This window comes from Nitrospiraceae bacterium, from assembly GCA_019637075.1.
GTDB lineage: Bacteria > Nitrospirota > Nitrospiria > Nitrospirales > Nitrospiraceae > JAHBWI01.
Genome location: JAHBWI010000010.1, coordinates 1 through 57671 on the forward strand (window position 1 = coordinate 1; position 57671 = coordinate 57671).

46 protein-coding genes (1 of these 46 running past the window's edge) are annotated in these 57671 nt (G+C 57.6%); 44 read left to right on the plus strand and 2 right to left on the minus strand.

Features of this window, described 5'->3' with window-relative positions; translation table 11 throughout:
- The first annotated feature begins 315 nt into the window (after window positions 1-315).
- The 28 genes from KF814_18165 (at window position 316) to KF814_18300 (ending at window position 38363) form a co-directional block, all read left to right on the plus strand.
- Window positions 316-996 carry an MCP four helix bundle domain-containing protein gene (locus KF814_18165; GenBank protein MBX3238076.1) on the plus strand — a complete coding sequence of 227 codons (681 nt, stop codon included), beginning with the start codon at window positions 316-318 and terminating at the stop codon, window positions 994-996.
- Window positions 997-1478: 482 nt separating this feature from the next.
- A complete protein-coding gene (locus KF814_18170; GenBank protein ID MBX3238077.1) occupies window positions 1479-6347 on the plus strand; it encodes a multicopper oxidase domain-containing protein in 4869 nt (1622 codons plus the stop codon).
- A gap of 211 nt (window positions 6348-6558) precedes the next feature.
- Window positions 6559-7455, plus strand: a complete 897-nt coding sequence (locus KF814_18175; GenBank protein ID MBX3238078.1) for a carboxypeptidase regulatory-like domain-containing protein — start codon at window positions 6559-6561, stop codon at window positions 7453-7455.
- Between the two features lie 61 nt (window positions 7456-7516).
- Window positions 7517-8101, plus strand: coding sequence for a hypothetical protein (locus KF814_18180; protein ID MBX3238079.1), 585 nt, complete (start codon window positions 7517-7519; stop codon window positions 8099-8101).
- 71 nt (window positions 8102-8172) lie between these two features.
- Window positions 8173-9519: a HEAT repeat domain-containing protein gene (locus tag KF814_18185; protein MBX3238080.1), complete on the plus strand. Its 1347-nt coding sequence runs from the start codon at window positions 8173-8175 to the stop codon at window positions 9517-9519.
- A 225-nt stretch (window positions 9520-9744) separates the two neighbouring features.
- Window positions 9745-10527, plus strand: coding sequence for a hypothetical protein (locus KF814_18190; GenBank protein MBX3238081.1), 783 nt, complete (start codon window positions 9745-9747; stop codon window positions 10525-10527).
- A gap of 288 nt (window positions 10528-10815) precedes the next feature.
- Window positions 10816-11808 carry a methyltransferase domain-containing protein gene (locus KF814_18195; GenBank protein MBX3238082.1) on the plus strand — a complete coding sequence of 331 codons (993 nt, stop codon included), beginning with the start codon at window positions 10816-10818 and terminating at the stop codon, window positions 11806-11808.
- Between the two features lie 3 nt (window positions 11809-11811).
- Window positions 11812-12528: a DUF420 domain-containing protein gene (locus tag KF814_18200; protein ID MBX3238083.1), complete on the plus strand. Its 717-nt coding sequence runs from the start codon at window positions 11812-11814 to the stop codon at window positions 12526-12528.
- Window positions 12529-12614: 86 nt separating this feature from the next.
- Window positions 12615-13115 carry a PCP reductase family protein gene (locus KF814_18205; GenBank protein ID MBX3238084.1) on the plus strand — a complete coding sequence of 167 codons (501 nt, stop codon included), beginning with the start codon at window positions 12615-12617 and terminating at the stop codon, window positions 13113-13115.
- 75 nt (window positions 13116-13190) lie between these two features.
- A complete protein-coding gene (locus tag KF814_18210) occupies window positions 13191-14258 on the plus strand; it encodes a hypothetical protein (GenBank protein MBX3238085.1) in 1068 nt (355 codons plus the stop codon).
- Window positions 14259-14338: 80 nt separating this feature from the next.
- Window positions 14339-16156, plus strand: coding sequence for a cytochrome ubiquinol oxidase subunit I (locus tag KF814_18215; protein ID MBX3238086.1), 1818 nt, complete (start codon window positions 14339-14341; stop codon window positions 16154-16156).
- A gap of 30 nt (window positions 16157-16186) precedes the next feature.
- Entirely contained in the window at window positions 16187-16837 is a 651-nt protein-coding gene (locus KF814_18220) for a DUF3047 domain-containing protein (protein MBX3238087.1), read from the plus strand.
- Between the two features lie 37 nt (window positions 16838-16874).
- Complete coding sequence (locus KF814_18225) at window positions 16875-17267, plus strand: hypothetical protein (GenBank protein ID MBX3238088.1); 393 nt, start codon at window positions 16875-16877, stop codon at window positions 17265-17267.
- A 15-nt stretch (window positions 17268-17282) separates the two neighbouring features.
- On the plus strand, window positions 17283-18197 hold the full coding sequence (locus tag KF814_18230) for a formylglycine-generating enzyme family protein (protein MBX3238089.1): 915 nt from the start codon (window positions 17283-17285) through the stop codon (window positions 18195-18197).
- An 11-nt stretch (window positions 18198-18208) separates the two neighbouring features.
- Window positions 18209-19162, plus strand: a complete 954-nt coding sequence (locus tag KF814_18235; GenBank protein MBX3238090.1) for an SUMF1/EgtB/PvdO family nonheme iron enzyme — start codon at window positions 18209-18211, stop codon at window positions 19160-19162.
- 530 nt (window positions 19163-19692) lie between these two features.
- On the plus strand, window positions 19693-21627 hold the full coding sequence (locus KF814_18240) for a cytochrome ubiquinol oxidase subunit I (protein MBX3238091.1): 1935 nt from the start codon (window positions 19693-19695) through the stop codon (window positions 21625-21627).
- A gap of 85 nt (window positions 21628-21712) precedes the next feature.
- The gene (locus KF814_18245) at window positions 21713-23029 is read left to right on the plus strand and encodes a c-type cytochrome (protein ID MBX3238092.1); all 1317 of its coding nucleotides are present in this window, start codon (window positions 21713-21715) and stop codon (window positions 23027-23029) included.
- 57 nt (window positions 23030-23086) lie between these two features.
- On the plus strand, window positions 23087-24124 hold the full coding sequence (locus KF814_18250; GenBank protein MBX3238093.1) for a cytochrome c: 1038 nt from the start codon (window positions 23087-23089) through the stop codon (window positions 24122-24124).
- Between the two features lie 47 nt (window positions 24125-24171).
- Window positions 24172-25956, plus strand: a complete 1785-nt coding sequence (locus KF814_18255) for a c-type cytochrome (protein ID MBX3238094.1) — start codon at window positions 24172-24174, stop codon at window positions 25954-25956.
- 154 nt (window positions 25957-26110) lie between these two features.
- A complete protein-coding gene (locus KF814_18260) occupies window positions 26111-26668 on the plus strand; it encodes a molybdenum cofactor guanylyltransferase (GenBank protein MBX3238095.1) in 558 nt (185 codons plus the stop codon).
- Window positions 26668-27681, plus strand: a complete 1014-nt coding sequence (locus tag KF814_18265; protein MBX3238096.1) for a glycosyltransferase family 9 protein — start codon at window positions 26668-26670, stop codon at window positions 27679-27681. The genes KF814_18260 and KF814_18265 overlap by 1 nt, the downstream gene beginning before the upstream one ends.
- Window positions 27682-27780: 99 nt before the next feature.
- Window positions 27781-29526 (plus strand): arginine--tRNA ligase, encoded by a 1746-nt coding sequence (locus KF814_18270; GenBank protein MBX3238097.1) that lies wholly within the window; start codon window positions 27781-27783, stop codon window positions 29524-29526.
- An 18-nt stretch (window positions 29527-29544) separates the two neighbouring features.
- Window positions 29545-30684: a tRNA guanosine(34) transglycosylase Tgt gene (gene tgt / locus KF814_18275; GenBank protein MBX3238098.1), complete on the plus strand. Its 1140-nt coding sequence runs from the start codon at window positions 29545-29547 to the stop codon at window positions 30682-30684.
- Between the two features lie 33 nt (window positions 30685-30717).
- Window positions 30718-31038: a preprotein translocase subunit YajC gene (gene yajC, locus KF814_18280; GenBank protein ID MBX3238099.1), complete on the plus strand. Its 321-nt coding sequence runs from the start codon at window positions 30718-30720 to the stop codon at window positions 31036-31038.
- 36 nt (window positions 31039-31074) lie between these two features.
- A complete protein-coding gene (secD, locus tag KF814_18285) occupies window positions 31075-32724 on the plus strand; it encodes a protein translocase subunit SecD (GenBank protein MBX3238100.1) in 1650 nt (549 codons plus the stop codon).
- Window positions 32725-32736: 12 nt separating this feature from the next.
- Window positions 32737-33654, plus strand: a complete 918-nt coding sequence (gene secF / locus KF814_18290) for a protein translocase subunit SecF (GenBank protein MBX3238101.1) — start codon at window positions 32737-32739, stop codon at window positions 33652-33654.
- Between the two features lie 81 nt (window positions 33655-33735).
- Window positions 33736-36912, plus strand: a complete 3177-nt coding sequence (locus KF814_18295) for a PAS domain S-box protein (GenBank protein ID MBX3238102.1) — start codon at window positions 33736-33738, stop codon at window positions 36910-36912.
- Window positions 36909-38363: a sigma-54-dependent Fis family transcriptional regulator gene (locus KF814_18300; GenBank protein MBX3238103.1), complete on the plus strand. Its 1455-nt coding sequence runs from the start codon at window positions 36909-36911 to the stop codon at window positions 38361-38363. Before KF814_18295 ends, KF814_18300 begins: the two co-directional genes overlap by 4 nt.
- 62 nt (window positions 38364-38425) lie before the next feature.
- On the opposite strand, the gene KF814_18305 is transcribed toward KF814_18300, so the two are convergent.
- Window positions 38426-39517: a WD40 repeat domain-containing protein gene (locus tag KF814_18305; GenBank protein ID MBX3238104.1), complete on the minus strand. Its 1092-nt coding sequence runs from the start codon at window positions 39515-39517 to the stop codon at window positions 38426-38428.
- Between the two features lie 195 nt (window positions 39518-39712).
- On the opposite strand from KF814_18305, the gene KF814_18310 reads away from it, so the two are divergent.
- The 13 genes from KF814_18310 to KF814_18370 all read left to right on the plus strand — a co-directional run bounded on the left by KF814_18310 (window position 39713) and on the right by KF814_18370 (window position 53350).
- Window positions 39713-40744: a hypothetical protein gene (locus KF814_18310; GenBank protein ID MBX3238105.1), complete on the plus strand. Its 1032-nt coding sequence runs from the start codon at window positions 39713-39715 to the stop codon at window positions 40742-40744.
- Window positions 40745-40757: 13 nt separating this feature from the next.
- Window positions 40758-41363 carry a 4Fe-4S dicluster domain-containing protein gene (locus KF814_18315; GenBank protein ID MBX3238106.1) on the plus strand — a complete coding sequence of 202 codons (606 nt, stop codon included), beginning with the start codon at window positions 40758-40760 and terminating at the stop codon, window positions 41361-41363.
- 221 nt (window positions 41364-41584) lie between these two features.
- Window positions 41585-42562 carry a molecular chaperone TorD family protein gene (locus KF814_18320; protein MBX3238107.1) on the plus strand — a complete coding sequence of 326 codons (978 nt, stop codon included), beginning with the start codon at window positions 41585-41587 and terminating at the stop codon, window positions 42560-42562.
- A gap of 100 nt (window positions 42563-42662) precedes the next feature.
- A complete protein-coding gene (locus KF814_18325) occupies window positions 42663-43616 on the plus strand; it encodes a hypothetical protein (GenBank protein MBX3238108.1) in 954 nt (317 codons plus the stop codon).
- Window positions 43617-43891: 275 nt separating this feature from the next.
- Window positions 43892-45673, plus strand: coding sequence for a radical SAM protein (locus KF814_18330; protein ID MBX3238109.1), 1782 nt, complete (start codon window positions 43892-43894; stop codon window positions 45671-45673).
- A 68-nt stretch (window positions 45674-45741) separates the two neighbouring features.
- Window positions 45742-46863: a hypothetical protein gene (locus tag KF814_18335; protein ID MBX3238110.1), complete on the plus strand. Its 1122-nt coding sequence runs from the start codon at window positions 45742-45744 to the stop codon at window positions 46861-46863.
- Window positions 46864-46892: 29 nt separating this feature from the next.
- Window positions 46893-47705, plus strand: a complete 813-nt coding sequence (locus KF814_18340) for a tetratricopeptide repeat protein (GenBank protein MBX3238111.1) — start codon at window positions 46893-46895, stop codon at window positions 47703-47705.
- Window positions 47706-47729: 24 nt separating this feature from the next.
- Window positions 47730-48008 (plus strand): twin-arginine translocase TatA/TatE family subunit, encoded by a 279-nt coding sequence (gene tatA / locus KF814_18345; protein MBX3238112.1) that lies wholly within the window; start codon window positions 47730-47732, stop codon window positions 48006-48008.
- 47 nt (window positions 48009-48055) lie between these two features.
- Window positions 48056-49306: a hypothetical protein gene (locus KF814_18350; GenBank protein ID MBX3238113.1), complete on the plus strand. Its 1251-nt coding sequence runs from the start codon at window positions 48056-48058 to the stop codon at window positions 49304-49306.
- 90 nt (window positions 49307-49396) lie between these two features.
- The gene (locus tag KF814_18355) at window positions 49397-50230 is read left to right on the plus strand and encodes a hypothetical protein (GenBank protein ID MBX3238114.1); all 834 of its coding nucleotides are present in this window, start codon (window positions 49397-49399) and stop codon (window positions 50228-50230) included.
- Between the two features lie 88 nt (window positions 50231-50318).
- A complete protein-coding gene (locus KF814_18360) occupies window positions 50319-50729 on the plus strand; it encodes a PDZ domain-containing protein (GenBank protein MBX3238115.1) in 411 nt (136 codons plus the stop codon).
- Between the two features lie 17 nt (window positions 50730-50746).
- Window positions 50747-52054, plus strand: coding sequence for a hypothetical protein (locus KF814_18365; GenBank protein MBX3238116.1), 1308 nt, complete (start codon window positions 50747-50749; stop codon window positions 52052-52054).
- A gap of 57 nt (window positions 52055-52111) precedes the next feature.
- On the plus strand, window positions 52112-53350 hold the full coding sequence (locus KF814_18370; protein MBX3238117.1) for a hypothetical protein: 1239 nt from the start codon (window positions 52112-52114) through the stop codon (window positions 53348-53350).
- A gap of 82 nt (window positions 53351-53432) precedes the next feature.
- On the opposite strand, the gene KF814_18375 is transcribed toward KF814_18370, so the two are convergent.
- Window positions 53433-53687: a hypothetical protein gene (locus KF814_18375; protein MBX3238118.1), complete on the minus strand. Its 255-nt coding sequence runs from the start codon at window positions 53685-53687 to the stop codon at window positions 53433-53435.
- A gap of 365 nt (window positions 53688-54052) precedes the next feature.
- Between KF814_18375 and KF814_18380 the strand changes: the two genes are divergently transcribed.
- The 3 genes from KF814_18380 to recJ form a co-directional block, all read left to right on the plus strand.
- Window positions 54053-56110 (plus strand): sodium-translocating pyrophosphatase, encoded by a 2058-nt coding sequence (locus KF814_18380; protein ID MBX3238119.1) that lies wholly within the window; start codon window positions 54053-54055, stop codon window positions 56108-56110.
- 186 nt (window positions 56111-56296) lie between these two features.
- Window positions 56297-56494: a ubiquitin-like protein Pup gene (locus KF814_18385; GenBank protein MBX3238120.1), complete on the plus strand. Its 198-nt coding sequence runs from the start codon at window positions 56297-56299 to the stop codon at window positions 56492-56494.
- 221 nt (window positions 56495-56715) lie between these two features.
- Window positions 56716-57671, plus strand: partial view of a single-stranded-DNA-specific exonuclease RecJ gene (gene recJ, locus KF814_18390; GenBank protein MBX3238121.1) — the 5' portion only. 754 nt of this gene lie beyond the right edge of the window; the window shows 956 of its 1710 coding nt (coding positions 1-956); its start codon is at window positions 56716-56718; its stop codon lies off the right edge, out of view.

A 57671-nucleotide genomic window follows, 5' to 3' on the forward strand; every position in this document is an offset into this window, starting at 1 on the left:
TGACGTCATTCCGGGCCCGAAAGTGTTCGAAACCCAGATCCACGGGAAGCGGTTCGAGATGTATAACGATACCGTCCTGGGCTTCAACAAGTCGGGCAAGGAAGTGGCGCGGATTCAGGTCGAAGAGCCGATCTACATTCGGCCGGCCGAACGCGTGACCTGGCTGTAAGTTCATTCACGGAAAGGTGGGAGGGCCTCCGGCTCTCCCACCGTCTATGGATGAGGGCAGCGAGGCGAATGCTTCACAGGGGCAGGGTTCCGTAAGGGGCCCTGCCCTTTGTGCAAGGAGCAGCCGTTCTCTCAGCAAGGTTAAGTATGCGGCGGGTGCCGTGGCGTGAACTCGTCATCAGTCTCGTTGTCGTCCTGGGCGGAGCGGCGCAGGCGCAGGTCTTGTCCCGGGTTGACCAGGACCTGCGCGTGATCTATACCGAGTACACGCTTGCGGTGGTCGATCTCGGTCACGTCAACACGGAGCTCAGCCGGTACCGCACGACGATTCTCCGGGCGATGGAAGCGACCACCAAGCCGGAATTTATGCGGATTGCGGAGTCCCTGCCATTTCAGCGTGGTCGCATCGAATCAACCATCGAACGATTTTCTCAGATCGTAAAGAGCGCGGCGATCGACAAGTTCCACCGCACCGAAGAACTGGCTGAGTTGGATGAGGTGCAGGATAACTTGGCTGCCTACCTGACTGCGTCGGAATACACGATCGGTTTGCTGCGCCAACTGTGGGCAACTCCTGCGGGTGGCTCCGCGGGGCAGATTCGAGAGCGGGCCGAGGACAATGCCGCAAAGGATGCAGGCGGTAAATTTATCGCCGTCACGTTGGCATTGGATCGGTTGATCGAGACTGTCTCCGCCATTGCCGCGCAGATCCGCACGGATGCCGACAAGCGGCTGCGCATGCTGACGGCTGCAACCATGGGCTTCACAGTATTGGTCGTCCTAGTCGTCATCTCGCCCATCGGACGCAGTCGAACGGCTCATCCCTAGCCCCGGAATCGTTCTGGTATGCGGGGAAAACCTTGTGATGGCGTTTCCCGGGGGTTGACAGAGAGATTCAGGTTCAGTAATGTGCCGCACGATTATTCTTAGGATTCTGTGTGTCCTGAGGTGTACTATTTCAATCTGATTCCACTGTTCCTCATATCCATCAAATTCAAGGAGGCCGGTCCATGAATTTCTTCGTTCTACTTCTCCGCGACACATAGTGTGTTCGGCGTGATTGTTTCGAGGTGTGTCTTCGCCTCTGACAATTACGACGGAAGCTTCCATGAACGCGGGTTGGTGCGGCCGGCTCCTTAGGGGCCCGGCCGCCGATGCCTGCGCTCGAGGGGCGAGGTGCATCCCATGGATCTGCGTGGATGCGGCGCGTCGCCGCTTGTCCGCCTGCTCCAAGGCTGAAGCACTTCTATTGGGCCCTGTGGGCCCTGGGTTCATTTCGTTCGAGTCAATCATCGCAAGGAGGCCGGTCCATGCATCACTATTTCTCTACCCGTATGGGGTCACGCGCGCTTCGCGTGATCACCGGGGGAGCCATCCTCTGGCTCCCCATGGCTGCAGCAGCAGGTGAAAGCCTGCCGCATGCCGACCACGCCACCGCGCAGCAAGCCGCGATGGCGCATCAGCTGCCTGCCTGGGCTGAACAGCTCAAGGGGCAAACGATTATCGAGGACTCGATCGCCGGAAGACCGGAACGTTCGTCGATGGTCGAACAGCAGCACCAGCGCATCATGGAGCATTTAAACCATGATCCTCAGGTGCAGCACGTCAACACCGGTATGTTCAATACCCAGACCATGATGCACCAGTACGGTGCCGGCGGGCAGGACCTGCTGTTGATGTCTGATCCCCGCGTCGAACCGGTTGCGATGACCAACGGCGGCAAGTGCCCTGCGACGGCGCCGGTCAAGCAGTACAATGTGTCGGCGATCAACGTCGAGATCACCCTCAATCAGTGGCTCGACTTCTATCCCGGCTACATGTACGTCCTGGACGAGAATCTCGATAAGGTCCGGGCTGAAGAAGCCAAGAACAAGGAGTCCCGCGAGAAAGAAGGGTTCGATCCGGGCGCGGTGATCCCCGGCGTGCAGGCCCAGTGGATTCAGCCGTTGACCATCCGCGGCAACCAGGGCGATTGCGTCAAGATCAAGCTGGCTAACAAGCTCGAGGGCGGTGAGGACGTCAGCCTGCACATCCACGGCTCCTCTATGGTCGTCAGCGCCACGGGTGCAGCGGCGACCACGACGAACTCCGACTCGATCGTTCCCAAGGACAAGGTCGGCGAGTTCGAGTGGTACATCCACCCGAGCACGCAGGAAGGCGTCCGTCAATTCCACACCTTCAGCAACGATCGTGAACTGACGGTGATGGGGCTGTTTGGCTCGTTTGTCGTCGAACCCCACGGTTCAGAATATCTCGAGGCCCTGGGTACCGGCGAGGCCACGCCAGCCAACAGCGGATGGCAGGTCATGATCCGGAACGGCAGCGGCCCGGACTTCCGTGAATTCGTCCTCTACTATCATGAGGTCGGTGACGAAGCATTTCGTCCGCTGAACAAGAAGGGTGACTTCCTTCCGCAGCGCGACCCGTTGACCGACGCGTATCGCCCGGGCGGTCGCGCGATCAACTATCGCAGCGAGCCGTTCGGCATCAATAACATGCACGTGCAGCACGAGTACTTTGGGTTTGAGGACGAGTCGATGGGGTATAGCTCCTACACCTTCGGCGATCCGTCGCCGACGATCCCCCGCTCTTACCTCGGTGACCCGGCGAAGTTTCGCCTTGTGCACGGCGGCTCGGAGGTGTTCCACAGCCATCATCCGCACGGCGGCACGATTCGCTGGCCGCGCAGCCCGCGCGCCATCGATGACATGAACCTCTGGGCGACGGCGACCAACGGTCCGGTGAAGTATCCGGTGATCCGGCACAAGACCGACCGCGTGGACGTTGAGGTCATCGGTCCGTCGGAAGCGCTCGATCTGGAGACCGAATGCGGTTCCGGTCTGTGCCAGCAGTTGGCCGGAGACTTCCTGTTCCACTGCCACGTGGCGCACCACTATGTGGCCGGAATGTGGGGCTATTGGCGCGTTTACAACACGATTCAGCAAGGGGAATTGCGCAACGACACCATGCCGGATCTGCGCGAATTGCCGGACCGCAAGGGCCGCATTCGGGCGCCGGTGTCATCCGACAAGCTAATCGGGACGACAGTCGATTGGTTCGGTAAGCAGTTCCAGATCATCGAGAAGGGCAAGAGCAACTGGAAGGGCAACCCCGCCACGATTACCATCAAGGATTGGGTGGCGATGCAGTTGCCTCCTCCGGGCAAGCCCGGTCATAAGGACGATGAAAAGGGCCAGACGATTTCCTACGACGCCACCGTGTACGACTGGACGTGGGAAGGCGCTCGGGCGATGAGCGAGAAGGAAAGCACGATCGACAACCCGAAGTACAAGTCGACACACCCGGGCAAGCGGCATCCGATCATGTTTGAAACGACCACCGGCAAGGTGGCCTGGCCGTATCTGACGCCGCACTTCGGCCGTCGGGTGATGTTCTCGCCGAATCACGTCGGCGCGCCGTGGTTGGAAATGATCCGCCGGGACGCGAACGGAGAGGAAAGTGAGGATCAAGCACTGCCGGGTGAGAACGGCGTGTGGAGCCTGTGTCCGGAGAATGCCGGCCGTAAGCACTACAACGTGCACTTCATCAAGCTGCCGATCACGATCGCCAAGAAGACGGGCAAGGAGCCTGCGGTCGTGGACCCGAACGGTTTGATCTACGTGCTGCATGAGGAAGAGGCGGAAGTCCGCAAGAACGACGACCTGAAGTATCCGTTGGTCGTTCGCGGCAACATCTATGACTGCGTCGATTGGACGTTGACCAGCGAGTGGGACGACGATGACTATACGAATTTCCAGGCATCGAAGATCAACACGCACTGGCACTTCCTGCAGTTCGATAATCAGGCGTCTGACGGCGTGATCACCGGCTTCTCGTATGAGCAGTCGGTTCGTCCGTTCACGATGCTCGAAAAGAAGAATCAGAAGGGCCTTCCGGCCCCGATGAACACGACCTTGACGGCGGCGACCAAGAAGGGCGCCACGTCCATCACCGTGAAGAATGCCAAGCAGTACCATGTCGGCACCCTGATCTTGGTCGGTGCCGATAACGTCAAGGGCAACGAGGTCTCGCGGATCAAGGCGATCAACGGCAACACGATCACCTTGGCCAGGGGCTTGAAGCACGATCACCCGGCTAACGACATCGTGACGGTGGAATTCGTGCGGCAACGGTTCTGGGTCGATGCCGACGTGGGAACGGTGTTCTGGCACGACCACGCGTTCGGCGCGACGACCTGGCCGCACGGCGGATTTGGGACGTTCATCGCGGAGCCGGTCGGCTCCACCTACCACGACCCGAAGACCGGCAAGCCGATCCGTAGCGGACCGGTGGCCGACATCCGTACGGTGGAGCCGGTCGGTCATGGCGTCAACGGCAGCTTCCGCGAGCTGATGGTGCAGGTGCACGATACGGTGCCCCACACGGTCAACATCGTGACCGCGGGCAATCCGCCGGGGCAGCCGATCGAAGTGGCGCTTGAGGCGGGGAAAACCGTATCGTTCATGATGCCCGAGAAGATCTATATGACGCCGATGCCGTTCCTGAACGGCGGGACGCATACCACGGGCAGCGGGCTGAATTTCCGGGCCGGACCCATCGCGCAGCGGTTGGCCACGAATCCGGATGCCTCGCAAATCTTCAACAGCCAGATTCACGGCGATCCCTATACGCCGATCCTTCGCGCGTACACGGGTGACACCATGGTATTCCGGCTGTTGCACACGCTGATGAACGAGTCGATGGTCTGGACGATCTCCGGCCATTCGTTCCTCAGCGAGCGGTATGCCGGCGATGCGAACCGGAAGAATTCGATCCACATCGGTATTGCCGAGCGCTACGATCTCGTGGTGCCGCAGGCCGGTGGACCGCGGTTGCAGGCCGGCGACTACATCCATTTCAACGGACGGTCGTCCAAGTTCTCCGAGGGAGGCTGGGGCATCATCCGTGTGTTGGATAAGGAAGTCAGTGATCTGAAGAAGCTTCCCGCCGGGTTCTCGCATCGCAACGAGATTCCGGAAGCACGACCGGTATGCCCGGCTGATGCGCCGGTGAAGCAGTTCAACGTCGTGGCCCTGGACTATCCGGGCATGAAGTTCAACCCGAAGGCTCCCGAGAGCATCGAGGTGGACTTTGAACGGAAGATCCTGTTGACCAATCCTGAGGCGAAGATCTATGCCCTCGAGGAGGACGTGGCGAAGGTGGCCGGCGGCGCACAGCCGATGCCGCTGACGCTCCGTATCAACAGCGGGGACTGCGTGAAAGTGCATCTGAAGAACAAAATGAAGGACGGCAAGGCGTCCTTCTCCGCGATCGGCCTGGCCTTCGATCCGAAGGATTCCATGGGCGCGAACGTGGGGAACAACCCCGGTGATCAGACCGTGGCTCCGGGCGCCGAGCGTGTCTATACCTACTACGCCGATCCGTTCCTCGGTGAGACCACCTCATTGGTCTGGGACTGGGGCAATGTGATGCTGAATCCGCGTAACGGCTTGTTCGGTGCCGTGGTGGTCGGTCCGAAGGGCGCGAAGTATCGCGACCCGAAGACCGGCGCCGACCTGTCGAACAAGAATGCGTGGGCGGCCGATGTCATCATCGATCGGACGGTGCCGGGATACGAGCATCGCCAGAATTACCGCGATGTGGCGTTGTTCTTCCAGGACGAAGACAACATCATCGGCACGAGCTTCATGCCCTATGTGCAGAACGTGGCGGGATTGACCGGCGTCAACTACCGGTCCGAACCGTACAAGTTCCGCGAGGAACAGGGCTGCTCGCTGGGTAAGGTGTTCCAGCCTTGCAAGGCGGATAAGCCCGAAGATCCCGCAACCCCGTTGATCGAGGCGCATGCGGGTGATCCCGTGCGCATCCATATTCTCGGGGTGAGCAATGAGCAAAACGGCATGTTCAGCGTCGAGAAGCATGAATGGCCGATCGAGCCTTTCATGCGCGGCGCAGACTTGATCAGCGTCGTCGAGTACTCCGGTTCTGAAGTGCTCGATGCGATGATTCCGTCTGCCGGTGGCATGTACCGCTTGCCGGGCGATTATGTGTACAGCAATCAACGGTTGCCGTACTCGCAGTCCGGACAGTGGGGCTACCTGCGGGTGCTGCCGACAGGCGACACACGACTGTTGCCTCTGGCGGGTGCCGGCGCCGGTGCGAAAAATGCCGGGGTGGAACAGCCTGCTCCTCAGGCGATTCCAGTCTCCAGCAAGTAGGTAGAAGCCGCTCCTGTTTTGCGCAGGAAGCAGCTGGGGGGAGCCTATGGAGGCTCCCCCCTTTTGTTATGGCGCAGTGGTTGTGTAAGATGAGCCGGTTATGAGTGGGCCGACCGTCAGAAAAGGCGGGGATCGTGAAAGTTCAGCAGTGATGGAGGAGCGCGCGATGAGTACACCAGGGCTCTTGCGGATGCTGGCCGGTGGATTAGGCATGATGGCGGTGGGCCTGATGGGTGTCTGGTCAGCCTCTCCAGCCAGGGCCTATGAGGCGATCGAGGTTCAGCATGGCGGCACATTAGAAGGAACCATTTCACTGGACGGGCCGATTCCCGAGGCCAAGGGCTTCAATCTGATCACGTTTCCCGATCCTGTCTATTGCGGCAGAATTTCCAATGGAAAAGGCTGGCGGTTACTGAAAGATTTCCAGGTGGGTCAGAACGGCGGGTTGAGAAATGCCGTCGTATTGTTGGAAGGGGTCGAGACAGGTAAGCCTTTCGATATGTCCGTACCGCTGATTGAAGCCCGTGACTGCCTGTTTCAGCCGTGGGTCACGATCGTTCGTAACGGACATGCGGTTGAGGTCGTGAATATGGACCCCGTCATGCACGACATCCAAGGGTACGAAACGTCCGTCGAGGCGGGAAACCGCGTGCTCTTCAACACCCCCCTGATCTTGAACCACCAACATCAGCGCGGCAACATGCATGCCATGCACAACCATGCTCCGGGCAAGTCGCTGGTGGGGCCGATCTATCTGAATAAAGGGCGGCGCACGTTTTACATGCAGTGCGGATTCCATGCGTATATGGAAAGCTGGGCCATGGCCGTCAACAATCCTTACTATGCCGTGACGGATGAACAGGGGAAGTATCGGTTGGACAATATTCCGTCTGGTACCTACCAGCTGGTGGTGTGGCATCCACAGTCCGGCCCCGGCGTTACCCGCATGGTCACTATCCAGCCGGATGGGACGACGACCGAGCATGTGGCGTTGCCGGCACCCAAGGGGTCCCGCACCGCCTATAAGGTGATGGATAACCCGCGGTTTGGCCTTGAAGCTCTGGGGCATCCCGTTGATATTCAGCCGCTGGTCGAGCAACAGCAATAGTGTCCACGGGAGGGAGGCTGCTGGCTGCTCTTGGGCTGGGCTGTGGGCTATTGGATTTTTCATGGGGCTAACCCTGCCGGCGTTCGGGCAGCCTGGGCCAGCTTCTCCGCCAATCCCACAACAGGCGGAATTCTCGGCTACATTGGTGAAGCAGGTGGAGGGCCGTAAGTCGGAGGCGCAAGTCTTCGCTAAAGGGGATCGCCTGCGGCTGGAGTACAAATACGCGCTCAAGACGGAACTAGGACTTTCGAGTATCGAAATTATCCGTCTCGATAAGCGCGAGTCGTGGTTCCTGCTGGCGCAGAGACGACAGATCTTGTCGGTCCCTATCAAGCCCGAGGAGATTCTTCCCATCCAAGCGCCCCTGCCCGGTGAAAAGACGCGAACCTTGTTGGGCGATGCGACGACGGTGGGGCGCTCAGCTAATCTGTATGAAGTGCGCACCGACTACAACGGCCGCAATGAGCGGTATTATGAATGGGTGGATGTCGAGACTGGAGTGGTGCTGAAGTTGGTGAGCCAGGACCGCGATTGGTCGATCGAATATTCACGCATCAGGTTTTCGTCCCAGCCGGACTACTATTTTGATGAGCCATCGGGCTATAAGCGGTGGGTCCCCGAATCAACCATGAAAGAGCGTGGATAGAGAAGGAGCCGACTGTGTCAATGGGGCTAACGATGGATTCGGGCGGTGGCACCACGGGATCATCACAACCCGTGTGCGTGATAACTGCGGCATTCTGGTTGCTGTTGTGTTTGGTCTCGGTAGCGGGGGCGGCCGCGCCGCATGAGGCCCAGACGGCCTTTGATAAGAAGCAGTACCAAGAGGCGGTGGACTTGGCGGACCGCCTCTTGAAGGATGGAAAAGCTGATCTCGATGTCCGACGACTGAAGATCCGCGCTCTATTGCGTTTGGGGAAACCGAAAGAGGCGCTGACGGAATATGATGTGCTTACTCAGGCTCTCAAGCAGGATGACCAGGCACTGCTGCGGGAGGTTTCGCTCGGGTTCATCATGGTACTAGTCAAGGATATGCGGGAGCAAATGCGGGGCGCTGCCTACACCGCGTTGAAAGATTTCGATTCGCCGGACACCATTTCGCTGTTGGAGGACGGGCTTAGTGACGGATCCGGCTTGGTCCGAGCCTTGGCCGCCGAGGCCCTCGGTAAACTCGATGCCGGTCGTCGCTCGCCGAGATTGCGAAAGGCGCTCGAGGACCAGGCGAGCATCGTCAAGACGCTCATTATCAAGGTGTTGGGAAAGAGCGGGGACAAATCCGCCATCCCACTTCTGGAAGAATCCTACAAGGACGAGCAGGCGTCGGTGCGTCTGGCTGCCGCAGGAGCCTTGTATCGGTCGGGGCGCGCAGAGATGTGGGACGTCATCCAGAAGGCCGCGTCTGCGCAAAACCCTGAGGAGAGGGCGACGGCCTTGCGGATGATCGGAGAGTTGCAAGACCCTCGGGGTCTTTCCATCCTCACCGAGGCGTTGATCAATACACAGCCATCTGTCCGCGGCGCGGCTGCCTCGGGGTTGGGGGATCTTGGCAAAGTGGAGGCCATCCCGGCGTTACAAGGGGTCCTGGATGACAAGATTCCGGCTGTGAGAACCTCGGCCACCATCAGTTTGGGAGAATTAGGGGCCAGGGAGGCCATCCCATCGTTGCGCAAATCGTTATCAGATGGCAATGCCGTCGTTAAAGCGGCGGCCGTATCGGCCCTCTTGCGTCTTGGGGAACCCATCGAGACCATGATGCCGCAAATCTATGAGCTGGCGCAGGAGAAGGACCCAGGCACGAGGTCGGCGGCGGCCAAGGCGGTCGGCCGGGCCCAGGGCGCGAGCGTGCAGCCGGCAGTGGAGTTCTTGGCTGATGTGTTGAAGGATCCTATCCCGAGGCCCCGGATCGCTGCCGCGCGTTCTTTGGGCCAAATAGGAGGGATCAATCTCATCCCCTTGCTCAAAACCGCCTTGCACGATGAGGATGACGCGGTGCGCGCCACTGCCGGTGGGGCAATCGGTCGGGTACTGTCACACAAGCTACAATCGTCTAATCACTCGAAATAATGAGCGAATTGAACACTTGATTTGAAGTTGACACTCTGAATAAGATTCCTGTATACACTCTCGATCCGAGGCCGGACGTGGGTCGTAGCGCTAGCCACGCCATGTGATAAGAGAATTGTCTGAGGGGGTAATAGTCACCGACCCCCTCCTACATCGGGTTGGTGACTTATTGGTTCGGTAGGTTAATGTTCATCACAAGGAGGCAGTGACATGAAGAAGGGTGCCATGACAGCATTGTTTGGGATGGCGGCCGCAGCCGTGTTGGCTGCGCCCCTCGCGTCGTTCGCGGGTGGGACGATCGCCGGCAAAGTCACCTACGCCGGGAAGGCGGAGCAGAAAGAATTCTCCTTCGCAAAGTTCCCCAACCCGAAGTTCTGCCCGAAGAATCCCAACAAGAGCTTGGCAGATGGTGACAAGCGCTTCCTGAAGACCATCGAAGTCGGCAAGGATGGCGGTCTGAAGAACGCCGTGGTAGCCGTGGTCGACATTGATGACAAGGCATTCCAGGATAGCTACAAGGGCACGGATGTCGTGGCCGAATTCTGCGAATTCCTTCCGTTTGCCGGTGTGGTCGTCAACAACAAGAATTTCCGCGCTGAGAACCGGGATGCGGATCCGGACGATCCTAAGTCCAAGGAAGGCGTGCTCCACAACCCGCACAGTTTCACCGTGAAGGGCTCCACCTCCGCCACCGGTTTCAACATCGGTCTGGCGAAGAAGGGTGATAAGCTCGAGAAGCCGGTGACGTTCCGTGGCGGCGCTGAGAAGGAAGGGTATTATCGGTTGCAGTGCGACCAGCATGAGTTCATGCAGTCCTTCTTCTTGCCGGTCACCAATGCCAACTACGCGGTGGTGAAGGATGACGGTTCGTTCGAAATCAAGGACGTGCCGGCTGGCAAGCACAAGGTTGTCGTCTGGCATCCGTTTGTCCAGAAGGGCAAGCGGTTTGAGTTCGATGTGGACGTGACCGAAGGTGGCTCGGCGGCCTTGAAGGCTGAATTGAAGTAAGCGGTTTACGGTTGCGGGGACTGTTCCCTGCGGCTCAAGGGGGCAGTGGTCTTTGAGGCCACTGCCCTTTTTGTTTTCTCCAAGCCAGTGGCCTGCGCCTCAACCTGCTGGTTTAGGCCTTTGGTTCACCTCTCGTATCGGTCGACTTCCCACTCCGGTTCCCAGCCACGCAGGGGCGAAAAGCATTGCATTTTTAGGTGGTTCTACCTGTTCCCACTTACCTTGCGTTTCTCTTTCTGAACTGGGTAAGATGCCAAAATTTCCACTTCTGGATCACTGAAAAGGTGCGTGGTGTCTCGAGACCTATCTCTGGCTGAAATCTTCCAGCTTGGTTATTACTGGGAGACGAAGATTCTCTTAACCGCCGTGAAGTTAGACGTTTTTTCTGCTCTGGATGGGCGTGGAAAAACCGTCGGGGAGCTTGCGGCGAAGATTGAGGCGAATACCCGTACGCTTGAGTTGCTGTTGAATGCGCTCGTGGCGATGCGTCTTCTTAATAAAGAAGGCGGTCTTTATACCAATACCCCTGCCGCCAGTACTCATTTGGTCAAGCAAGCTCCGCAGTATGTCGGGCATCTACTCATTCTCCACGATGCAGAATGGCAAAATTGGGGCCATCTTGAGGAAGCGATTCGCAGCGGACGTTCTCCGGTCACCCAGCACGTGTTTGAAACGGATCCCCAGCTAGGGGCCAATGTGCTGTCCGTGCTGCATCGGATCGGACAACAGAGCGGTCCAGATCTCGCCAAACGGCTCGCTTTGGGTTCGGCCAAGTCCATGCTCGATCTCGGAGGCGGGGCCGGGACGAATGCGATCGCATTTTGCCGGGTGTATCCGCAACTCTCGGCCACGGTATTTGATTTGCCCACAACGTTGCCGGTCACGGAACATACCGTCAAAGAGGCCGGGCTCGAAGGGCGGATCAGCCTCATGGCCGGTGATTTCAATCGCGATGGATTGGGCGGTCCTTACGACGTCGCACTGATGTCCGACATCCTGCACTATCAGGATTTCGATACGAACGCGGCCATCGTAACGAAGATCTTTCGGCACCTCAATCCGGGGGGGCGACTGATCATCAAGGATCGTTTCCTGGACCCAACCGGTACGAGCCCTGCGTGGACCACGGCGTTTGCCGTGCACATTCTTGTGAACACCGAACAGGGCGCTTGCTACCGTACCTCAGACGCCATGCAGTGGATGCGGGATGGGGGGTATGGCTCGATCGAGGAACTTGAGCGGACGGCAGTGGTACAAGGCTGGCGACCGTCTGAAGGGTGATACATGTTCGAATTGATGCGACAACCCGGCTTCTTTGGCACCCATGCGACGCTAGGCGCCGACTTGAGCCAATTGATGGCCACGCTCTTCACGGGCCTGTTCATTGTCGGATGGATCCAGGCCAAACAGAAGCGTGGACACGCTCACCATTGGCTGATGCTGGGTGGCATGATCGCGATGGTCGGGTTCTTTACGACCTACTATCTGTTCCGCCAACTGGGCGTCCTGGCGGTGGAGGGAAAAGAAGGATTCGGCGGGTCCCAGTCCTTGTATGACTATGTCTTCATCCCAGTGCTGACATTGCACATCATTCTGGTCATCATCGGACTGGTCATGGCGGTCTATATGATCGTCCTGGGATTTCGATCGCAAGCTTTTTCCGGTGGAGTGCGGCTGCTGAGCGAGCAGGTGCTGCAGACATCCTGGAAAAAGGTCGGCGGGATCTTCGCCGCCTTGACCGCTGTTGTGCTGTTGCTGTTCGGTACACGTGTCATGTCTGCCGGCTTTTCGATGCGGAAACTCGAGGTATATCTGGGATTCTTGATCTTGGTGGCAATCGTCCTGGCAGTGGAAATGTCCATCCAGCGTATTTGGCCGAACGGCGCCAAGCGCCATCGCGCACTCGGTCGGTTCACGATGATCATTTATTGCATTCTGTTTGCGACGGGAACCTTTACCTATGCCATGCTCTACATCCTGTACCCCGGAAAGATTGGTTAGCGACGGTTCGGACAGTCAGGCAACGACGCGCAGCACGGAAGCCAGGGCGTTGCACAAATAGGGCACCAGTTTCTAGGTTAAATGACGTGATGTTGACTTGTGGTTGCGGCAATTGGATGCACACTGAGGGGGTTGAAGAACGCGTCACCGGTGATGCGTTCACTTGGTTCGTCCGATCCGAGTGTCGCCCCTGTGGCTGGGTCGTCGGGATCGATGTTCCGGCCGGGCAAGCCGCTCCTTGGGTGGATCGGCTCCTGTGGAGCGACGAGGCAAGGCACCGGCTCGACCGGTTGCCGCCCTACGTCGCGCCCTTGATGCGGGAAATGGTGGAACAGTATGCCCGGCAGCATCAGCATCGCGTCGTGACCTATGAGTTGATCGAGCAAGCGAAGACCGGAGACGTGGTGGTATGGGATCCCGAAGCCGAACAGCGGCTTGCGAATGTCCCGGCTCCGGTGCGGGCAATGGCCCGAATTGAATTGGAGCGGACTGCGGTCGATCGAGGTTCGAGTCGAGTGACCGTGGCCATGATGGAAGAAGTGAAGGCTCGTTATTTCGGAATGGCCGCGCGAAAAAACGATGGCTGAAGACGGGGCTGGGACGGCTGACACCTTTGAACGCTGTAACCAGATCACCTCGCATCACGTATCACTGGATTTCCCATGCTGCATCGACTAGCCCTTCGAGTCTTGCCAAGCCTTTCCCTGGCTGTGACCGAGGACGCCATTCGCAAGAAGAAGCGGATCGTTATGTTCGTGCCAGGGTTAGTGGCTTTCGGGATCTATCGAGGCGCTAAGCATGGTTTTGATCTGGCCGACCCGCTGACGCTGCTCATTTTAAGTGGCTTGGTTTCCCTGCTCACGGCTGGCGGTTCCTACCTAATCGGTCGACGACTCCCGTTCACACGAGTGTTGACGGAGGATGGGGGGATGCGGGTGACCTGGCTGCTTGGCTGGATCGGGTTCGTATATGGAGTGCAGTTGTCGCTGTTGGTGCTCGCCTTGTTGTGGCTGGTCGGATACGACTATGGCAAACATCCTGATGGTCCGGCGATGATGGCCATCATTATCTCATGCACCGCCGTTGCGCGAGATGCCTTTGAGATCGGGCACGTGCGTTGGGTGGAGGCGGCGGGGCGGCCGTTTGTGACCTTTCCCGATGGCAGAGCGTTACGGGGGATGCTGCAGTCGGCGCCGCCTGTGCTTTGGGCTTGGGTCGGGGGGGGGGCCATCGCGGCGCTGGCGTCGTCGACGCTGGTTCCATCCTTGGCCAATGCGCAAGTGTCGGTTCTCGTTCAGGCTGCGGTCGTCACTCTGGTTGCAGGGAGCGTCTCGCTGTTGGCGTTTTTTGCCGGGCAGGGGGACGGCAGTGGGTGGAAGGCTAAGGTGCTGGCGACATCCTGGATGGAGTTGTCGAAGTTTCTGTGGTGGCCGGGGCTCGCGTTTGCCTCGACGTACTATCTCGTGCTGGTCGGTCTGTTGCTCTATGTTGCGAAGCAGGCTTGGCCGTCCTCTGGCATGCTAGCAGCCGTCGCCGCCGGGGTCGGTGGTGTGATGGCTCTATATGCATACTATTTGGGGCACCGCCGGGATGTCGAAAATCGTGAGCAGGGAGTGCTGCCCAGTTCGCTCCTCCGATGCCCCTTTGTGATGGGTATCCTGGGCCAGTCGCGGACCAATGTGACCGGCGAAGCAGTCGGACAGGTCTCCGTCTTAGGAAAGAGCAGCTAAAGGATTCAACTATGCATGAATCTCAAGGAAGCAGTCAGTGGTGTCGAGCGTCATGGAAGTTGTCCGCTCTCTGTGCGGGTATGCTTGCGATGCTTTGGTTCATGATGGCAGCTCCTCAGTCGGGGCTTGCCGGGGAGTCGCCTACTGATGTGTTCTTCCACACCCCCGGAGTTCCAAGCGGGCCGGCGGCGCCGACCGCGAATGAGATTCACTATCCTCAATACGGGTCGATGGATAGCCGCCTGTTGGTGTGGTTTGTCACGCAGCAGCATACGTATTTCGGGGGCTTCGTCTTGGCCTTGCCGATTTTTTCCGTGTTGCTTGAATTTTTGGGGTTGATGGCCAGGAATCCTGCCCTGTCGCTGCGCTACGACGGGTTGGCTCGGGACTTACTCAAGGTCGCGCTGCTTTCTCTCTCGGTGACCGCGGTGGTCGGCAGTCTGATGCTTGGGATGTTCATCACGCTCTATCCCAGTTTCATGCAGTACATGGGCTCGACTTTCAAAGTGATGATGCCGCTCTATGCCCTCGTGTTCGTGGGCACGACGCTACTGACGATTGTCTACTACTACACGTGGAATCGGCTGTCGGCTCCCGGCTTGAAGTATGGCCATGCCACGATCGGATTGCTGTCGGTGGTGTTTGGAACCTCGCTGCTGCTGCTGGCCAACGCCTGGGCTGCCTTTATGATGTCTCCTGCCGGTGTCGACGCGGAGGGCCGATATCTGGGAAATCCTTGGCACTTACTGCATTCGGCCTTGTGGAATCCGCTCAATGTTCATCGTTTCCTGGCTGATATCATGTCGGGCGGTGCGGTGGTCCTGGCCTATGCCTGTTACCGGTTTTTCACCGGAAAGAATCAGGAAGAGCGGGCCTATTACGATTGGGTCGGCTACATTTTCTTGTTTGTCACTGTCTGCGCATTGCTCCCCATGCCCTTTGCCGGCTACTGGCTCATGCGGTCGGTCTATGCTTTCCGCCAGAGCATGGGAGTCACGATGATGGGGGGGCTTTTGACCTGGCTGTTCGTGGTCCAGGCGTTGTTGATCGGGGCGTTGTTCTTGGGGGTGAACTACTATCTTTGGCAAAGCACGGGGCGCATCCGTGGTGGCGAACGCTACCAGTCCTATTACCAGTACCTGTTATTGGCCCTGCTTGGGTGCCTGTTCATTTGGCTGACGCCCCATACGTTGTTGATGAGCGACAGCGAAGTAAAGGCCATGGGCGGTGCGCAGCATCCAGTCATCGGCAATTATGGCGTCATGTCATCGAAGAACGGCGCAGTCAACGTCATGATCTGTATCACGACGTTGAGTTATATCCTGTACCGTCGCGCCAATCGAACCATGACTATTTCCTGGGTCAAGCGGGGCAATGTGGTGCTCGGTGTCCTCTTCGGCCTTGGCATCGTGCATATTGTGTGGTTGTCGATCTACGGTTTTTACTTGCCGGCTAGCATCAGGGTCGCTTTGTCTGGCCCGCAAGCGTTGACGACGCTAACGGTAGTGGTCTTGGGTCTGGTGCTGAACCGACAAATGCTGCGGGGAGCCACGATTCACGGTCCCGTCCAATGGGGCAACATTTCAGTACGGGGCATGGTGGGGCTGTTTGGTCTCGCGGCGGCATTTTCTTGGGTGATGGGCTTGATGGGTTATATCCGTTCGTCCGGAAGACTGGCATGGCATGTCAGCGAGTTGATGCCCGATACGTCCCCTTGGGCCTTTACGCCGACCATCGGCTTTGCGGCCAAGATGGTGACGATCAATATGGTGGTCTTTTGGGGTGTGGTGTTTTTCTTGTTTTGGGTCTGTCAGCGTGGCCAGCGACCGGTCATGCACGAAGCAGTCGATGCTGAGAAGGAGCCGGTGTTTCTGCCGACTCCTTCGCATGAGAGCTAGGATCAACGTCAAACGAGTGTGGTGTAGAGGATGAAGTCGTTGTTAAAAACATGGGCCCTTGCGAGCGTGTTGGTAATCGCATTCGGTGGGGTGACATCGGCGTTGGCCGGTGACAATGGCGTGATTGTGCTCGAGGATTTTCAGCACAAAGACCAGGATGGGTTTCCTGTCGACTGGCAGCATGAGAATCAACGAAGCCAGGCCAAGGGACGCGATGCATACAAGATTCAAGTGGAGGGTGGCCAGGGATTCCTAGCCGCTCGTGATGCCGGGCAGCGGGTCAAGAAGCGAAAAATCGATTGGGATCCCAAGGCCTATCCAGTTCTGACCTGGCGGTGGCGGTTGCATAAGGCTCCCGGCGGGTCTGAGCCGGTCGCAGCGCTGTATGCGTCGCTCGACACCGATTTGATGTTCATTCCCGTGTTTACCAAGTACATCTGGAGTGGTACCAAGCCGGAAGGGACTATTGTGGAAGGCGGGATGTTCAGCGGATCGGAAATCGTGGTGCAGAGTGGGACGGCCGCTCTCAACGAATGGGTCGAGGAGCGGATCAATGTCTATGAAGATTTCAAGCGGCTACATCAGCATGAGCCGGCTGAGAAGGCCTGGGGTATTTCCATCTATGCCGGTCCAGGAGTCGAAATCGATTTTGGGACGATAACTGTCAGCAGAGGGAAGTGATCGGCACGATGTTCGAGCCGAGGTAGGTGTCCAGCCCATGCCCCGAGTACCATCGAAAACCTTTATTGATATCCTTTTGGGCGTAGTCGTCATGGGGACGGTGGGGGCGCTCATCGGGACGATCATGGGTGGAGTTTCCATGCCGCTGGCGACTGGGATTGGACTAGCCATGGGCGCAGTCGTCGGTTTTCTCGGTGGTCGGCGATTCTTGATCAGCATCCTGGTGGGTTCCCTTCTGGGCGGGGCTCTGGCCTGGATGATTGCAGGGTGGGAAAAGGTTTCGTTCGGAGCAGGCGCGGGGGCGGCGATGGGCGGGTTCCTGGGTGTGCAAATCTCGATGCTCTTGGACATGCGGGCGGCCCGAAAGGCGGCTACGCTTCAACCGCCGGTGGATAATTCCACGGAGACTCCAGCCGGCATCAATTCGTGAAGGGCGTGTAGCGAAATGGAAAACAGAGCTGTGTTGATCGGGTCCATCATTTTCGTGTTCGGATCCTTTATCGCGACGATTGTCGGGCTTGTGTACGAGTCCTATAAGGCCAAGCAGATGCGAGAATTGGCCATGTCGATTAAGACGGAAACAAAGGCGACCGTGGTGGCTGAGAAGCAGGACTTTTCCATGTACAAAACCCTCATCGGTGATGACGGTCGGGAGATGGTGCAGATTGCTGAGGGTCCGTTCGTGATGGGGAGCCGCGACAATGACAGCGATCCGGACGAGAAGCCTGAGCACCAGGTCTACCTCAAGGCATATTTCATCGATAAGAAGGAGGTTTCTCAGGACGAATTTGATCGTTTCGCCAAGATGACGAAGCGGGCCAAACGAAAGATCGAAGTATTTGAGGACGACCCGGCCAAGCTCCTCAAGCCGGAGAACCCGGCGATCGCCGTGACGTGGGACGACGCCGAAGCGTACTGCCGGTGGGCAGGAAAGCGGTTGCCGACGGAGGCAGAGTGGGAAAAGGCCGCTCGGGGCGAAAGCAAGCGGCGATATCCATGGGGGGATGAGTTTGTTGTCGGCTATGCGAACATCGATGGAACCGAGGATGGGTTTCAGTATCTGGCGCCCCCAGGAACGTTTGAGCCAGGCCGAAGTCCATTTGGAGTTTATGACATGACCGGGAACGTGGCTGAGTGGGTTGCCGATTTCTACGAAGAGAATTACTACCAAAAAGCGACTTATAGGGATCCGAAGGGGCCCGATCAAGGTGAGCAACGCGTTATTCGCGGTGGCTCATGGCGTGAAACCAAGCGTAATGCAAGGCCTTCAAAGCGATTTCAGGCGAAGCCCTGGCGGCACGACATTACGATTGGATTTCGATGTGCAAAGGATGTCGAACTGGAGTCGCTGGCCAAGTAATTGGTCGTGTCATGCTGGAAAGTAAGTTCAAGATCGCGCTCCTCCTTGTTGTGCTGGCGGCTGCCAGCCTTCCTGTCATGGGCATTATCAGGGGCACTATTCTTCCCCCATTCGAGCAAGATACCGCTCATCAAGGCGCTGGTTCTGCGGAGCAGTCTTCCCAGTTCGCCTCGGATGAGGCTCCGGTCGGGGAAGAAATGGTGTTGGTTCCGGCCGGCACGTTCATAAGGGGAACGGATCAGGGCGGTTTCGATGAGCAGCCTAAGCGGGAGATTTTCCTCGATTCGTTCATGATTGATCGGAACGAGGTGACCAACGCGCAGTATGCCGCTTTTGTGGCTGCCACTGGCCATCGTAAGTCAGGCCCCCCGTCACGCTATGCGAAAAATATGGGCAAAATGCGAGGGGTGAATCAGCCGGTGGTATATGTCTCCTGGGAAGACGCCGAGGCCTATTGTCAATGGGCTGGGCGCCGATTGCCTACTGAAGCAGAGTGGGAAAAGGCCATGCGAGGAACGGATGGGCGGCTCTGGCCTTGGGGCAACGTGGAGCTTCCAGGTGGAGCGAATTGGGCGCGAATCGATGATGGTTTTGAGGCTTCGGCACCTGTCGGACAGTTTAAGAGCGATGCGAGTCCCTACGGAGTGATGGACGGGGCGGGAAATGTGCTTGAGTGGGTGGAGGATTGGTATCAGGAGAGCGCCTATGCGGAGGCTGAACCTAGAAACCCCCATAGCCCTGAACATGGGACATTTCGGGTGTTGAGGGGAGCTGGTTATACCAGCGCGGGGTCCGACCTCCGTATTACCAGCCGGAGCAAAATGATGGCCGATTTCCGGGATGAAACAATCGGCTTCCGCTGCGCACGATCAGTGGATCAAAATGAGGATTCCGGTGGGTCGGTGCGGCCTGGGAAAATCACAGGAAATCAAAGTAGTAGAGGATTAGGAACACGGCCAAAATGATATTGACAACCATTCCAGCCAAAACTATAATGTCGAACACTTTTGAGTTTTTTGCCATAAAAATTCCTATTTTTGCGCGCTCGCGTGAGAAATTTTGTCTAACACAGAGCAGAGAGTGTGTCAATTAGATTTACGTAACTAAACCGTTAGGAGAGTCACGATGGGAACGGAAGCTGCTCAGGCTCAGGACGACGTCAAGCTTAAGATCGGCAAGATGATTTTCTATCTCACCTGCGCGATCAGTCTTTGGTTTTTCTACTGGTTCGGTGGGATTCAGTGCCCGTGCTGAGTCCTCACCCTTCTTTTCACGCTCAGTTGATTAAGTTGAGGGGGGTTTGAGATGGGCCAAACAATTGTGTATGTGCTGGTGTCCGTCGCGATCTGCGTCGCCTACTTCACCGCTGTCGATCACTTCCTGATGGACGCGCAGGGGTTGGACTTCTGGTATCTCTTCCGGAAGTAGTTTTCCGGGAGGCGGAGAGATTTTGAGGATTGTTTTTCATATTCGTGATGTATCAAGGAGGTAACCCATGGGTCCGGTAACCCGCAAGAAGTTGATGTCGATTATGGCGCTCAGCGCGATGATCGGCCTCCTCCTTCTGCCTGTCCTGGTTTCGATACCTGCGCTCGCCAGTGGTGGCGGAGGAGCTGCCCCAGCCGCTCCCGCTGATTCCGCCAAGAAGGACGGTGGTGAGGCGAAGGTTGAGAAGGGTAAGGATGTGTACTACAAGACGGAGGGTATTGTCTCAGGCCCTCCGGCCCCAAAGACGACCGACGGGGAGAAGGACTATCCTCGGTACAATTTTGAGAGCCGCGTCCTCCTCTGGTTTGCTAACCAGCAGCACCTCTATTATGGAAGCTTTGTGCTCGCGGTTCCGATCTTTTGCATGATCATTGAGTTCATGGGGGTGGTAACTAAGGATAAAGCCCTCGCCAAGCGATATGATCAATTGGCTTATGACTTTATCAAGATCAGTCTGACGGCCTACTCTCTGACGGCAATCTTGGGTGGTATTCTGATCTTCACCTTCCTGACTCTCTATCCCGCATTCTTCCAGTACCTCTCGAACATTTTCCGGCCGGTCATGCATATTTATGCGCTGACCTTCGTCGCAGAGAGCGGTACCCTCTACATTTATTATTACGGATGGGACAAGATGAAGGAGGGATTCCTTAAGTGGATCCACCTCAGCATGTCTGTCATCCTGAACGTCATCGGCACCCTCCTGATGTTCCTGGCGAACTCGTGGATCGGCTTCATGATGTCGCCGGCCGGTGTTGATGAGCAGGGCCGATTCCTGGGGAATATCTGGCACGTCATCCACACCGCCTTGTGGAACCCGTTGAACCTGCACCGTATTCTTGGCAACATGGCCTTCGGCGGCGGCGTCGTGGCGGCCTACGCCGCCTATCGGTTCTTGTCTGCGAAGACCGACGAAGAGCGGGCGCACTATGACTGGATGGGCTACATCGCGATGGCCCTCGGTGTGTCGTTCTTAATTCCTCTTCCTTTTGCCGGGTACTGGTTGATGCGTGAAGTCTATGCCTATCGTCAGCAGATGGGCATCACGCTGATGGGCGGTCTGCTTGCGTGGTTGTTCATCATTCAGGCAACCATGATCGGCATTCTCTTCCTCAGCACCAATTATTACCTGTGGCAAGCGTTGGGTCGGATGCGCGGCGCTGAAAAATATCAGCGCTATATCAAGTATCTGGTGTTTCTGCTGTGCTGTGGGTACTTGGTGTTTATCACCCCGCACACGATGGTCATGACCCCGGCCGAACTGAAGGCAATGGGTGGTCAGCAGCATCCTGTGTTGGGTAACTACGGTGTCATGTCGGCCAAAAACGGTGGCATTAACGTCATCATCACCACAACGGTGTTGAGCTTCGTCTGGTACATGCGAGGCAACAAAGTCTCGACTGTGTCGTGGGCGAAATTCGGTAACATCTTCATGGGCTGTTTCTTCTTCTTTGCATATATCAATATTATCTGGCTGGCGATTTACGGATACTACATTCCTGCAAACGTACGTGTAGGGTTATCCGTGCCCCAGGTGGCTACGACGCTCTCGTGTCTCTTCTTCATGTTCGCCTTGAACAGCGTCATGATGAAGGGCGCCAAGCAGACGGGCGCAATCGAGTGGGGTAAAATCTCTGCGCGATCACAATATGCGCTGATTATGCTTGCGACGGCGTTTACCTGGATGATGGGCTTGATGGGCTACATCCGCTCTTCGGTCCGGTTGTTCTGGCACGTGAACGAAATCATGCGTGACAATTCTCCGTGGGCCTATACGCACACGGTCGGATTCGCTGCGAACATGATTTCCGCCAACGTGTTGTTCTTCTGGATCAGTATCATGTTCGTATTCTGGCTTGGTACGCTAGGAGCGAAAAAAGCCCCCGTTGAGGCCAAAGCTGGAGCCCCTGGGAGAGCCCCAGAACCGGCTGTCGGTCACTAACCCAGAGAAACGCAAACAAATCGTGTGGGAAGGCCATTAAGGTATGTGCTCGAGATGGCCTTCCCCTCCGCAGGAGGTTTGAGCTGTGATTGAATTGATTAAAGAGGCCCTATCAATGGGGTGGCCTGCATTAGGGGTTCTTATCGCCCTAATGTTCTATTTCAAGGCTTCCATCCAGGATCCCGCCGCCAGCAAGCGGGCGGTTTTCAAGACCTTCATCGGCATTCTCGGGGCGTTTCTCTTGTTCATGGCCATCGCCAACTACAAGATGAACTTCTTCGGTGAGTCCCGGCTCTTGCCGGTCTCTCTGGTCTTGATCACTTCCATGACTTTTATGATGGCGGTGTATTTCACCAACATCAGTGCGCTGCTCCGTATCGGTGGATTCATGTTCTTTATCGCCGCTGCTCTGTCCGGGTATGGAAACTGGCTTCCGCAGGTGGAGGGTGGTTTTCCACCGAAGGAAGAGAAAAAAGATTTCAGCAACATGCCGCAGTCTGAATTGGCCGACGAAGGTGAGAAAATTATTTTCGGCGGTGTTGGGCAAAACAAGGTTCAGGGTGCAATCGGTAAGGGCCAGTGCCCACTTTGCCATGCATTCCATAAGGGTATGTTGGGCGAGCGTGCTCCAAATCTCGACGGGATTCCTGAGCGTGCAGATAAGGAAAGACTTGAAGATCCCCGCTATCACCGGGGCAAACCGGCGGATCGTGACTCTTCAATGAAAGAGGCATTCGCTGGCTCTGGTACTGCTGAGAACGGAATTGAGTATATTGCTGAATCCCATGCCTGCCCCAGCTGCTTCGTCGTGGCGGGGTATGGCGTGAAGGGTACGAATGACAAAGAGAGCCCGATGCCGGCTATTCACAAGCCGCCAATTTCTCTTTCCCTCCCGGAGCTTGCCGCTGTCGATACGTGGCTGTACGTCCGTGAAGGTAAGGAAGCGCCGGGCTTTGACGAAATCATCAAGGCCTATGAAAAATTCGTTCCGGAATCAGATCGGCCGAAGCCGGCTGATGCGGGAGCTGCACCTGCAGGGGCAACCGCGTTAATGGCCGACGGAACCGAGCCGGTGGATCAGATTTTCGCCAAGGCTCAGTGCGTGGCCTGCCACACGATCCCTGGCATTGCTGGAGCCACTGGAACCATCGGTCCGAAACTGGTCGAGGGAACGACTGCTCCTCAGCGGATCAAGGACAAGGATTATAAAGGCAAGGCTAAGAGTGGACCTGAATACATCATGGAGTCGATCGTGGAACCTAGCGCGTTCGTCGTGAAGGGTTTCCCGGACAACACTATGCCGAAGGTGTTCGGTCAGAAGCTCAGCGCCGGTGCCTTGAAGAAGATTGTCGAGTACCTGTCTCAGGTACAGGAGGGGAAAGAGCCACCCAAGGCTTCGTAGTCTAAGACGTAAACCCTGGGAGCTGGTTTCCACTTCGGATTAAAGGGAGATGATGAAATGAAAGCATTAATGTCAGTCGGCGCCCTGATCGGTGTCGTCGGACTGCTCATGTTGATCGGCATGATCTTCGGAGTGGTCCCATCGAACACGGTCAGGTTGGTTGAGGGCTACATGCCCATGCAGATGTTGAGCGAGCTGGCGATTTTCGTCGCCGGTTTCACTGGTATCAGCTATCTGCTCAACTCGATGGGGATGCCCCTTCCTCGATTTTGGCAAGGCATCCTCTTTTGGGTTTTTGTACAGATGTATTTGAAGTTTCGGGTGTATCCCCCTATCCCATTCAGCGTGCGAGCGATGTATGGGACTGTGATCATGGTGGCCGTATTCATGTGGGTGTCGGCAAACGAAGAAGATTGGAAGAAGTTCAAGCAGCCAATCTATAACGTTCTGGATGCCAATACCGGCTTCCACAAGGCATTGCGCACCATGTACCTCGTTCTCTTGCCGATTTTGATCGGCGGCTTCTCTTTTCTTTCCATGAAGCCGAGCATCGATGAGCCGATCGAATTGCGTACGGTGCACCCGGCCCCTCCGGCGAGCACCAAGGTGCACGGGAAGACCTACACCCTGCAGACTTCGCAGAACCCCTATCGTGTCAACCCAGAGGGGAAGTACGATCAGGAATACAGCAACAAGATGATCGTCGAGCAGTCAATGGGACGCCTGATGGCCCCGAATGCCAACCCTTGGGACGAAAAGGCTGAAGGGTATCTGAAGTATGTGCGTGAAGGCGGTGAGATTTTCTTCCAGAACTGCCACTTCTGCCACGGTGACAATTTGAATGGACGCGGTCTCCATGCGTTCGCCTTCAATCCGATTCCGGCGAACTTTACCGACCCAGGGACGATCGCTCAGCTCCAGGAAACCTTCATCTTCTGGCGTGTGGCCAAGGGGGGCATCGGCCTTCCCAATGAAGGCTTCCCCTGGGCCTCCGTGATGCCGCCATGGGAACAGCACCTGACCACGGATGAAATCTGGAAGGTCATTCTGTTCGAGTACTGGCACACGGGCTACTATCCACGTACTTGGGACTAATCGCGAATCTTACAAACAACCTGGGAGAACAGGTGGTGAGGTTAACAATGAGGAATCTGAGGAAGAAAGTGAAGCCGGCGTTGATCGTCGGTGCCGCCGTGGGGGCTTTGCTCTTCACGGCAAGCATGGGGATGGTCGCTCACGCTGCCGATGTCCCTGAAGGCTTCAAATCTGGAGAATTGGCACCGGCACCTCCTGCTGACATGATTGAAGCAGGTAAGCGTGTCTATTTCACGAAGTGTGTCTGGTGTCATGGCGTGGATGGAGCCGGTGATGGCCCTGGTGCCGACCGCCTGTGGCCCCGTCCGCGCAACTTCAATCAGGGTACGTTCAAGATTCGCCACACGGCGAGTGGTGAGTTGCCCTTGTTCAACTACAATGAGAAGGCTGTCGACTCTGGCAAGAACGACTTGCTGGATACGGTGACTCACGGTTTGCCTGGCTCGGCTATGCCGCCGTGGGAAGGTATCTTGACTGAGGAACAGCGTATCCAAGTCTTGGCCTATGTGACGACTCAGCTGGTCAAGGATCGGAAGTTTACGGACAAGGCTTCTGAAACTCAGACGGTGCTGCAGCTCAGCACGTTGAAGCCTTCTGAGCCAACTGAAGAAAGCGTGAAGCGCGGTGGCGAACTGATCGTTGAGAAGAAATGTATTGAGTGCCACGGCCTTGAGGGGCGCGGCGATGGCAACGCCTTCAACCTGAAGGACGACTGGGGCTTTTCCATCCAACCGGCGAACTGGCACAAGTGCTGGAACTTCCGGGGAAGCAGGCAGGATCCTTACAACGTTCGGAACATTTTCCGAACGTTCTCGACCGGTCTGAACGGTACGCCAATGCCGTCCTTCGCCGACAGTACTTCGGTGGAGGAGCGCTGGAACATTGCGAATTTTGTAAATTCGTTGTGCGAGCGCGACGGTGAAGGCAAGCCCCTCGGTATCGATCCTCTGACGGATAAGCCGAAGATCAACTTCGTAGTGCCGTCCTCTCCGGTCGAAGGGGATATTTCCGACGATCCTGAGAGTGAAATGTGGAAGAAGCAGGGGCGCCGTTACGTTGCGATGGGCGGTCAGATCACCCACAAGCCGCGTAACTTCGTCAATCGTATCGACGACGTCTGGGTTAAGTCTCTCTACAACGAGAAGCAAGTGGTGTATCTGATTCAGTGGGACGATCGGACCAAGAGCGTGGCAGAGGGCAAGTTGCCCTGGGCTCCGACTCAAGTCAACGTCGAAAACTTTGGTGTGAAGGAACAGGCACCGAAGACTGGCGAAGAAGGTTCCATTGCCGCTGCTCAGAACAATTACACCACGTACAACGACGCGATTGCGTTCCAATTCCCGATCAAGTGGCAGGAAATTCCCGCTCCGTTCAAGCCGCGGTACCTCTGGGGCGATGCGAAGTTCAATGCCGACATCATCAAGTGGGAAGCTGACGGGTCCCTGCGTTCCTTCAAGGGAACGGGATGGGATCAGGACTTTGAAGAGCGCGATGACTTCGAAGAGAAGATCAAGCTCATGAAGTCTGAGTGGAAGAACGGCCGTTGGACAGTCATGATCTCCCGTCCGCTTACTGGTAGTAAGGACGATTATGACGAGTACACCCGGTTTGATGTCGGGAAGTACATTCCGATGGTCTTCTTTGCTTGGGATGGTCACAATGGTGATGCCGGACGTAAGATGGCCGTGTCGGCCTTCTACTACACGATTCTGGAACCGCCGATCCCTCGTGAGGTCTATATCTATCCGGCGATCATCGCCGTCGGTGTGGTCATTCTCGAGGGTTGGGTGCTGACTCGTCGCGCCAACAGGAAGAAGGGCAAGAGCCTGTAGTCTTCTTGTCGGCATGAGGTAAGTATACGAGGGGGTGAGGAAACTCACCCCCTCGTTGTTTTTGTTCTCGGGGACGACCGAGGAAGAAGTGACACAGCTGCCCATGATTTCAGACGTTGCTGGTGTTCTGATCGCTGGGGGAAAGAGCCGACGTATGGGGCGTGACAAACGCTTTCTGGCAGTGTCTGGCCGATCCTTGTTTGATCGCACGTTGGATGTCTTGGAGTCGGTGTTCAAAGAGATCATCGTGGTGCTGGCCGAGCCAGTTCCCGAATTGGATGTCAGGGGATTTCAGGTGGTTTATGATGCAATCCCGAATTGCGGGAGCCTCGGCGGGTTATATACGGGATTGCGATCCACCCCATTGCCGCGCGTTTTCGCAGTGGCGTGTGACATGCCGTTTCTCAATCCCAGCCTCGTCAGGTACTTCTCCAAGTTCGACTCGTCCGCGGACATTGTCGTCGCTGAGCTGGCGACCGGTGTCCATCCCATGCATGCGGTGTATTCGCAGAAGTGTCGACCACTACTTGAGGCTATGGCGCAGCGGGGGGATCTGAAGATTCAACGGTTGTTCCTCGAACCCGACTTACTAGTCCGGGTCGTGCGTGAGGCGGAACTGGCACCGCTGGACCCTGGCTTGCGCTCATTTCAGAACATCAATACACCGCAAGATTTGGCATTGGCCGAGTCTCTCCTCCCGCCGGTTTCATAATGGTCGCCCCGCGGCCCTCGTCGATCCGTCCCGGCGTGCTTCTGATTCATCCTGGGACGTTGGGCGATGTCCTGCTTGCTCGCCCCGCCATTGCTCTCCTGCGTCGCCAATTTCCTGAACATGAACTGGCGCTTGTCTCGGCAGAGGCTGTCGGACAAGTGTTGCTACATGCTCATGAGATTGATCGTCTGTTTTCCTTGGAGCGGAACCATTTGGGCGAGCTCTATGCAGGGGAGCAGGACATGACCGGAGAGTTTCAGATTTGGCTGAGCCGCTGCGTATTGGGAATTGCTTGGCTAAGCGATGCAGATGAGAGGATCCAGCGGACGCTGCATGAGGTTGGCGTGCAGACGGTCGTTATGAAATCCCCCGCCTCCAGCGATCTTGCATCGCTCCATCAGACGGCACGCTTCATCGAAACGATCCTCGGGTCGGAGGGGGGCGCTCCCATAGTCTCCAGGTTAACAGTATCTGAGATCCACAAAGGCTTGGGGTGCGATCTGTTGAGCGATGTGGGCCTGAAAAACCAATCCGGTCTTGTGGCTGTCCATGTTGGGAGCGGGAGCCGACACAAATGCCTTTCCCCAGCAGTGCTTTCCCATGTAGTTGGGCAGCTGAGTGAGGAGGGGAAGAGGCCATTCCTGCTGGCAGGGCCGGCGGATGGTGAGTCGCTGCAGGCTGTACGAACGCACATGAGGAAACTGGTTCCGGCAATTGAGGGTGCGGAACTCGCTGCGGTGGCGGGATTGCTCTCAATGGTAGATCTCTACGTTGGGCATGATTCCGGACTGACCCACTTGGCTGCCGCAGTCGGTCGGCCTACTGTCGCCTGCTTCGGGCCGACCGATGCTCAGCGGTGGCGGCCTCTTGGCGAGCATGTGCGCACGGTAATCGGGCCGCGCTGTGTCTGCAGCAGCTGGTCAACAGTTCAGGCCTGTCGTGACAAGCCGTGCTTGGCGATTCCGCCGGAGCAAATTCTGGCCGCCTGCCGGGAGATTTCGGCGCCTTGGTAAGCACCAGTCTTCCTGCCTAGTGATCTTGTCTCTGGTTGGCCGGTGTGTTAGATTGCCGATTTACTTTTCTCTTTTTCCACGCAGAGTTAGGGGATTCGGGTGAGTCAGAGTGTCGTGCAAGATAAGGTGATCGGCGCGTTGGTTCGCGCCATTGAACGAGCCCAACAACAGGGGTGCCTGAAGGGTACCGCTCTTCCTGCCGTGACCCTTGATGCCCCGAAGCGCCCGGAATGGGGGGATCTCGCTTCGACCGTTGCGATGTCGATGTCGGCATCCGAGAAGCGGGCTCCGTTTGAGATCGCGCAAATCATCATCGATCACATAGAGCAACGAGACGCGCTGTTCGAGCGAGTAGACATCGCCCGGCCCGGTTTTCTCAACCTTACCCTCAAGCGGCAGGTGTGGTTCGATGTCCTTCGTGAGATCGAATTCCTGGGGGCGGCATACGGTGAATCCAGCATCGGGAAAGGCCGACGGGTTTTGGTCGAGTATGTGAGCGCCAATCCTACCGGCCCCTTGCATGTAGGCCACGGGCGAGGAGCGGCGGTTGGCCAAGCGTTGGTCCGCCTGTTGCGGGCCACAGGGCACGATGTCGCAAGCGAATACTACATCAATGACGCGGGCCGTCAGATGAAAATGTTGGGCCTCTCCGTGTTTGCGCGCTACATGGAATTGGCTGGAACGCCGGTCCCATTTCCGGAGGATGGATACCAGGGCGAGTATATCCGCGAATTGGCCGGTCGCATCAAGGCTGTGAAGGGGGATGCCCTATCAACGCTGCCGGCGCCGGAAGCCGAGGGGCAAGCCAGGGATCTTGCCTATCGTGAACTGCTGGATCTAATTCGCCGGGACCTTGAGACATTCGGCATCACATTCGAATCCTGGTTCAGCGAAGCCTCGCTGCTGTCTTCAGGAGCGGTCGCCCAGTCGCTGGCCGAACTCACCAGGCAGGGCCTGCTGTTTGAGCAGGATGGCGCGCTGTGGTTTCGCTCTTCTGCCTATGGAGATGAGAAAGACCGCGTCGTACGGAAACAGGAAGGTGACTTTACATACCTGGCGTCGGACATGGCCTACCACCGCGACAAGCTCAAGCGTGGCTACGATCTGCTGGTGGATGTCTGGGGGGCCGACCACCATGGGTATATCCCCCGTATGCAGGCGGTGGTACAGGCCTTTGGGTATCCCAAGGAACGCCTGAAGGTCGTGCTCGTGCAAATGGTGAATCTGCTCCGCGGCGGGAAGAAGGTGGAAATGTCCAAGCGGGCGGGGGAGTTTATAACCTTGCGCGAGGTTATGGATGAAGTCGGGGCCGATGCGGCAAAGTTCTTTTTCCTGATGCGGGATTCGAATTCACATCTGGATTTCGATCTTGAACTGGCTAAGCAACAGTCCCAGGAGAACCCGGTCTACTACGTGCAGTACGCCCACGCGAGAATCGCAAGCCTGCGCCGCGTGGCCGCGTCACGAGGGGTCGCCTGTCCGTTGCCCACCCAGGCGGAATTGGACTGTCTGGGGGATCCGGACGAACTCGCCATTATCCGAAAATTGTCTGCCTATCCGATGGTAGTGGAAGCCAGTGCGATGGGGCTGGAGCCGCACCGGATCGCCTACTACCTGCGCGAATTGGCCGGGATGGTGCATCCGTTCTACAACAAGCATCGAATTCTCCCCTCCGCCAGCGAAGGGGATGCCGACGATGCCGCCGGCGCAACCGGCGAAGGGCGCAAGCAGGAGGCACCCAATCCAGGTTTGACCGGTGCGCGTCTCGCGTTGATGTGGAGCGTCCAGCAGGTGATCCGCAACGGCCTAGGGGTCTTGGGCGTCGAGGCCCCAGATCAGATGTAGTGTGAGAGGATCGCGCTGATGCTCAGGTTTGACATCGTCCATGAAGATCATGAGTCCAAGGCTAGGCTGGGACGACTACAGACCAACCGGAGTACCGTTGATACTCCGGCTTTCATGCCGGTCGGGTCGTTGGGAAATGTGCGGGGGGTGGATGTCGACGAACTGCAGAAGATTGGGTACGGCCTGATCCTGAACAATGCTTACCACATGTATTTACGGCCCGGCCACAAGATCGTTCAAGAATTGGGAGGGCTTCACGGATTTACCGGTTGGCCGCATTCGATCCTGACCGATAGCGGAGGCTTCCAGGTGTTCAGCCTGGCGAAGTTTTGCAAGGTGACCGACGAGGGCGTGACGTTCCAATCGCACATCGACGGATCGGCGCGGTTCATCAGCCCGGAAACCTCCATCGAGATTCAGGAATCTTTGGGTGCGGACATTATCATGGCATTCGACCACGTGGTGGCGTTGCCCGCGTCGGCCGACCACGTACAGGATGCCGCGCGTCGTACGTCCTTGTGGGCACGGCGTTGTCTGACGGCCAAGCGGCGAACGGATCAGTCCTTGTTCGGCATCGTGCAAGGGGGGCTGGATCCTGCGGCCCGTGTCGCGTCGGCGCGCGATCTCGTGTCCTTGGCGTTCGACGGCTATGCCGTCGGCGGCTTGTCGGTCGGTGAAGAGAAGGCCGATATGTACGCGATGCTTGACGTGACGGTGCCGGAACTCCCGAGTGCCAAACCGCGGTACCTGATGGGAGTCGGTATGCCTGAAGACCTCGTGGAGGGAGTTGCCAGGGGCATCGACATGTTCGACTGTGTGGTGCCGTCGCGACACGGGCGCACCGGCTGGCTGTTCACGTCATTCGGGCGTGTCGTTATCAAGCAGGCGCAGTACCTTCGGGATGAACAGCCCATCGATCCGGCTTGCCCCTGTCCCGTCTGTGCCAAATATTCTCGGGCCTACCTGCATCATCTCTTCGGAATTAAGGAGATGCTGGGAGCCCGGTTGAATACGATTCACAATCTATGGTTTTTCGCTCGGTTGATGCAGGACATCCGGGATGCGATCAAAGAAGGCCGGTTCAACGAGTTTCGCCGGCGGTTTTACGAAATGTATAAGCCCGACCAGCCGGCGGGAGAGTCCCGAATCGACCTGTAGGCGAGACTGGGCGACAGGAGGACGAACGACATTATGTGGGAATCGGTCGCGTGGGCGCAGGGAACATCCGGAGGCACGGGGCCGGGAAGCAGTTTGCTGTCCCTGGTTCCCTTCGTGCTGATCTTCGTCATTTTTTATTTCATGCTGATTTTGCCGCAACAAAAGCGCCAGAAGCAGCTCAAGTCGATGATTGAAGGGTTGAAGAAGGGTGACAAGGTGGTCACGGCGTCCGGCATCTGGGGAACCATTACCAATATGGGCAAAGAGACGGTGACCCTGCAGATCGCGGATAACACCAAAATCAAAATCCAAAAAGAGCATATTGCTCGGCTGCGCGGCGAGGAAGAAGACTAGACGCAGGCTATCGATGGGAGAAGGGTTGGCGGACGTATGAAGAAAGTTGGCGGACGGTTGTTAGCCTTGGTGACGATGGTCGTCGCCTCGGTCATCTTTTTCTTGCCCTCGTATCAACCGCTGTATCAGGAATTGCCGCGGTGGGTGCGGAATATTTTGCCGGATAAGGGCATCACGCTCGGCTTGGACCTGCAGGGCGGTATTCACTTGGTGCTCGAGGTGGAAGAGGACCGGGCGGTGGAGATTGCCGTGGAGCGGACGGTGGTGGCGCTCCAAGATCACTTGGTCGAGAAGAAAATTCCTGCAGAATCAGTCAAGCGGACCGGGGCCTCACGAATCACGATCGGGTTCCAGAACGCAGAGCTGAAGGCCCAGATCCAGAAGCTGCTGGATGATTTCCCGACCTACCTCGAAGTCGAGTCGGCCGGGTCCGGCAATTCGGTTGTGTGGGACTTGCGCGAGGCGGAGATCAAGCGGATCAAGGATTCCGCCATCAACCAAGCATTGGAAACCATTCGCAATCGCATCGACCAGTTCGGTGTGGCCGAGCCGCTCATTCAGCGCCAGGGGCTCAAACAACTCGTTGTCCAGTTACCGGGGATCAAGGATCCCAAGCTGGCTAAGGACCTGATCAAGCAGACCGCATTGCTCGAATTCAAGCTGCTCGATGAGGAGAACCAGCTCAAAGTGGATATGCCCGGGCGTATCCAGAAGGGCAAGGAGCGAGAAGAGGCCTTTTTCAAGCAGGTGGAAGGCAAGGTGCCGGAAGGCGATCAAATTCTCTTTGAACGCGTGACGGACAAGGACGGAGGCCAGGAATGGCTGGTGCCTTACCTGGTCAAGAAGCGGGTGATGTTGGCCGGAGACGTGCTGAGCGATGCCCGGGTGTCCATCGGACAATTCAACGAGCCCTATGTGTCGATCACCTTCGATGCGAAGGGTGCACGGGAGTTCGATCGGATTACGGGCGAGAGCGTGAAGCGGCGTATGGCCATCGTGCTCGACAACAATATTTACTCCGCCCCTGTGATCCAGGAGCGCATCACCGGCGGACGGGCGCAGATCACCGGCACCTTCTCAATGGAAGAAGCCAACAATCTGGCCATCGTCCTCCGCGCCGGCGCCCTGCCGGCTCCGCTGAAGATCATTCAGGACCTCACCGTCGGACCATCCCTGGGACGAGACTCGATTGAGAAAGGCGTGCATGCGACATTGTTCGCCGGTCTGCTTGTCGTCGTCTTCATGGCCATCTATTACCGGTTGTCCGGCGTGATTGCCGACTTCGCGCTGCTGTTGAACCTGATCTGCTTGATCGGGTCCCTCGCCGCGCTGAATGCGACCCTCACGCTCCCTGGCATCGCCGGCATCATTTTGACGATCGGAATGGGCGTCGATTCCAACGTGCTGATCTTCGAGCGCATTCGGGAAGAGTTGCGACAGGGCAAACCGGTCCGGCTCGCGATTGACGGCGGATACGATAAGGCGTTGCTGACGATCGTCGATTCCCACGTCACGACCCTGATCACCGGCTTTGCGCTGTTCCTCTTCGGCACCGGACCGATCAAAGGATTTGCCGTGACGCTTTGTCTCGGCATCGCGATCAACCTCTTTACCGCCCTGGTCGGGACCAAGGTCGTCTTCGACCTGTTGAACCAGCGCAAGAAAATCGAGCAGCTGAGTATTTAGGAAGGAGCGGGCATGTTCCAGATTCTGGGAAAGACGAATGTCGATTTCATGGGCAAGCGCAACATCGCGTTTGCCTTCTCTGGAGTACTAGTTCTCCTGGGCATCATTGCGGTCATTCAGATTGCGCGTGGGGCCGCCAATCTGGGGATCGATTTCGCCGGCGGAACGGCGGTGCAATTGAAGTTTGAGCAGCCGATTCGAATCGATGAAGCGCGCAAGGCCTTGGAAGCCAACGGGCTTGGAACGGCGGAGTTGCAGGAGTTCGCGCAGGATAACAAGTTGCTGATCCGGATGAAGGCCTCGACCACCATCGAGGAAAAAGTCGCGGAGCGGGTGACGGCGGTCTTCACCAAAGAATTTCCGGGCAACAAATTCGTGATCGACTCGAGCACCGAGATCGGTCCTACGATCGGGAAGAAGCTGCAGGAAGATGCGCTCATCGCGGTGTTGATTTCATTCGTCGGCATCATCTTGTACATCGCCGTGCGCTTCGAGCTCCGATTTGGGGTCGCCGCTGCGCTCGCCACGTTTCACGACGTACTGGCGGTGCTCGGGGCGTTCTACATACTGGATCGGGAGATTACGCTGCTCGTGATTACCGCGTTATTGACGTTGGCCGGGTATTCGCTCACGGACACTGTTGTGGTGTTCGACCGCATCCGTGAGAATTTGCGGACGCGCCGGCGCGAGCAGGAAGGCGAGATCATCAACAACGCCATCAATCAGGTTCTCAGCCGCACCATCGTGACGAGTCTCACGGTGGTGATCGTGCTGATCCCGCTCACCCTGTCCGGCGGCGAAGTGCTGCACGACTTCTCCCTCGCTCTGCTGTGGGGGGTAATTTTTGGAACCTACTCCTCCGTATTCGTGGCCAGCCCCTTGTTGCTGCTGTGGCCAGGCAGCGCCGGCAGCTTGATCAAGCGCGCATAGCCGTCGCGGGGTTGGGGCAGCCGTCGTACGCTCCCTCCATGGTAGAGTGGAGGGAGCCTAGCCAGAGGCGGGATCGCATCCATGTCGTTCTGGAGCCGGTCGCACAGCCTCCAGCGGAAGATCATTGCAGCCATCGTGCTGGTGGGTCTCCTACCGGTCTGTTTGTCCCTCGTACTGACCTATATCGAAGAGCGCCGGGCGCTTCGGGAAACGCTCGGGGCCAACTTTAAAGAAGTGGCCGTTGAGACGGCCCGCCGGATCGAGATGCAAGTGAGCCGGGGGGTCAATGAGGCCCAGCAGCTCGCGGCCACGCCGTTCCTTCGCACTGCGGTCACGGAAGCCAACCGCACCTACCACGAAAAAGACGAGAAGGCGATCCAGTCCATGATCAAGGACTGGCAGCAGCGTTGGCGGCAGCGTGACAAGAAAAGCGAATTTCCCCTCTTCATCAACCGGATCGTCACGAATTATCTGATTCGGTGGCACGATATCCGGAAGGCCGACTACGTCGGCATTTTCGTGACCGACAATCACGGCGCGTTGGTCGTGAGTTCCATCCCGCAGGTCGAATACTATTACGGCAAGACGAATTGGTGGCAGGCGATCATGCATCGCCGTGGCCAGGTCTATGTGGGCGACATCGCCTTCGATCCTTCCTTCGGGACTCACGTCGTCAACGTCACGGCTCCCATTCTCGACGATGAGCAGCGCGCAACGATCGGGGCTGTCACGGTTTTGCTTCGCCGCGACACGCTTTTTCACTCGGTCGCCGAAGCCACCGTGGGACGGTCGGGGCATGCCATGCTGTTCAGTTCGGACGGTGCGCCTCTGATCTGTCCGATCTTGGCGCCCGAGGAGCATTCCGTGACTCCGGAACTGGTCACAGCCTTGGGCTCCAGCCAGGCCGGGTGGGCGACCGCCGCCAATGATTCTCACGGCGCACAACAGGCCTTGGTTGGCTACGCCCCGGTTCGGCTCGGCGAGGGCTTGGCGCCGGAAAGCATGGGGGGGAAGCGATGGGTGGCGTTCGTCCGTCAGGATCCCGAGGAAACGTTCGCACCCCTTTCCCAGTTGGTCCTCAAAGTGACCGTCTATGGACTATGCGTACTGGCGGTCTTGCTCGTCACAGGGTTTGCCGTCGCGCGGCGGATCGCCCGTCCGATCGGGTTGTTGCACGAGGGCGTGCTGCGTATCGGCAGCGGGAGCTTGGATCAGCGGCTGGAGCTTCACACCGGTGATGAAATTGAGCACCTGGCCGAGGCCTTCAACAGGATGGCCGCCAACCTCCGACTCTCCTTCGGGCAGATTGAGCAGCGAATGGAGGAGGTGCGCCGACTGGAAGAAAAATATCGCGACCTGATCGAGCATTCCCCCGAGATGATCTATCAGCTCAATAAGGCAGGGCAGTTCGTCCACGTGAACAAGACGGGGCTCGACAAGCTGGGCTATGCGCTGGACGAAATGCTGAAAATGCGCCTGTGGGAGCTCGTGCCGAAGGGGCGGGAAGCCGATATTCTCGTCTATCTCGAGCGACTAGTCTCGCAGGGGCGGAGTTCGATTGAAACCGTCTTCCTGGCGCGAGACGGCCACCCGATCGACGTGGAAATCCATGCCACGGCCTTGTTCGATAGCGGCGGCGGCGGTTTGGTGCATTCCCGCGCGTTCGTGCGCGACATCACAGAACGACGCATTTTGGAAGCGCAGGTCCAGCGGTATACCACGCAGTTGGAGCAGGCTGTCAATGAGCGGACGCAGCAGCTGGTCGCCTCGCAGGAACGCTACAAGGCCCTGTTTGATCTGGTGGCCGATTCCGTCTTCATGGTAGGTGAGGACGGCGGGATTGTCGCGGTCAATAAGCGTGAAGAGCAGGCCTTGGGGTATGCGGCGGCGCAGGTGGTCGGCCGCAGCATCTTTGACGTGGTGGATGTCGCCTACCATGACGAGATGAAGGCGTTGTTGGCGGAGATCATCGGCGGGACGCGGCGTGTGCCGACGCAGGAGGTTACGGTCCACGACGCCGCGGGGGAAGAGCGGCCGGTGGAAATGGATTTGATTCAGGTGCGCGGCAGCGACCATACCTGGGTCATGGTGCAATTGCGCGACATTACCGACCGGAAGCGGCTTGAGCGGCAGATGCAGATCTATCAGGCCGAGTTGGAAACCAAAGTCCGCGAGCGGACGCGTGAGATCGAGGAAACAAAGCAATACTTGGAGAATCTGCTCGAGAATGCCAACGACGTCATTTATACGCTCGACGGCAGTCAATGTTTCACCTATGTGAACAGCAAAATTCAGGCTTGGGGGTATCAGAAAGAGCATTTGCTCGGACGGCCCTACTTGGCGCTTCTCTCCAAGCGGCACCGCGGTAGGCGTCTGAAATCGACGTTGGATATCGGCGTGAAGCAGGTCTACGAAGTCGAGGTGCTTACGAGGACCGGGGAGCCGAGGCTGGTCATGGTCAGCGTGTCCCCGCTGCAGGGGGCAGACGGTACGATCCTGGGGGTACTGGGCATCGCGCGTGACATGACTGATACCAAGAAACTGGAACAGCAAATACGAAATTCCGAGAAGCTGGCCTCCGTCGGTAAGTTGGCGGCGGGCGTCGCCCACGAGATCAACAACCCCTTGGGTGGCATCCTCAATTGTTTGTACAATCTTCGTAAGGGCACATTGTCGCCGGCCCGTCAGGAAGAGTATCTTGCCTCGATGGAGGACGGCTTGCGCCGTGTGCAGAAGATTGTGCGCCAACTGCTCGATTTCTCTCAGCAGCACAATCCTGAGTTGGCGTTGGCCGACATCAATCAGGTCGTGAACCGGGTGTTACTATTGACGGACCACCTGTTCAGTCCGCACCGCGTGGTCCTCGAGACTGATTTGGATCCCGACGTGCCCGAGTTGATGATCGATCGCCACATGATGGAACAGGTCTTGATGAACCTGGTGTTGAATGCGATTCAAGCAATGCGCACGGGTGGATTGCTGAAGATCCGGACCTTCGTGGATGGGACGAATTGCATGGTGGAGATCAAGGACACGGGGTGCGGTATTCCCGCTTCCGTGCTGCCGAAGATTTTTGATCCGTTCTTCACCACAAAAAGCGAGGGGGAGGGGACAGGTTTGGGCCTATCCGTCAGTTTGGGCATCGTAGAGCGGCACGGCGGAAAGATTTTCGTGGACAGCGAAGTGGGGCGAGGCACCACCTTTACGCTGTCGATTCCGTTGACATCTGAACGTTACGCCATCGGGAGGTTTTCGTGAAAGGGTTTCGGGTGTTGATCGTCGATGATGAGCCGCTTATGCGGCTCTCTATGGTGGACGCCCTCGAAGGGATTGGGTGCGAGGTGACGGCCGCCGCGACGGGGACGGAAGGCCTGCATGTATTGGCTACGCGTCCGTTTGATCTCGTCATCACCGATTTGCGTTTGCCCGGGGCCGACGGGTTGACGGTCCTCAAGACCAGCAAGGAACGGTCTCCCACGACCGAGGTGATCGTGATTACGGCGCATGGCTCGGTCGATACGGCCGTGGGGGCGATGAAGCTCGGCGCCTATGACTACGTGACGAAGCCCTTTCAGATGGATGAACTGCTGCTAGTGGTCGAACGTGCGGGCAAGATCCTGGGCCTGCGCCGGGAAAACTTGGATCTCAAGGAGACGCTGGAAGAACGATTCAGCTTCGGAGGAATTCTCGGGCGCAATAACTACATGCGGGCGTTGCTCGAGAAGATAAAGCTCGTAGCTGCCACCGATTCGACGGTCTTGATCATCGGTGAGAGCGGCACGGGGAAGGAATTGGTGGCCAATGCTCTGCACCAGAACAGCCCTCGTCGAGATCAGCCGCTCATCAAAGTGAGCTGTGCCGCATTGCCGGAAACCTTGTTGGAAGCCGAATTGTTTGGACATGAGAAGGGTGCCTTCACCGGCGCGCTTCGCCAGCGGCGCGGCCGGTTCGAGTTGGCTCATCGCGGCACGTTGTTCCTGGATGAGATCGGTGAAATTTCTCCCGTGGTCCAAGTCAAACTGTTGCGCGTGCTACAGGAGCGCCAGTTCGAACGAGTCGGGGGAAATGAGACGATTGAAAGCGACGTGCGCGTGGTCTGTGCGACGCAGAAAGATCTCCGTAAAGAAGTGGCGCACGGCCGGTTTCGAGAAGATTTGTACTATCGGCTCAATGTCGTCCAAATCATCGTGCCGCCGTTGCGGGAACGCCGAGAAGACGCGCTGCTGATTGCCGAGCATGTGTTGCAAACGCGTTCGACGAAGCTCTGTAAGAGTCTCAAGGGATTTGCGCAACCCAGCCGGGAATTGCTCCTGAAATACTCGTTTCCCGGCAACGTGCGTGAATTGGAGAACATGGTGGAGCGCGCCGTGGCGCTCGGGCGCGAGGGGGAGTCGGTGCAGCCCTGGGACCTGTGCGGATTTCAGTCCTGTCCGTATCTCGGAGGGGCGCCGCAGGAATCCTGCGGGTTCTGTAGCGAGGGACTGGCCATTGGCACGAAGCGCCCGGCAGAGGGCGTGACCTCGACGCTCGCGGCCGCCCGCGAACAATTTGAGCGGGACTTCATCCTGGAGGTGCTGAAAAAGGTTGATGGGAGCCGCACCAACGCCGCCCATCTCCTGGGGCTGTCGCGAAAGGCTTTGTGGGAGAAGTGCAAACGCTACGGCATCGCATCCGCAAGGGAGGAAGCCGACGATGACGACGGCTCGTGACTGAACTGAGGGCGGCCCCATCATAAGGGGCCGCATCGCTCGCAACGGTTACCGAGGACTGACTACTCGGCCGATTCCGGCCCGCCTTCCCAGAGCTTCACCGTGCGATCCCACGAAGCACTCGCCAATCGTAGGCCGTCCGGTGAGAAACACAGGCCCCGCACAGGCCCCGAGTGGCCTTTGAGTGTTCGGAAGTTTCGCCCAGTGGAGATGTCCCAGAAGCGAATCGTCTGGTCGTCGCTCGCGCTGACCAGCACCTTGCCGTCCGGTGAAACCGTCAGGGCGCGGACCCAGCCGGTGTGGCCCCGCAGCACTCTGAGTTCGGACATGGCGGGCATTTCGAAAAAGCGAATGGTCGTATCGCGGCTGCCTGTGATCAATAATTTGGCGTCCGGCGTAAAGGTCATAGCCCCGATCCAGTACTCCATCGGCTTCTGGAATCCGCCGTCATCTTCGATGAAGTAGCCTCGGGTTTCCGTCGAGTCTTCAGCCGACTCCTGCCAATGGCCGTTGTGCAGGATCTTTTCTTCGCCGCTGGGCAACACTTCCCAGATCTTGATCTTACCGATGTCGCTGCCGCTGGCCAAGTGGATGCCGTCGGGAGAAAACGCGACACACACCGACCAATGGTGGTCGTACTGATCTTTCCCGAGCAAAGTCATCAACTCAGTGCCGGTCGTGACTTCCCAAATCTTGATGTCCTTATTGTGGCTACCGCGGGCGAGCATCAAGCCATCGGGCGACAATGAGAGGCTGCAGACATTGTGGTCGTAACGCGTGAATAGCAGCTTGGTGGATTCGCCCGTCTTGGGGTTCCACAAACGGATGGTGCGATCCTCGCTTCCGGTCGCCAGGGTTTGACCATCAGGTGTATACACGATGGCGCGAATATCATTAGTATGGCCGCGGAGTGAGCGCAGGAGACGCCCGGTCTCGATATCCCAAATGCGTACATAGCGATCAACGCCGCCACTGGCGAGCGACAAGCCGTCCGGTGCGTAAGCGACGGCCCACACGCCATGAGAATGACCGCGAAACGTATTCAATTCGCGGATGCCGGCCTTCCAATGCTCGAGATAATCGACGGGTGCGGCGCCGGGCGCACCCGTCTGAGTGGGCTGCGGAGTTGGAGGAATTGTGGCTTGGTTGCTCATAGCGATGGTTGCCTCTGGCGGAGCCCCGGCTCGTGTCGCCGGACGCCTGTCTGTCCCGCGTGGTTTGCAAATCCCGCGAGGGGGTTTGTATAATTCTCGGTCCCAGTCTGGGATCGTAAGAGAGTGAGCCGGGGCAAGTCAAGCGCACCGCCCCCCAGATCGCATTATCCAGGCCTCTCGACAAAGGAAGGTATTATGGCAACGGGAGTCGAGGTATCCAGGTCACAGATGGAAATTCGCTTTCAACCCGCCTTACTGCAGGAGGTCATCGATTCGTTCATCGAGAAGACCGAGCGCGAAGGGGACCCGACCTACTATAAAGAGTTTCATGAGCTGGCAGATCCGATCTATGAAAAATTCACGCTCGATGATCGCGAGGCGGAATTCAAGAAGCTGTATCAGTATCTATTCGGGACCTGGGGATTCTCTGACATCATCCGAGACGCCTTCAACGAATACCCTGAGCTCAAACAGCGGGTCGGGATCGTCCTGGTCAAGGGCGTCCTGAAAGAAGACCAAGAGGGCGTCGACATTCTTCGCAAATGGGGATCGGTGGAGCACGAACTGGCCAAGAGCTTCGAAGAGAAGGGGCTCAAGGGCGTGGGGATCAAGCTGATTCCGCGGCGCTTCTATGACCCGGCTCTGACGCGCTACTGCCGGCATGAGTTGATGCATATCCACGATATGCTAGACCCGGCATTCGGCTATGATCCTGATACGAGGGTCGGTCAAAATCCCGGCGAAGAAACACTTATTCTGCATCGCTATCGCGTGTTGTGGAATCTGAGCGTCGACAGCCGGCTCATTGCCGCCGGGCGCGAGCCGATGCTTTCCAAAGAGGATCGCTTCAAAGAATTTCGTTCCTGGTATCGCAAGATTCCACCCGCCCAGCTGAAGTCGGTGTTCGAAGGCCTCTGGCAAATGAGCTATTTCACCCACTCCGAACTGGTGGAAATGGCGACGGATACCTTGCGCGTGATGGACCATGCGGTCGACGTCGAAGGCGGCGAGGTGCCCGAGACGACCAACAAAGTCATGCTGATGCCGGGGTTCCCTTGTCCGCTCTGCCGCTTTCCGACCTACTCGTGGGTCGAGGATTTGGGGACAAAAGTGGAAAGCTACGTGCTGGATTTCATCCGCGAGAACCATCCGGGCTGGGACATCGAGTTCGGAGCGTGTGATCGCTGCGTGGAAGTGTATAAGCTGCGCGCCGACGGCGTAATGTAACAACGAGGACACGGTGGGGGGCGATCCCAAATACGGACGGCGAGACTTCCTCAAGGATTCGGTCGTCTCGGTTGCAAAGGCCGCGCGGGAATTTTCTATCCACAAAGATGCGGTGCGTGAGCCGGTGGCTGCACCCCCGCGGGTCGATTGGCTGCGCCCGCCTGGAGCAGTGGCGGAGGCTCTCTTCCTCGAACGGTGCACCAGTTGTGGCGACTGCGTGAAGGCCTGCCCTCCGGCCGCGATTGTGACGGATGCAGCCAATGGCTCACCGGTGATTTTCCCGAGTGATACCGCCTGTGAGCTCTGTGAGGAGTTTCCCTGTATTGCGGCTTGTGCGACGGAGGCACTCCTGCCGGTCGAAGATCTATTTGCGGTCCGCATGGGCGTCGCGGCGGTTTCGCACCGGGTCTGCACGGCAGGGCAAGGATGCCATGCGTGTGTATCGAAGTGTCCGACTGACGCGCTCTCGACCGATTTCGAGGCGTTTCGCCTCGTCGTATCGGCTCAGCGTTGTGTCGGTTGCGGACTCTGTGAGCAGGTCTGTAAAACGGTCAATGATCATATTGCGATCAAGGTGACCCCGGCCAGACATTGTGCGACAGGCGCGGTCGGATTGTGACGATTATGGCCGCCGAACGGTCTCGCAAGATGAGTGAACAGCGCCCTCAGCGTGCGAAAACCAAGATACTTGAGGCAAGTGATAGGGGGGACCAGTTCATGCTTGACATCCCCGCCACCTTTACCTATCATACGCCTCCTGTGTCGCAGGACTCTTGTGTTGTGTGGTCGGTGTTTGAGATCGAAACACGCAACATATTGAGGTGAGGAGAAAAAGTACGTATGACCTCGAAACAAGTCGTGCAATCAACCTCCCCCTCCTCCACGGTCGTGGCTCCCACGCAAAGCGTCGCCATAAAAGATTCCCCATCGGTTGAGCGTGCATTGAATCGAAGCAAAGTCTATTTGCTTCTGTCTTGGAGCTTGCTCTATCCCGAAGACGATGAATTCCTGGACTATTTGCAGTGCGGAGAATTCGTCGAAGACGGGCGGGCGGCACTCGAGGCGTTGCGTGTCGCGCTGGACGGGATCGGCGGAGAGCGGGCAAAGCAGAAGATCGGCCTGCTCAACAAGCAGTTCGATTTGATCGAGAAATTGGTCGCGGCTGAATGTGTCAATTGGCAGCTGAGCGATCTGCAGACGGAACATCGCCGGGTCTTCACCAACGTGATCACGTTGGATTGCCCGCCGTATGAAACGTTGTTCGGGAACGATCACGTGTTTGCGCAGTCCCATGTGATGGGGGACATTGCAGGGTTCTACAAGGCGTTCGGCGTCGAGCTCTCGAAGGACATCCATGAGCGCTTGGACCATCTGAGCGTCGAGTTCGAATTCATGCATTTCCTCACCTACAAGGAATCGTACTCGCGTTGCCACGACGGTCTGGAGAAGACTGAAATCGTCGTAGATGCGCAGAAGAAATTCGTCAAGAATCACATCGGTCGATGGGTGCCGCTGTTTTGTCGCATGCTGGCCAAGAAGGCGGACGCGGGCTTGTTCAAAATTATGGCCGATTGCATGTCTGAGTGGATGGATTTTGAGGTCGCCTTCCTCGGGGTGAATCCGCAACCCTACTCCGAGGCGGATTATCGGCCGGCTACCTTCAATGCTCCGGAAGGTCAAACCTACGAGTGTGGGGCGCAGGATCAAGGGAATGAGCTGAGCATGTTGCTGAGCGAGGTCGGGGCCCAGTCTTTCATGGACCAGAAGGACAAAGAGAAAGACGGCAAAAAAGATGAGGGTCCCGTCGGAACTGCGTAGGGGTTCACGTTTGTTGGGTGCTGTGCGTTTGGGTTTTCAGTAGGCGTTATAAGGTCTCAGTTCTTTAATCCATTAATCTTTTTAGAGGAGGGCATACGCAATGAGACTGATGCAGACACGCAACAAGCGTTTGGTGTTTGGCATTCTGCTCTCTGCCCTTATCGTCGGCGTTATGTTGACGATCGGGCAGGTGCCCCTCGCGGTCAGCCAACCGGTGACCATTCCCGCGAAGGCGATCAAGGGGCCTATCCCAATGGACGGTGCGAACCCCATTTGGGAAGGAGTGCCAGGGGTCATTATCCCGCTGAGCGGGCAGACCATCACCACGCCGATGCACCCGAATATTTCGGTGAAGTCGGTGTTCGTGAAGGCAATGACCAACGGGAAGGAGCTTGGGCTGCGCTTGGAGTGGAGCGACCAGACCAAGAATGACACGGCGATCGGACCGCAGGACTTCCGCGATCAGACCGCCATCATGTTCCCGGTGAACACCGCCGGGGCGCCGCCGTTCCAGTGTATGGGTCAGTCCGGTGGCACCGTCAATATTTGGCGGTGGAACGCGGAGTGGCAGAAGGACATCGGAAAGGACAGCGCAGGGTTGTGGGACGTGGACGACCAGTATCCTGGCATCTTCTGGGACTACTACTTCGAAGAGCCGGCCGGTGGGGTGACCTACCCGGATCGTATCGGTCGCAGCCTTGGCCCATTCAACTCCGGTATCTGGTCTGGCAACATCATGTCTGACCCGACGCTGCGGGTCAGCTCCGTCGAGGATCTGAGCGCCAATGGGTTCAGCACGTTGACCACGCAGGCCCATCAGGATGTGATCGGGAACGGCGTGTGGGAACCGTCAGGCTCCGTCAAGGGCGGTGGTTACACTGGCCCGACCTGGCGTGTGGTCATTAAGCGTTCGCTGGAGACCAGCGATGCGAACGACACCCAGTTCAAGGCGGGTATGTCTGTGCCCATCGCGTTCGCGGTGTGGGACGGCTCGAACATCGAACGGAACGGTATGAAGGCGCTCTCCACCTGGTTCACGCTGAAGTTGCCGTGATCCAAGTGGCCTGAGTGAACTCAAGCCTCTCCCGGCGTCGGGTGAGGCAGCGTTCCTAGGTCGTAACTGAAGGCCCCGAATCAGTGTCCGCAAGGGCATGTGGTTCGGGGCCTTCGTGCATTTTGAGCATGCAAGTGCATTCGCTTGTGCACAGTCGAGGAGCGGAGCTTTTGGCGGTGCGCACGGTTGCATTTGAGCGGAGACGGAGTGTATAAACCGAGGTGGGGTAATGTCATCAACACACTGATTTTTCCATCACATATAAAGATATATTTATGAAAGTGTCATTGCTGTTTCCTCCGACCTGGCACCCATCACAACCATATCTGAGTCTTCCTTCTCTCACCGGTTTTCTCGCTCAAGCAGGCGTCAAAAACGTCTCACAGCGTGACCTTGGCATTGAGCTGTTGGATAAGGTATTGACTCAGTCTTTTGCGGAAGGGATCTATCAGCAGCTTGTCGATAAACAGCAGGGTCTCGAGCGAACTCGGGCCGGTGAGACTGGGCCAGGCAGCGCCGAGCACCTCTCGCGGGTTGTTGAGTCCCTGGACCGGTTTCCCTACCTGCACGAACGCATCGAGCTGGCCAAAGAAACGTTGCGTGGGGAGGGGTTCTACGATATCGAGGCTTACCGCAACAGCCTGTTCTTGATCGATAAATGGCTCGAAGTGGTGTCGTCACTCTACTTTCCCACGCGTTTGACGGTGGTCGATAACCAATTCGGTGACTATTCGATTTATTCATCCAAGGATTTGACCAAAGTCATTCGCGATGATACGCAGAACCCCTATATTGGATTGTTTCGGGAGTTGTTCCTGCCATCTATTCTGGCGGACCGCCCTGACCTCGTCGGCGTGTCGATTACGGCCACTTCGCAGATCATCCCTGGGCTGACCTTGTGTCGTTTGCTCAAGGAGGCCGCGCCGGATGTCCATATTACGGTGGGCGGCAGCATCTTCACACGCCTGGTGGACAACTTGCGCCGATGCCAGTGGCTCTTCGACATTACGGATGATTTTGTAGTGTTCGAAGGCGAGACGGCTTTACTGGAACTCGTCAACCAAATGGAAGGGAAACGGGATTTCAGCAAGGTGCCGAATCTGATTTACCGCCAGAACGGCAAGATCACGGTCAACCAGCCCTTCTATTCTGAAAACATCAACCAGCTGACCGCGCCCAATTATGACGGGTTCCCGCTCGATCTGTACTTATCGCCGGAGCCCGTGCTACCCGTGCAATTTTCGCGTGGCTGTTACTACAAAGACTGCGCGTTCTGCGCGCTCACGCTGGATCATCAAAACTTCCGGCAGCGTGACCCCGGTAAGACGGTGGACGATTTGGAATGGCTTAAGGCACGTTATGGCGCCGAGTTCTTTTTCTTTACCGACGAATGCTTCGCGTTGTCGCCGACCAAGCGCCTCTGTCAGCAGATGATCGATCGACAATTGAACGTGAAGTGGACGTGCGAGCTGCGTTTTGAAAAGAACTTGAGCCGCGAACTCCTGACGCAAATGCGCGATGCCGGTTGTTTGAAGATCGTCTTTGGTCTGGAATCCTTCAACCAGCGGGTAATGGATTTCATGAAGAAGGGGATCAAGCAGGAGTGGGTCCGCCGAATCGCTGACGACTGTGTGGATCTCGGCATCGCCATGCACTGCTATGTGATCGTCGGGTTCCCGACCGAGAAGGAAGAGGAAGCGCTGGAGACGATGAACTTTATCGTCGAGAACAAGAAGCTGAACGAGTCCTATGGCTTTTCCTGCCAGCCCTGCTTGTTCGATTTGGAGAAAGAAGCGCCGATCATGAACGATCCGGGCAGCTATGGCATCCGGCGCATCATGCGGCCTTCGTCTGAAGACCTCAGTCTGGGGTTCTTCTACGAGGTGCAGGAAGGTATGACGCCGCCCCAGGCGGAACAGCTGTATCAGCACGTGTACGAGAAGATCAGCGAAGTCGTGTGCGAATTGCCCTTCAATTACTCGATGGCAGATGGGTTGCTGTACATTGCTCGGGAAAAATCACAAGCCGTGCGGGTGCCGCAACCTGCCGGATCGTAGCCGACGACCGGCGTTGACCGGGATTTTTCTGCAGGGCTATAATCACCTTCCCCTTCAGGGAGCATCGAATGTCCGCTGTTGCGACGACAATCGAGCGTGCCACGGGCCGGGTCGAAGACCAGGGGTTGCTGTTCGAGTACACCATCAAGATGGTGCTGCTTGTCGGCTTTCTCGAACTGGTGCTCTACCGGCTGGTGTCGCGCTTGGGCATGCATATCAGTAAGATTGCCGCTCAACATGAGTGGGTCGGGACGACATTCCGTTGGCTGTCGTCGATCGGCTTCGTCTTGCTGAACGTGGTGGCGATCTTCGTGTTTCTTGCCTTGCTGGTGCTCCTGCTCAATCGGATTAAAGCCAAGGGCCTGAGCGGCTATAATGTGGTTACTCTGCCCTGCGTCGGGCTGCTCTTGGTATTGACGGCGGCATTTCTCGTCGTCCCTCCGGGGATGTTGGGATCGATTGCCTACAACGTTGTCACCGTGATCGCCCTGACCGCACTCATGCTGGAATATTGGTCGCTGCACCGCGACCGGCTCCAACGTATTCTGGCAGTCACGTACTATTTCGGCATCTCGGGATGGCTGTATTACCAAATCGTTTCCACCGCGTACGGCTGGATGGGAGCGTTGGCGGCTCCTCCGCTCGTCTACGAAGCGAACCGGATCGGTGAGGCCTTGATGGTCATTGCCAGCATGCTGGTCTTCTGGGCTTACGGACGCGGCCTGTCGTTTCGGACCAGGAACCGCCAACAGCGCCGTCGGGCCGTCTGGTTCTGGTCCGTGGCGGGTGTGGTATTTTTCGGGCTGTTGTTCATGGATTATTTCCTCAGCATCTACAATCCCGTGCTGGCCACCTCGATGCGTAAGGCAGGCGAGGGGATCAGTTGGATTTTCCAGATGGGCATGGGCTACACATTCTATCTGCCCTTCGCGTTTTATGTGGCGGGTCTGCTGTGCTGGTCCTACACGGTCATCCGATTGGTGACGATGGGACGTGTGGCCGGATATGGTCTCGGGCTCATGTTCATCGCGGGGTATGCCTTGTTGGTATCCAGTCTGACGCTGATGGTGATATTGGGTGTCATGTTGCTCACGCTCGATCGTCCGAGGGGAGCCGTGGCCGAACAAGAGTCAGTGCCGAATGAGCCGCTGGTTGGAGCGCAAGAATCGCTCGCCGGGGGGCAGGTCTAGTAGTCTAATTTCCTAGAGGATATGGTGTTATGGACGAACAGAAACACACAGCCGGTGCAGAGCAGGGTAGTGCGGCGGTCGATCCTGGCGATCAGCCCTTGAGCCCCGACGAGGAAATTGCCGAGATTGAAAAAATGCTGGCAACCGAGCCGGATGATTTCCAGGCGCGGTGCCGGTTGGGCGAACTCTATTTCAGCAAGGGCCGATTGGATGATGCCCTGACTGAGGTCAAGAAGTCGATCGAAATGGCCGAGGGGCTCCGCACCGAAATGAACCGGTCGCTGGCCATGTATTACTCCAACCTCGGTACCATCTACGCCACCAAGGGTATGATGGAAGAGGCGGAAACCGAATTCAAACACGCGTTGGAGGTGCACGCATACGACGTGCTCGCGCTCTTCAATCTGGGGCGCGTCCAGGCGGACAAGAAGAAATTCATGGACGCCAAAGGGTATTATGAACGGTTAGTCGAGATCACGCCGGACGATCCCATCGCGTGGTACAACCTGGCCGGCGTCTACGTCGAACTCGACAACCCGCAGGTGTCCGATTACAACACGATGGATATGGCGATCCAGTGTTATCTTCGTGTCTTGGAACTGGATCCGAAACACTTGGAAGCAAGCTTCAAATTGATGGAAATTGCCCTCAACCACAAGAAGACCGATTTGGCCGTCAAGGTGATGGAAAGTGCGGTCGAGCACAGTCCGGATGAGCCGCTGGCGTATTACAATTTGATCAGCGTGTACGACAAGTGCAAGATGTTTGAACAGGCCGAACAAGCCCGTCAGCGTCTCAAAGAGCGGTTTGCCAAGAAGGCCAAAGAGGGTGCCACAACCTGAACTTGTGACCAAAGGAGACACACCATGTTTGGGAGTCTGGGTTTTACAGAATTGATCCTGATTCTGTTCATCGTGCTGATTATTTTCGGCGCGGGAAAATTGCCGCAATTAGGTGAGGGTCTCGGAAAAGCGATCAAGGGCTTCAAGAAGTCGGTGCACGAGGCGGACGCCATCGAAGCTGAGGCGCAGGCGCAGCAAGCGGCGACCCAGGCTCAGGCCATCCAAGCTCCGGCCCCGCAGATGCAGGTGCCCACGGTGGAGCAGCAACCGGCCGTCGCGGCTCCCCCGGCATCCCACGCTTAGGTGCCGCGGTCGCTTCGTAAGCCACGCACGAATGGATTGACGAGAATATGGATACTGAACTGCAGTTGGCGTCCGGGTACATCGAGACCTTCGCTGGAAACGGCAAGGCCCGCAGCACAGGCGACGGCAAGCGCGCGGTGAAAGCGGGGATCCCGCTTCCTCACCATGTGGCTCTCGACCGGGAAGAGCGGTGGCTCTATTTTGCCGAATCCGGGTCGGACCGCATTCGACGGGTCAATCTAGCGGAAGGAACGGTCCACAACTTTGCCGGCATCGGCGAGACCTGCTACAGCGGAGACGAGGGGCCATGCGGCGAGGCTGGGCTGTATCTTCCCCTTGATGTCGCGTTCGACTCCCGGAACGACTTGTATATTTGTGATTCCGGCAGCAACCGAATCCGCAAGGTCGATCACGAGACCGGAATCATCACCACCGTCGTCGGGACCGGCGAGCACGGGTTCAACGGGGATGGTTTGGCGCTCGAGGTCAATCTCACGTGGCCGGCCGCGATCGCCTTCGATGCCGAAGACGTCATGTATATTGCCGATACGCAGGCGCACCGCATTCGTCGGTTCGATTCCCGAACCGGTCGGGTGGAGACCATCGCTGGAACCTGGACGTCGGAAGATGAGGCCCGCGAGCAGCCGCTTGTGGCGCGCAATCTCGTGGTGTTGTCCGGAGATGCGATCGGCATCGACTTCAGCGACGACAACGGCTGGCTCATGCCGGTTTGTTCGGACGGACTCGACCTGTCGCTCTACCTGGACGACGGCCGGCCGGCCGTAGAGTCTCGCCTCTATGACCTGGTCGGGATTGCAGTGGACCGCGCGGGGGATGTGTATGTGGTCGACAAGGCCAGCAACCGCGTGCGGCGTATCGACCGGAATACCGGCATCATCACGACGCTGGCAGGGGTGTGTCGGTATGGGTTTGACGGCGATGGAAAGCCTGCGGCCAAGTCCATGCTGCATGCACCGGAAGCCATCGTATTCGACGACCACAATCATGCCTACGTGTCGGACACCGGAAACCATCGTGTGCGCAAGATTGAAGCCGGCACGGGGCTGATCAGCACGGTTGCAGGTAACGGTGACAGTGGTTATGAAGACAAGAACATGGGCGGCTGCGGCGCCGCTCGGTTTGTGGCCAAAGATGCTGCTGGTGCGTTGAAGCACGGTGACGGCTTGCTGGCGGTTGAGGCGGTGGTCAATTCCCCCGTCGGACTGGCGATCGACCGGCAGGGTCAGCTGTATATTTGTGAGCGAGGGGAAAACAAGATTCGTCGGGTCAAGCTGTAAGCGACCTGCGCCCGCCGATCCGGACATGCCGGATCGGCGGGGTCAACCTACCTACCGCCGAAAGGCAGACGCGACCGAGGCATGGGGCGAATGACATCGGTCCCAATTTCGCGAACACCTCTATTGGCATTGCTGGCTGGTCTCTTCGTGGTCGCCCTGTTGCTGGGAGGATTCGGTATTCCCATCGTCAGTTCCGAGGGCATGATCATCCGTGCACAAGCGGTTTCGGGAGATGTGCCGCTCGCTCCGGAAGATCCCGCCTGGCAGAAGATTCCTCCCATGACATTGCCCTTGAGCGGGCAAATCATCACCCGTCCGGTCTGGCCCGAACCTACTGCGCGCGCATTGACCGTGCGGGCGGTTCATAATGGAACCGATATTGCGTTTTTGCTCGAGTGGCAGGACAACACCAAGAATGATCGACTGACTCCAGGAACGTTTCGCGACGGTGTTGCGATCGGGCTTCCCCTCGGTGACGCCCCGGCCTTCTTCTGCATGGGGCAGCTTGATCACTACATCAACATTTGGCACTGGAAGGCAGATTGGCAGAGTGACATCGACCGGCGCGCCGCGCGGACCACAGAAAAGGACAAGTCGGGAAGTGGTGAGCCTCGGCGTTTCGAAGTGATCCCCAGACGCGCCTCCTCCGTCGAGGACTTGATCGGAGGCGGTTTCAGTACCCTGACGACGAAGGAAAAGCAGGGTCGGGTTCAGGGTAAAGCTTACTGGAAGGATGGAACCTGGCACGTTGTGATGCGGCGCCCATTGTCTAGCGAAGAGCAGGACAACGAAGCCAAGTTGATCCCTGGGCGAATCCAGGCCGTCTCTTTCGCGGTATGGAACGGTGAGAATAAGGAGCGCAACGGGCAGAAGGCCGTTGCTCCCTGGTTCCAGCTGTCGTTGGACCCAAGCGTGAAGAGTTAACCTAGCCCTGCTTGCAGGGTGGGAGGGAATGATTTTCGACCGACGATGCCCGTTCACAGGAGCCCTTTCTCGCGGAAGGGCTTTTTTTGTGGGTATGATCATGCTGGCGGGCGTCTTTTGCGTCGCCGGGGCCGGATTGGCGGCCGACAACGGCCAGATGACGGCGGACGAAGCGGTGCAACTGGGTGAAGAATTCGGCATCGCGGTGGGGGAAGTCGACGAAGAAATTCAACGGGAATTGAAACTCCAGCGTCCGGAAGGCGTAGCGGTGTTCGAAGTGATCGGCAATTCCCGGGCCGACTATGCCGGGATCAAGGTCCGTTCCGTCATCAAAGAAATCGATAAGAAGGAAGTGCGCAACCTGATCGATTTCGGCAAAGCCATCAAGGTCGCAATGAAGGAATGCAATTTCACGGTGGGCACCTATGAACCGGCCGACCCCGGCGATCCAGTCGGGTGGGGCGTGAACTTTCATTTTGTCGGCTGCAAACGAGACTAAGAGGAGCACCGGGTCGCGTGATACGTCCAGGCAAGGGTATTCAACGAGTGGCGATGGGTCTGCTGCTGCTGGGCCTGTCGGTGCTCAATATCACCTTCCATGAACGAGCGATCGCCCAGAAGACCGATGGGCAGGCGCCTGCCGAGTGGGTCGACGAGATCGAGAAGATTTTTATCCGCTCTGAGGATTGCAAGCAGTGCCATGATCGACACTATGAAGAGTGGAAGGGGGTGCGCGAGCAGACGCCAGACTTGAAGACTTTCGGCCGGGTCGATGCGGCGCTGCTCCATGGCACATCCTTTGAGTCGCCGGTTTTCCGAACCGTCCTCGGTGTGTGGATGCAGACGAATCCGACATTGGACGAACGGCAGCGCTGTCTCTCCTGCCACGCGCCTGCGGTGACGGTGTTTCCGCAACATGCCGAAAAGATTGCAGCGCAGGTGCTCTCCGGCAAACCCCAAGTCGAGGGGATCGGCTGTGCCTCCTGTCACCTCATCAATGCCGTCGAGAAGACGCCGCTTCCTCCGCCGACCTTCAAGGTACAGCCGGGGTCGATGCTGTACGGACCCTATGCCGATCCTGAAGAAAATCTCGTACATCCGGCGTCGCAATCCGATCTGTTCCGCGGGGCGAATTTCTGTGCCTCTTGTCATTTCGACAAGGTGAAAGACGTGACGCAGAAGGACCTGCCGGGAGAAATTCTTCAGGGGACCATCTGTCAGGATTGTCACATGGAGCCGTCGACCGGCAGTTCCACCTCCAAACGTGGCGCGATGACGCGAGCCATCGGGCGTCACTGGTTCCGCGGGGTGGTGATTCCCGGGACGCTGCTCAAGAATAGAAACTTGCAAGCGGAATGGATGCCGCGTCTCGACATTGAAACAACGAAGTCGGCGTCCGCTGTTGAAGGCACCGTGTTGGTCAAGATCGGCAGTCTGCCCCATAGCTTCCCCGACGGAGATCCGGTGCTCAAACAATTTTCCCTATCCATCAGCGTGAAAGATGCGGATGGGAATGTGTTGAGCGAAGAGGTGAAGCGGTTCGGCTTGCCGTACGACAAGATTCTGCGTGGGCCGATTCCCGACCCCTTTATCAAGGGCGGCAATACGAGGCGGGTGCCGTTCACGCAAACGTTGAAGCCCGGTGCGGCCCCGGCGACCATCGAAGTCGTCTTGAGCTATGCGCTGATTCCGGAGCCCGACGCGGCGTTGAAAGACAAGTATCTTGCGACGTTGGCCACGGAACAGGAGCGTGCCATGGCGAAGAAGGTAATCGAGGAATACGTGCAGCCTCGCGTGCTGACCTATCGCGCCAAGCCCTTGTGAGGTTGGCCTCGTTCTGCATGGTGGGTGAGATCTGCGGGGACAGGAGGAAAAGCGACGGTGACGCATCATCGGAAGCGGGTGGCGTGGACGGTCATCGGGTTGATGCTGGGGCTCTGCATGGGGCTAGCCTATGGAGTTCAGCAGGGACTGGCCCAGGATCAAAAATCGGCTCTTTCAATCGACAAAGCATTTCCCAGTTCCAGCAAGTGCAAGCGCTGTCATGAACGTGTATTCGAAGAATGGGAAACCTCGCCGCTTTCCCGGTCCATCCATACACCAACCTTTCGGGCGGCCCTCGACGCATACCTGAATTCCCCGGCCGGCAAAGACAAGGCGTTGTGTTTTCGTTGCCATGCGCCGCACGTCCGGGAGTTCACCGATCAGGCCCAACAGTTCGTTGCCCAAGCTCAGTCCGGTGAGCCCACGTTCGATGGAGTGGCTTGCGCCCAATGCCATCTGATCAAGCAGGTCGACCGGACGAAACAACCGCCAGAGCCCAAGTACGACGTCGGCAGTAAGACCATGTATGGCCCATACAAGGACTTCGCTCAGAATTTGGCCCACCAGTCGATGGAACTCGGTCTCTTCCAGAAGTCCGATCTCTGTTTGAACTGTCATCAGGTGGTGCCGGCGGCAGCGGACCTCGGCAAGAGCAATGATTTGTTGGGCAACTGGGACCAAAGCAAGGCCGTCAAGTCCGGCAAGGAATGCCAGGCCTGTCATATGCCGGAGCAGGTCGGAGAATCTGCGAACGGTGAACGGAAACGGAAGGTGGCGAACCATACCTTCCCGGGCCGTATCGGGCAGCTTCGACAGGAGGCTGTCAAGCTCGAAGTGACCACCAAGGTCGAGGGTGAGAAGACGCTCGTGACGGTCACGGTGCAGAGCTTGGTCCCTCATAATCTTCCGACCACGCATCCGGGCTGGGCCAGCGTCGTCCTTGAACTTGATATCAAGGGGAAGAATCTCAAGACGGTCTTCAACGAGAAGCGGATCTATGGACGCGCCTACGCCGACGCCAAGGGCCAGAAGACCGTGTTTGATTTTGAAGCCACGAAGGTGCTGGAAGACACCGTCTTGAAGCCGGAAGAAAAGCGTGTGGAGACCTTCTCATTTCCCACACCGAAGGACACGAAGACGTTCGACGTCGAGGCCAGTCTCAGCTATGCCCCCGTGACCGGTCCCGCTCCGTTCCTGCAGCGCATCGAGGCAGAATCCTCCAAAGGCGCGCAGGACCCGGTGTTCCAACCGATTCCCATCGTCAAATTCAGCGAGAATATTCCGGTCAATAAATGACGTCGATCGTATCTCGTCGTGCGAGCACGGCGGGATGCATACGTATGGGCTGTGAGACGAGTGACGGCCGTGCGTTGCGGAGCTACTCGGCGACGATTTTCGAGCCAGGCGATTTCATCTTGAAGATTTGAATCGCGCTGTAGATGCCCTTGGCGGGATGATTGAGGATGAGCCGAGAATTGGTGATGTGAGTGTCGATCAGCTCGTACTGCCCCCCGCTGTAGAAGATGTCGCAGTCGTCGATCTGGCAGTTTTTGTAGACGTGGTTGTCCAGGCAGAGCTTGGCCTTACTGAAGTTCTGCTGATCCACGATGATGTAGGTCGGTTCCAGTCCCATTGGTTCCTCTCGGTCGCGGCACTATAACAAACCCCTTCGGTCTCCGCAAATCTTCACCTCATTGACCGAGCGCCTCACCCGCAATGCTGCGTCACAGGCGGGGCGCCGGGATTTTTCGTCTTGATCCGCTCCTGTCACCTGTATAGAATGGCGCCACTTTTCCAGTAGTTAGCGGTCGGAGTCAGCCCCGCACCACCCCGCGGTTTCCGCCGTCCCGACGCATACGCATTCGATGACACATATGCACGGGCGACCGTGTCACAAAGGACCTGCACGTTGCATCAAACACCATACTGAATCGAGTTCATTCCTGCGATGCCGATTCTCCTGTCGGATCGGTATCACGCCAACAAAAGGAGCGCACTGTGAGTGACTCAGCGATTATCACCTTTGCATTGATTGCTGCTGCAGCGGGGATCGCGTATGGGCTCTATCTGGCGATGTGGGTGTTCAAGCTGAACGCCGGCAATGCCAAGATGCAGGAGATCGCGAAAGCGATTCAGGAAGGCGCCAGCGCCTACATGAACCGTCAGTATAGGATGGTCGGTATGGTGGCGGCGGGTCTTTTCGTGGTGCTCTGGGGAGCCGGAGCCGTATCGGATAAGTTCGGATTTCTGACGGCAATTGGATTTCTCGTCGGTGCCGGCGCATCGGCGATCGCCGGCTATGTCGGCATGATCATCGCCGTGCGAGCCAATGTCCGAACGGCACAGGCGGCGCACGATGGAATGAATGCGGCTCTGACCGTGGCTTTCCGTGGCGGTGCCGTGACCGGTCTTCTGTTGATCGGTCTGGGCTTGCTGGCGATCACGGGGTTCTACACGCTGGCTACACAAATGGCCGGCCAGGAGAAGGCAATCCATGCGCTGCTGAGCCTTGGATTCGGTGGTAGTTTGATTTCGGTGTTTGCGCGGGTTGGCGGCGGGATCTATACGAAGGCCGCCGACGTGGGCGCAGACTTGGTCGGGAAAGTCGAAGCGGGAATTCCGGAAGACGACCCTCGCAACCCGGCGGTCATCGCCGATAACGTCGGGGACAATGTCGGCGATTGCGCCGGCATGGCGGCGGACCTCTTCGAGACCTACGCGGTGACGACGGTCGCGGCGATGGTACTCGCCTTCACGATGTTCAAGGGACAAAGCGCTCCGATTCTCTATCCACTGGCGTTGGGTGCTGTCACGATTTTCGCCACGATCATCGGTATTCTATTCGTGAAGGTGAGCCCTGGCGGAGAGATCATGCCGGCCCTCTATAAAGGCCTGTTCGTCGCCGGTGGGATCGCAGCGGTGGCCTTCTTCCCGATCACGACGAAGGTGATGGAAGGGGTCGGGGGAGTCAGCGGCGTCAGCTACTACATCGCTGCGCTCCTCGGCTTGATCGTGACGCTGGCCCTGGTATTCATCACCGACTACTACACCTCGAAGAGCTATGCACCGGTGAAGGACATCGCTAAGGCGAGCGAGACGGGGCATGCGACGAACATCATCGCCGGCTTAGCCGTCGGCATGCAGTCGACGGCCGCGCCGGTGGTGGTGATCGCGGCGGCGATCTTGATCAGCTTCTGGATCTGCGGCGGGGCGGCCTCCGGCGGTTTGTACGGTGTGGCGGTGGCGGCGGTCTCGATGTTGTCGATGGCCGGGATCGTGGTCGCGATCGACGCATTCGGTCCGATCACCGACAACGCGGGCGGGATTGCGGAAATGTCTCACTTGGGAAAAGCCGTTCGCGACATTACCGATCCGTTGGATGCGGTCGGCAATACGACCAAAGCGGTCACGAAGGGCTACGCGATCGGCTCGGCCGGACTTGCGGCGGTGGTGTTGTTTGCCGAGTATTCACGCGAGGTCGCAGCGCATAATCCAGCCCTGGCGGCTTTTGACCTATCCGATCCAAAGGTGTTGGTCGGATTGTTCTTGGGCGGAATGTTGCCGTTTTTATTCGGCGCGCTCTGCATGAAAGCGGTGGGGCAGGCAGGCGGCTTGATTGTCGAGGAGGTTCGTCGCCAGTTCCGCACGATTAAGGGCATCATGGAAGGAACGGGGAAACCGGAATACGGGACGTGTGTCGACATCGTGACCCAGGCGGCGATCCAAAAGATGATGATCCCTGGCTTGATTCCGGTCGCTTCGCCGATTGTGATCGGACTCGTGCTTGGACCTCAGGCACTGGGAGGCATGCTGGTCGGCAGCATCGTGACCGGGCTTTTCGTGGCCATTTCCATGACGAGCGGGGGTGGCGCCTGGGACAATGCGAAGAAGTACATCGAAGAGCAGGGATTGAAGGGGTCGGATACCCACAAGGCTGCGGTGACCGGCGATACGGTCGGTGACCCCTACAAAGATACCGCTGGGCCTGCCGTCAATCCGATGATCAAAGTCATCAATATCGTCGCGCTGTTGATCGTCTCACTGATCGTGCGATAGGGCGAGGCAGAGCCGGATCTCGTGTGTCAGGTCTCATTGAGCCGGGCAATTGTCCCGGCTCAATGAGACTTGTTGCTTTGAGGCGAGTCGGCCTTTCCTTCAATGGCTTGACGGCTTTACGAACCCTGGGGTAAGGTGACAATAGAGTGTGGAACAGCCGTGCTCAGTCCACTGGGAGGTGCTCCGATGGAGAAACAAGAGAGGAGACCGGAATCCAGGAAGGAATCCCATAGCAAAGAAGAAGTAAAGCCGAATCCGAAAGTCGTCGAGTCCGGCAAGAAGATGAAAGAGGACATCGATAAGTTGGTCGATGAAATCGACGACGTGCTCGAAAAAAATGCGGAAGAATTCGTGAAAAATTACGTGCAAAAAGGGGGCGAATAGCCGCCCCCCCGTTCCGTCTCCCTTCAGCAGCGCCTCCATCCCCCAAACCCTCCCTGAGGTCGTGCCGCAGTTCTCCGGTCCTTTCCGATGAGTTCCTGCATCGCTGTGCAGGCCGGCGTGTTCAGATGAGATCTGAGTGGTTTGACAATCCGTAAGCGAGCCGATAACATTCCCCTTACTTCTCAGTCACTTCTGACTGTTCAAGCCGCAGACAGGTGGTCATGCGACAAAAGCTTTGGGTCTTTCGTCCGTCAAATCCCGCACTCCAGATGAATCTGTCTCGAGCCTTGTCAATTTCCCCTGTCACAGCCTCGATCTTGATGGCAAGGGGCGTGACGTCGGCGGATGAGGCGACGCGCTGGATGTCCGGAGATCAAGGTGGGCTCCATGATCCTTTCCTGTTGCCGGATATGGAGGCGGCGATCGATCGGCTCCAACGGGCTTTGCGCGGAAATGAGCGTGTCTGTTTTTACGGCGACTATGATGTGGACGGAGTCTCGGCTACCAGTTTGTATCTTTCGTTTTACCGGGGGCTTGGGGGGCAGGCGATACCCTACATCCCCCATCGGGTGCAGGAAGGATATGGGCTCAACGAAGCCGCGATACGGCACTTGTCGCAAGAGGGGGTGACGCTGCTCATCACGTCCGATTGCGGGACGACTTCGCATCGGGAAATCGCGCTGGCGGCGCAACTCGGAATCGATGTCGTGGTGACGGATCACCATCAAACCGACGAGACGATGCCATCTGCGGTCGCGGTATTGAACCCGCATCGCCGCGACGCGCGCTATCCGTTTCGTGGACTCTGCTCGGCTGGGCTGGCCTACAAGGTCGTATCGGCCTACTGCAGGAAATACGGTGCCGGTGAATTGCCGCCGGAATCCTTTCTGGATTTGATGGCGTTGGCCACGGTGGCGGATGTCGTCCCGTTGCAGGATGAAAACCGCATCCTCGTCCGTGAAGGACTGGCGCAGCTCACACGCGGCGCGCGCTGTGGGGTGCGGGCCCTCAAGCAGGTCGCCGGTATTACAAAACCTTGCACGGCCGAGACCGTTGCGTTTCGTTTGGGCCCGCGACTGAATGCGGCCGGTCGTCTGGATCATGCGCTTGCCTGCGTTCGACTACTTACGACCGAGTCCGACTATGAAGCCAAAGAGCTTGCCGACCACCTGGAGCA

Coding starts and splice junctions, on each gene's coding strand:
- KF814_18310 (MBX3238105.1), top strand. CDS start 39,713: ATGGCAACGGGAGTCGAGGTATCCAGGTCACAGATGGAAATTCGCTTT.
- KF814_18170 (MBX3238077.1), top strand. CDS start 1,479: ATGCATCACTATTTCTCTACCCGTATGGGGTCACGCGCGCTTCGCGTG.
- KF814_18215 (MBX3238086.1), top strand. CDS start 14,339: ATGCTTGCGATGCTTTGGTTCATGATGGCAGCTCCTCAGTCGGGGCTT.
- tgt (MBX3238098.1), top strand. CDS start 29,545: ATGCTCAGGTTTGACATCGTCCATGAAGATCATGAGTCCAAGGCTAGG.
- KF814_18225 (MBX3238088.1), top strand. CDS start 16,875: ATGCCCCGAGTACCATCGAAAACCTTTATTGATATCCTTTTGGGCGTA.
- KF814_18180 (MBX3238079.1), top strand. CDS start 7,517: ATGGGGCTAACCCTGCCGGCGTTCGGGCAGCCTGGGCCAGCTTCTCCG.
- KF814_18385 (MBX3238120.1), top strand. CDS start 56,297: ATGGAGAAACAAGAGAGGAGACCGGAATCCAGGAAGGAATCCCATAGC.
- secF (MBX3238101.1), top strand. CDS start 32,737: ATGTTCCAGATTCTGGGAAAGACGAATGTCGATTTCATGGGCAAGCGC.
- KF814_18305 (MBX3238104.1), bottom strand. CDS start 39,517: ATGAGCAACCAAGCCACAATTCCTCCAACTCCGCAGCCCACTCAGACG.
- KF814_18230 (MBX3238089.1), top strand. CDS start 17,283: ATGGAAAACAGAGCTGTGTTGATCGGGTCCATCATTTTCGTGTTCGGA.
- KF814_18175 (MBX3238078.1), top strand. CDS start 6,559: ATGATGGCGGTGGGCCTGATGGGTGTCTGGTCAGCCTCTCCAGCCAGG.
- KF814_18375 (MBX3238118.1), bottom strand. CDS start 53,687: ATGGGACTGGAACCGACCTACATCATCGTGGATCAGCAGAACTTCAGT.
- KF814_18220 (MBX3238087.1), top strand. CDS start 16,187: ATGAAGTCGTTGTTAAAAACATGGGCCCTTGCGAGCGTGTTGGTAATC.
- KF814_18190 (MBX3238081.1), top strand. CDS start 9,745: ATGACAGCATTGTTTGGGATGGCGGCCGCAGCCGTGTTGGCTGCGCCC.
- yajC (MBX3238099.1), top strand. CDS start 30,718: ATGTGGGAATCGGTCGCGTGGGCGCAGGGAACATCCGGAGGCACGGGG.
- KF814_18255 (MBX3238094.1), top strand. CDS start 24,172: ATGAGGAATCTGAGGAAGAAAGTGAAGCCGGCGTTGATCGTCGGTGCC.
- tatA (MBX3238112.1), top strand. CDS start 47,730: ATGTTTGGGAGTCTGGGTTTTACAGAATTGATCCTGATTCTGTTCATC.
- KF814_18210 (MBX3238085.1), top strand. CDS start 13,191: ATGCTGCATCGACTAGCCCTTCGAGTCTTGCCAAGCCTTTCCCTGGCT.
- KF814_18325 (MBX3238108.1), top strand. CDS start 42,663: ATGAGACTGATGCAGACACGCAACAAGCGTTTGGTGTTTGGCATTCTG.
- KF814_18240 (MBX3238091.1), top strand. CDS start 19,693: ATGGGTCCGGTAACCCGCAAGAAGTTGATGTCGATTATGGCGCTCAGC.
- KF814_18265 (MBX3238096.1), top strand. CDS start 26,668: ATGGTCGCCCCGCGGCCCTCGTCGATCCGTCCCGGCGTGCTTCTGATT.
- KF814_18200 (MBX3238083.1), top strand. CDS start 11,812: ATGTTCGAATTGATGCGACAACCCGGCTTCTTTGGCACCCATGCGACG.
- secD (MBX3238100.1), top strand. CDS start 31,075: ATGAAGAAAGTTGGCGGACGGTTGTTAGCCTTGGTGACGATGGTCGTC.
- KF814_18235 (MBX3238090.1), top strand. CDS start 18,209: ATGCTGGAAAGTAAGTTCAAGATCGCGCTCCTCCTTGTTGTGCTGGCG.
- KF814_18250 (MBX3238093.1), top strand. CDS start 23,087: ATGAAAGCATTAATGTCAGTCGGCGCCCTGATCGGTGTCGTCGGACTG.
- KF814_18320 (MBX3238107.1), top strand. CDS start 41,585: ATGACCTCGAAACAAGTCGTGCAATCAACCTCCCCCTCCTCCACGGTC.
- KF814_18330 (MBX3238109.1), top strand. CDS start 43,892: ATGAAAGTGTCATTGCTGTTTCCTCCGACCTGGCACCCATCACAACCA.
- KF814_18355 (MBX3238114.1), top strand. CDS start 49,397: ATGACATCGGTCCCAATTTCGCGAACACCTCTATTGGCATTGCTGGCT.
- KF814_18340 (MBX3238111.1), top strand. CDS start 46,893: ATGGACGAACAGAAACACACAGCCGGTGCAGAGCAGGGTAGTGCGGCG.
- KF814_18335 (MBX3238110.1), top strand. CDS start 45,742: ATGTCCGCTGTTGCGACGACAATCGAGCGTGCCACGGGCCGGGTCGAA.
- KF814_18295 (MBX3238102.1), top strand. CDS start 33,736: ATGTCGTTCTGGAGCCGGTCGCACAGCCTCCAGCGGAAGATCATTGCA.
- KF814_18350 (MBX3238113.1), top strand. CDS start 48,056: ATGGATACTGAACTGCAGTTGGCGTCCGGGTACATCGAGACCTTCGCT.
- KF814_18165 (MBX3238076.1), top strand. CDS start 316: ATGCGGCGGGTGCCGTGGCGTGAACTCGTCATCAGTCTCGTTGTCGTC.
- KF814_18260 (MBX3238095.1), top strand. CDS start 26,111: ATGGGGCGTGACAAACGCTTTCTGGCAGTGTCTGGCCGATCCTTGTTT.